A 56,286-nucleotide genomic window follows, 5' to 3' on the forward strand; every position below is an offset into this window, starting at 1 on the left:
ACCCAAGTCAAACTGACCACCAACCACGGCGACATCGTGCTGGAACTGAACGCCGAGAAAGCCCCGGTCACCGTGGCCAACTTCGTCGAATACGTTAAAGCCGGTCATTACGAAAACACCGTATTCCACCGCGTCATCGGTAACTTCATGATCCAGGGCGGCGGTTTCGAGCCAGGCATGAAAGAAAAGAAAGACAAGCGTCCAAGCATCCAGAACGAAGCCGACAACGGTCTTTCCAACGACAAGTACACCGTCGCCATGGCCCGCACCATGGAGCCGCATTCGGCTTCCGCGCAGTTCTTTATCAACGTCGCTGACAACAGCTTCCTCAACCACAGCGGCAAGACCGTGCAGGGCTGGGGCTACGCAGTATTCGGCAAAGTGGTCGCCGGCACCGAAGTGGTCGACAAGATCAAAGGCGTGGCCACCACCATGAAGGCCGGCCACCAGGACGTACCGGCAGAAGACGTGATCATCGAGAAAGCCGAGATCGTTGAGTGATACTGCTGATTTCAGATTTGCATCTGGAAGAGGAACGCCCGGACATTACCCGGGCGTTTCTGGATTTACTGGGCGGGCGTGCCCGCTCGGCGCAAGCGCTGTATATCCTGGGAGATTTCTTCGAGGTCTGGATCGGCGACGACGCCATGACCCCCTACCAGCTTTCCATTTGCCAGGCACTGCGCGAGCTCAGCGACAACGGCACGCAGGTTTTCCTGATGCATGGCAATCGCGACTTCATGCTTGGCAAGGCCTTCTGCAAGGCCGCGGGCGCGACCCTGCTCAAGGACCCGAGCGTGGTCGACTTCTACGGCGAGCCGGTGCTGCTGATGCACGGCGACAGCCTGTGCACCCGCGACGAAGCCTACATGCGCATGCGCCGCTACCTGCGCAACCCGGTTTCGTTGTGGATCCTCAGGCACCTGCCGCTGCGCACCCGGCACAAGCTGGCGCGCAAGCTGCGCAATGAAAGCCGCGCGCAAACCCGCATGAAGGCCAACGACATCGTCGACGTGACCCCGGACGAAGTGCCGCGGATCATGCAGGCGTTCAAGGTGCGGACCCTGGTCCACGGCCACACCCACCGCCCGGCCATCCACAAGTTGCAGATCGGCGACCAGGCCGCCAAGCGCATCGTGCTGGGGGACTGGGACCGTCAGGGCTGGGCCTTACAGGTGGATGAACAGGGTTTCCAGCTGGCGGCTTTCGACTTCGTGCCGTCACAGCAGGCATTGCCCCGCCTGTAGCCGCTGCCGCAGGCTGCGATAAGGCCCGAAGGGCCTTGCGAGGCCTTCCAGGCGAACGCTGCGCGTTCTATCGCAAACAAGCTCGCTCCTACAAAAAGGTACCTCCCCTGTAGGAGCGAGCTTGCTCGCGATAATTTCTCTGCACTACCGCACCATCAATGCCCCGCCGACGCCGACCCGGCCTTGGCGGTGAACGGTGGCTTGGCCAGCCACACCAACAGGATCAGCGCCATGAAGCTCCAACCCAGCAACGTGAAGTAGTCCACGGTGGACATCATGTACGCCTGCCCGGTCAGCACCTGGTCCAGTTGCGCGTAGGCCTGGTTGCTGGCACCGCCCAAGGAGTTCAGGGCATCGCGGGTGGCCGGCTCGAAGCTGCTGATGTGTTCACTCATGTAGGCATGGTGCTCGTTCGCCCGGCGGATCCAGATCCAGGTGGTCAACGACGCGGCGAAGCTGCCGCCCAGGGTCCGCAGGAAGGTGGCCAGGCCGGCGCCATCGGCGATCTGGTGCGGCGGCAGGTCCGACATCAGGATGCTCAGGGTCGGCATGAAGAACAGCGCCACGCCGATGCCCATGAACAGTTGCACCAGGGCGATGTGCTGGAAGTCCACCTCGTTGGTGAAGCCGGCGCGCATGAAGCAGCTCAGGCCGATCGCCAGGAACGCCAGCCCGGCCAGCAAGCGCAGGTCGAACTTGTGCGCGTACTTGCCGACGAAAGGCGACATCAGCACCGGCAGGATACCGATCGGCGCCACCGCCAGGCCGGCCCAGGTCGCGGTATAGCCCATCTGGGTCTGCAACCACTGCGGCAGGATCAGGTTGATACCGAAGAAACCGGCATAACCGCCCACCAGCACGATGGTGCCGATGCGGAAGTTGCGATGGGCGAACAACCGCAGGTTGACTACCGGATGGCGGTCGGTCATTTCCCAGATCACGAACACCGCCAGGGCAATCACCGAAATCAGCGTGCCGATAACGATGAAGTTGGATTCGAACCAGTCCAGGTCGTTGCCCTTGTCGAGCACGATCTGCAAGGCACCGACGCCGACGATCAGGCTCAGCAGGCCGATGTAGTCCATCGGCTGGCGACTGGTCACCACCGGCCGCGCCTTCAGTTGCTGCTTGACCACCCAGGCGGCGAACAGGCCGATCGGCACGTTGATGAAAAAGATCCACGGCCAGCTGTAACTGTCGGTGATCCAGCCGCCGAGAATCGGCCCGGCAATCGGCGCCACCACCGTGACCATCGCCAGCAGCGCCAGGGCCATGCCCCTTTTCGCCGGCGGGTAGACCGCGATCAGCAGGGTCTGGGTCATCGGGTACAACGGCCCGGCCACCACCCCTTGCAGCACACGAAAGCCCACCAGCTCGGGCATGGAGGTGGAAATCCCGCAGAGGAACGAGGCCAGCACGAACAGCAGGGTGGCCCAGATAAACAGCTTCACTTCGCCGAAGCGCCGGCTCAGCCAGCCGGTCAGCGGCAAAGCGATGGCGTTGCTCACGGCAAACGAGGTGATCACCCAGGTGCCCTGCTCCGAACTCACCCCAAGGTTGCCGGAAATGGTCGGCAAGGCCACGTTGGCGATGGTGGTGTCGAGCACCTGCATGAAGGTCGCCAGCGACAGGCCGATGGTGCTGAGCAACAGGCTGGGCGGCGTGAAAGAGGCGTTATTGCTCATCGCGAATCCTATGAAGCGAGGCAGGTGCCGCGGCCGCTAACGGCCGCAGCAGAGGGATCGGCGAATCAGCGCTGCGCGGTCTTGCCGATAGCGGCGCTGTTGTCGTGGATCAGACGGGCGATCAGGGCATCGGCCTCGCCCAGCTGGCGGTCGTAGACGCTGGTACTGAACGACGCCTTTTGTGGCGGCTGCTGGGCCAGCACGGGGCCGCTCTGGTCATGCAGGTCGACGTTGACCACCGTCGACAGACCGACCCGCAGCGGATGCCTGGCCAGTTCTTCGGCATTCACATGGATGCGCACCGGTACCCGCTGCACGATCTTGATCCAGTTGCCGGTGGCGTTTTGCGCCGGCAACAGGGCGAAGGCACTGCCGGTACCGGCGCCGAGGCTGTCGATGGTGCCGCTGTACTTGACCTCGCTGCCGTAGATATCGGCCTCGATGTCCACCGGCTGGCCGATGCGCATGTCACGCAGCTGGGTTTCCTTGAAGTTGGCGTCGATCCACAGTTGGTCGAGCGGGATCACCGCCATCAATGCGGTGCCCGGCTGCACCCGCTGGCCCAGTTGCACGGTGCGCTTGGCGACATAACCGGTCACCGGGGCGATCAGGGTGCTGCGGGCGTTGGTCAGATAGGCCTGGCGCAATTGCGCGGCGGCCGCCTGCACGTCCGGATGGTTCGAGACCACGGTGTCGTCCACCAGCGCGTTGGTGGTGTTGAGCTGCTGCTGGGCATTAGCCAGGGCGTTCTGCGCCGAGGTCAGGTCGTCGCGGGCGTGGGACAGTTCTTCCTGGGAAATCGCCCCGCTGCTGGCGAGGGTCCGGCGACGGTTGAAGTTGTCCTGGGCCTTCTGCACTTCGGCCTTCTGCGCCGCCACCTGGGCGCGCATGCCGTCGACATTGCTGTACAGCCCGCGCACCTGGCGCACGGCGCGGGCCAGGTTGGCCTCGGCGCTTTGCAGGCCGACCTCGGCATCGTTGGGGTCGAAGTTGATCAGCACCTGGCCTTCGTGGACCAGGTCGCCATCGTCGGCGCCGATGCTGACCACCGTACCGGTGACCAGCGGGGTGATTTCCACCACGTTGCCGTTCACATAGGCGTCGTCGGTGCCTTCGTTCCAGCGTCCGTAGAGTTCATACCAGGCAAAGACCCCTAGCCCGCCCAGGACGATCAGCGCCACCAGGCCCAGCAGCATGACCTTGCGCTTGCGCGGGTTGGCGGTGTCCGGGGTGTTTTCAGGAGCGTTGTTGGTTTCGGCAGTGGCCATGATGAGTACCTTGAATTATTGAGTGCGCGAGGCTGGGGTCGGGGCGGCCGCGGCCAGATTGTCGGTCTGGAAACCACCGCCCAGGGCCTGCATCAGTTGGATCGACAGGTCGATCTGCTGGGCATTCAGGGTCGCCAGCTGACGCTGGGCCTGCAGCAATTGCTGCTCGATGCTGAGCACGTCCAGGTAATTGCCGATCCCCGAGCCGTAGCGCTGGACCACGGTGTCGTAGGAGTCCTGGGCGATGTCGGTGGCGTGTTGCTGGGCGGCGATCTGCCGACCGATGTCACGCAGTTGGGAGAGGGTGTCGCTGACATCCCCCAGGGCATTCACCAGGCTCTTGTTGTACTGCGCCACGGCCAGGTCGTAGTCGGCGTCCCGGGCATCCAGGTCGGCGCGCAGGCGGCCACCGTCGAAGATCGGCAGCGACACGGTCGGGGCGATATTGAAGAAGCGGCTGGCCGATCCGAACATCGCGTCCCCCAGCAACGCTTGAGTGCCGGCAGCGGCGCTCAGGTTGAGGTTGGGATAGAAGTTGGTCTTGCCGGCGTCGATGCTCTTGCTCGCCGCCTCGACCCGCCAGCGCGCGGCCACCAGGTCCGGACGGCGGCCCAGCAGTTCCGCCGGCAGCACCGACGGCAGCGCCACCGCGCTGGCCTGCAAGACTTTCGGCCGGGCGATTTCGTTACCCCGGTCCGGGCCCTTGCCGAGCAATACCGCGAGGGCAATCTTGGCGCTCTGCAGGTTTTTCTCGGCATCGATCAGGCTGGCTTCGGAGCTGGCCTCCAGGCTTTCGGTCTGCTGGTACTGGTACTGGCTGTCGATGCCCGAGCTCAGGCGTTTCTGGCTCAGGTCGAGCATCTGCCGGGTGCGCTTGAGGTCTTCAGTGGCCAGGTCATGGACGATATGCGCCTGGCCCAGGTCGCTGTAGGCCCGGGCCACATCGGCGGCCAGGGTCAGTTGCGCGGCCTGGCGATCGATCTCGGCGGCGCGCGCCTGGCCCAGGGCGGCTTCCCAGGTATCGCGCTGGCCGCCCCAGAGGTCGAAGGTGTAATTGAAGTTGCCTGTCAGGCTGCGCATCGTGCTGTAGTTGTCGCCCTGCCCACTCGGGTCCTGCGAACGGGACAGGCGCGAGCGGCTGACACTGCCGCTGGCGTCCAGGGTCGGCATGCGTGCCGCGTCCGCGGCATAGGCCGCCGCGCTGGCCTGGTGGGCGCGGGCGCTGGCGATCTGCATGTCGGGGCTGTCGTGCAGGGCCTCGCGGATCAGGCCGTCGAGCTGTGGATCGCCCAGGCTCTTCCACCAGTCGCTCTTCGGCCAGGCCGCCGGCGACAGGGTCACGCCATTCAGGGATTGTCCGGCCTTGAGGGATTTGGCATCGAGGCTCACCCCTTCGGTTGTCAGGCCGCTGTAGTTGGCACATCCCGCCAGGCTCATGGCCAGCAGCACCAGGCTCAAACGGGCACGCAAGGTTTTACTGCTCATTTACTTATCACCTACCCGCAACACGGTGATCGGGTCACCGGCCGCCAGCAAAATTTTCTTGAGGATCTGTTCCAGGGTTTTCAACTCTTCGGGGGTGATGGCGCCGGCCAGTTGGTTCATCGCGTTGGCGCCGATGTGCGGCAGGCAGTCGGCGAGCTTCTGGCCCTCCTCGGTGAGCACCAGGCGCACCTGGCGGCGGTCGTGCTCCGAGCGTTGGCGGGCGAGGAAGTCCTTCTGCTCGAGGCGATCGAGCATTCGGGTCATGGAACCGCTGTCCAGGGACAGGTGGCGGCACAGCTCGGCCGGGGTGTCGACGCCGAACTGGGCCATGATGATCAGCACCTTGAACTGCGCGGAGGTGATGCCGTGGGGTTCCATGTGGGTGTCGATGATCCGGTCCTTGAGCAGGGCCGCGCGGCCCAGCAAGAGCCCGAGGTGGCAATTGTGGAAATCGTCTGGGGTGAAGTGCTTCATCTGACCACCTGTTAGCTGCCTAGGCAGCGAAAGTATGTCGAGATGTTACTGCCTAGGCAGCCAATATCCAAACAATAATTAGCATGCTTACTATTAAGCTAATTAATGGGAAAGCCTTGAAGTCAAGAATCGGCGGGAGAATTACCGGCTGGAGGAGCGGCGTGGTGAACACCAGCCCCCTCGCCAAAGGGGACTGGATTGTCGACGAGCTAGAAGTCGCGCTTGTAGAAGATGTCCAGCGAACTGGCGACGCCGCTGGCCGCTTCCAAGTAGACCTTTTTGCTCAGCTTGTAGCGCAGGGCGATGGTGTTGGCCGGCTCGAAGACCCCCACCCCGTAACGCAGGCTGAGCCGCTCGGAGATATTGCCGCTGGCCACCACGCTGGTGGTGTTGCCGCTGCCCTGGGTGTCGAGCTGGAAGTCGTCGATCCCCAGGTCCTTGGCCAGCCCGCCGGTAATGTTCGAGCTGCCCATCAGGCCCAGGCCCAGGGCAGCTTGCGCCAGCATGTTGTTGTCCTCGCCGGTGGTGCTCAAGGGACGCCCGAGCACCAGGTAGGACAGCGCCTGCTCCTGGCTCATGGCCGGTTCCGAAAAGATCTGCGTGGTCGGCTGTTCGGCGCTGCCACTGAGGCGGATGCCGGCGATCACGTCATCGGTCTGGCGGATCGCCTCGATGTCCAGGTACGGCTGGTCGATCGGCCCGGCGAACAGCAGGCGCGCCCGGCGTACGGTCAGGCGCTGGCCGTAGGCGCGGTAGCGGCCGTCGTTGAGCCACAACTCGCCACGGGTGTCCATGTTGTCGCCGATGTGCACGTGGCCTTGCAGGTTGGCGGTCAGGCCGAAACCGGTGAAGCTGAGCTTGTCCTCGCCGACCACCACATCGATGTCCATCGCCATGGCCATCGGTGCTTTGCCCTCCTCGGTCTGGTGGCCGATGATCACCGTGTCGTCCGACACCTTGACCGTCGATGGCGGCAATTCACGGATGGTGATTTCACCCTTGGGCACATGGACCTTGCCGGCGATCGCCAGCTTGTCGTCCTTCATCGAGATCTTCAGGTCCGGCGCCACGTCCAGCACCGCATAGGGCTCGACGGTGACCGGCAGTTGCGAGCCTTTCAGGCTCAGGTCCACCACCAGCGCCTGGCCCCAGGCGATATTGCCGTTCAGGCTACCCTGGCCGGCCTTGCCGCTCTTCCAGCCGCCGTTCAACTGCACGCTTTCACCGGCGATCAGCGCCTGCAATTGCAGGTCCTGGAGGCTGATGGGCAATTCAGGGCCGGAAACTTCGCCACCACTAAGGGCCAGGTTGCCATTGACCTGCGGCGCCAGCAGACCGCCGGAGATGCGCCCGCTGCCATTGAGGGTGCCGGTGAGCTTTTCGACCATCGGCACGAACGGCCGCGCCACCGCCAGGTCCAGGCCGCTGAGGCGGAACTCGCCGGACAGCGGCTTGTTTTTCGGCAGCGGATTGATCTGCGCCTGCAGCATCAGCTCACCGAGCTTGCCGCCACTGAACGCCAGCTGGGTGTCGATACGCTTGGGGTTGAGGGTGGTGTCGAGTTTCAGCGTCTGGTACGGGAAGTCCAGCCACTGCTGCTTTTCCTTGACCCGCAAGGTGCCGCCGCTGGCGTCCAGCAGGATCCGCCCCTGCGGGCCGCCAGCCGGTACGTCCAGCTTGATATCGGCATTGAGCCGGCCCTTCCAGGCGAAGTCCTTGGGCAACCACTGCGCGAGACTGTCGATCGGGAACTGCTTGAGGTGGTAGCGCAACTTGGGCTCGGGCATCAGCCGCTGATCCTCGCCACACAGGCTGGCATCGCCGCTGGCCCAGCAATGGGCGCCGAAGTTGAGCTTGCCGTCGGCCAGATATTCGAGCTTGGCCGGGGCTTGCAGCCTCCAGTCCTGGCCACCGGTCTGGATATCGCCGCTGGCCAGGCGCCCGCGCCAGTTGCCCTGGTCCAGCTTGCCGTCCAGGCCCAGTGCCAGCTTGAGCTGCGGGCCTTGCAGGTCCAGTTGCAGCTTCTGGCTCTTGATATCGCCCTGGCCGCTGGCCGTCAGTGTGCCCAGCGCGGTTTCACCGACCTGGATGCCGGCCCCCTTGAGGTCGATTTGCGCCCGTTGCGCGCTGTCCAGGTTGGCATCGAGCTTGAGGCTCTGCAGGCGATTGTCGGCGAACACCAGTTGCTGGCCTTGCAGGTCGAGCTTGCCCTGCGGCGCCTTCAGGGTGCCCGCCACATCGAGGCGGCCGTTGAGCTGGCCACGCAGCTCGGGCCACAGCTGGCCGAGACGCGGCAGCTTGATATCGAGTTGCCCGGCCAAACGCTGTTGCAGGCGGCCGGAACCGTTGATGCGGTTGTCGCCCAGGCGGATGTCCAGGGTGTTCAGGTTCCACTGCTCGCCAGCGCCATCGGCCTTGGCCTGCAGCACCGCGGGCTGGCCGCGCAGCTTGCCCTTGAGGTCGAGGTCGGCGTTGAGCTTGAGTTGCTCGTTCTTCATTTCGCCCTGGCTGCGCAGCGGCCCGGCCAAAGTGCCCGGCAGCTCGGCGACCCAGTACGCCGGGTTGATCGCCGACAGATCCAGGGCGGTATCCCAGGCGATGCCGTCGGCGAATTGCAGGTTCAGGTGGCCTTCGGCCTTGCCCTGGCCGGCGGCCAGCTTGAACTGGGGCAGGAAGATTTTCGTCAGGTCGCCGCTGAACGGGCTGCTGAGGCTGAACGCCCCCGCCGGGCCATCGAGGTCACCCTTGAAGTTGCCCAGGTAGTTGCCATCGCGGTAGGCGACCTCGGCAGTGAAGCGGCGCACCGCCACCGCGGGCTCTTCGATCAGCGGGGACAGGCGATGCCAGGGGAAATCCAGCCAGTCGAGCCTGGCTTCGGCGTTCAGGCCCTGGCTCCAGTCCAGCTGGCCCGTCAGCTTGAGGTTCTGCTTGTCGTTGGCGCTCAGGTCCAGCGCGGCGATCTGCGCGCCCTTGGCGTCGACCTTGCCTTGCAGCACCAGGGCCACCGGCCCCTGCTCGGCCGGCAGGCTGGCCTTGCCCAGCAGTTGGTAACCCGCCTTGAGGTCGCCTTTGCCAGTCAGTTCCAGCTGGTTGAGCATCAGGGTATCGGGCAGCTCGGCGCTGGCCTTGAAGCCATCGGCGGTGATCCGCACCTCGGCCGGCAGGTTCTCCACCAACGGTTGCAGCTCACCGCTCAATTGGCCTTGCAGGTAACCGCTGCTGTCGGCCGCAAGCTTGAGGGTCTTCAACAGGTCGCCATCGACCTTCAGCGCCAGCGCCCAGGGTTCACTGCCCGGCGCCGGCAGGGTCAGGGTACCGGTGGCGCTCAGTGGCCAGTCGCCGCTGGGCGACAACAAGCCCGAAAGTTTGAGGCTGAGGTCGTCGCGTTGCAGGCTCACCGAGTCGATCTGCAGGCCCTTGGCCGTCCACTGCGCCGCCAGCTGCAAGCCCTTGAGTTCCTCGCTGCCATTGAACTGCAGGCTGCCGACCCGTACCTGCCCCAGCTCGATAGCCACAGGCAACTGCAGATCCGGCAGGCTGATCGGGCCGCTGCTTTGTTCTTCTGCGCCCGGCGGGAATTGCAGGCTGACCTGCTCCACGTCCAGTTGCTCGATGCACAGGGTCATGCGCATTAGGCACGCCGGCGACCAGGCGAATTTCGGCGCCTGGAGTTCGACCCGGCTGCTGTCCTGCTGCCACAGCAGATGATCGGCGCTCCACTGTCCGCCCAAGCGGCCGGCGAAGTTATCCACGCTCAAGCCCGGCACCAGGCCCAGGGCCCAGCGACTGCCGGCCTGGGTGCCGAGTATCGAAGCCAGCGCCAGTACCAGCACCGCCACCAACACAAGCAGCGCCAGCGCCGCGATCTTCAAACCACGCTTCACAGCTCAGGCCCCATGGAAAAGTGCAAGCGAATGCCGCCGTCATCGTCCAGCGCATGGGCCAGGTCAAGGCGGATCGGCCCCACCGGGGACACCCAGCGCACGCCGACACCGACCCCGGTCTTGAGGTTCGGCAGTTCAAGTTTGTCGAAGGAGTTGCCCTGGTCGACAAAGGTCGCCAGGCGCCATTTTTCCGCGATGGAGTACTGATACTCGACGCTGCCGGCCACCATGTAGCGCCCACCGATCCGGTCGCCGTCGGAGTTCTCCGGCGACAGGCTCTGGTAGTCGTAACCGCGCACGCTCTGATCGCCACCGGCGAAAAAGCGCAGCGACGGCGGGATCTTCTTGTAACCGTTGGTGGCACTGCCACCGAACTGCACCCGGCCGAGGAAGCGATGGTTGTCCCACACCGTGGTCAGGCCCTTGAGCAGCACGGTGCCATATAACAGGTTGGTGTCCGAACCCAGCCCTTCCTTGGCCACCTTGCTGTCGAATTGCAGGCGATAGCCGTTGTGCGGGTCGATGCGGTTATCGCTGCGCAGGTAGGAATAGCTGATGCCGGGCATCAACAGGGTACTCAGGCCCGAGTCGTCGCCCAGGCGGTATTCCTCGCGTTGCCACTTCAACGAGATGACTCGCTGCCAGCCGCTGGGCAACTTGCTGTGCCACTCGGGACCGAGGGTGAGCAGCTTGCTCAGGGTGTCGGTATTGGCGATTTCTTCGTTCTGGTAGCCGCCGGCAAAACGCAGCTTGTCGGTCAGCGGCGGGTCCAGCGGTATGTCGTAGAACAGGCCGACGTTCTGTCGCGGCACGGAGACTTCCGCCTCCCAGCCGTAGCTGTGGCCTTGGGCGTTGACCCAGTGCCGGGTCCAGTTGGCTTTGGCCCGCGGCCCGACGTCGGTGGAAAAGCCCAGGCCCAGGCCCATGGTGCGCGGCTTGCGGGTTTCCAGCTGGACCGCCACCGGAATCACCTCGGCGGCGGCCGCGGTCGGCGCCGCGTCGACCCGCACGCCCTCGAAGTAACCGCTCGATTGCAATGCCTGGTTAAGCTCGGCGATCAGCTCGGAATCGTAGGGAGTACCGGCCTTGAACGGCACCATGCGTTGCAGCAGGTCTTCGTCGAACGGTGTATCGCCGGCAAAACTGACCTTGCCCAGGGCATAACGCGGACCGCTTTCGTAGACCAGCTCGATATCCGCCACCCCGGCCTGGGGGTCCACGGCCAGCTTCTGCCGGGTGAAACGCCCGCTGAAAAAGCCGTAGCGCGACGCCTGGTTCTGGATCAGCCGCTTGGCGTCTTCGTAATGACCGTGATTGAGAACCGCGCCGCTTTTCAGCTGGTCGCTCCTGGGCACCCGAAAGCCCTTGAGGGAGGCCGCCGGGCCGTCGACCCGGATGGTGACGTTGCGCAGGTGCACCGGCTCGCCAGGATCGATATTCAGCACCAAACGCGGCTTTTCGCCGCCTTTGACTTCGCTGCTGATCTGCGGCTGGTAGTAGCCCAGGGCCTGGGCGGCCTTGCGGGCCTGCTCCTCGGCGCCACGGCTGAAACGCAGCAGGGCTTCCTCGTCGCGATCGCCCACCCCGCCGATGTAGCCTTCCACATTGGCCTTGAGTTCATCGTTGGAGGGTTTGACCCTGACGTCCAATTCGCTTTGCGCCAGTGCCGCACAGCTTGTGAACAGCAGCAACAAGCCGCTGGTGAATCTTCCTGAAAACTTCATAGGCGCGAATGCTATCACGAGCTGGGAGCCCGATAGAGCGCACAAATGTGAGGAAAGTTCTGTTCAGCCGGTCGCGCTTTGCAGAACCTGCGGGTTGGCGTGAAAGAAAACGTGCTCGCGGACCGGACCGACGGCGATCTCGCCAATCTCTTCATAACCCTGGCGCTCATAGAACGCCAGGTAACGCGGGTTGCCGGTGTCCAGCACCACACCCTGGGAGTGTTCATCCACCGCGCACCAGTTGTGCACCGCCTGCAGCAACTGCTCACCGAAGTGCCTGCCCTGGAATTGCGGATGAATCCCCAGCAAGGGCAGGACGTGCACCGAATCGCTGGGCAGGCAACCCAGCACCGCGGCGTGATAGTCCAGGTAACGCCGGGTGCAACGGAAACCGGTACTGAGCACCATGCGCAGGCGCCAGGCCCAACTCTCGGTAATGCCCAGGCGACGCTGGGGCGGTGCGATCAGGGCGATGCCGATCAGCCGGTCATTGACCAACAGGCCGATGGCCGGCAGGTCCTGAATGAAGTGCTGCTTGACCAGCTCCCGTACCGTGGCCCTCACCCGTTGTTCGTAACCCGGGCGTTCGGACTCGAACAGATAAGCGAAGGTCGGCTCGTGGCGATAAGCCTGATACAGCAGGGAACGGGCTTCGCGGGCATAGCCGCTGTCGAGCATGTGAATGTCGGCGATGGCAGTCGAGGTTTCAGGCATGGCGATTGGTCTCCCCCTGGGCCCGGCTTGAAGTGGCCGCGCTGGGCGGCGGCGTTCTTCTGCGCGGTTGTTATAGCTACGAACCTTTCAGGCTCATGATCGTTCCACCGCCCATGGACCTTAGCAGCGCATCTGCCCTGCTGCCACGCTGGCCGCCGCGCGACTTGTCGGCTAGCATCGCAGTTTTGCCAGGACTGCCGACCATGAAGATCGTCTCGTTCAACATCAACGGGCTGCGCGCCCGCCCCCATCAGTTGGCGGCGCTGATCGAAAAGCATCAACCGGACGTCATCGGCCTGCAGGAAACCAAGGTGTCGGACGACCAGTTCCCCCTGGCCGAAGTCCAGGCGCTGGGTTATCACGTGCATTACCACGGGCAGAAAGGCCACTACGGCGTCGCCCTGCTCTCGCGCCAGGCGCCGCTGGACCTGTACAAAGGCTTCGATGGCGACGATGAAGATGCCCAGCGGCGTTTTATCTGGGGCACCTTCGCCGATGTCGATGGCACCCCGGTGACCATCATGAACGGCTACTTCCCCCAGGGCGAAAGCCGCGACCACCCCACCAAGTTCCCGGCCAAGCAACGTTTCTACAGCGACCTGCAGCACCTGCTGGAAACCCGCTTCAGCAACGAGCAGCCGCTGGTGGTCATGGGCGACGTGAACATTTCCCCGGAAGACTGCGACATCGGCATCGGCCCGGACAACATGAAGCGCTGGCTGAAAACCGGCAAGTGCAGCTTCCTGCCGGAAGAGCGCGAGTGGATGGCCCGCCTGAAGAACTGGGGCCTGGTGGACAGTTTCCGCCACCTCAACCCCGAGGTGGCCGATCGTTTCAGCTGGTTCGACTACCGCAGCCGCGGTTTCGAGGACGAGCCCAAGCGCGGCCTGCGCATCGACCTGATCATGGCCTCTCGCGGCCTGCTGCCACGGATCAAGGATGCCGGGGTCGACTACGACCTGCGCGGCATGGAGAAACCTTCCGACCACGCACCGATCTGGCTCGAGCTGAGCTGATCGCCCGGCACAAAAAAGCCCATCCTGAGATGGGCTTTTTTATGGCTTCAGCGTCTCAACACAGCTCGACCCGGGTGCTGGTGCCAGCCTGCATGATGGCCTCGATGGCGGACTCACGGGTCGGCTCCGAGTCATACAAGTGGCTGACCAGGATCACCTCCTTGCCGGCCTTGAGATTGAAGTAAGGTTTGCCACCGGGGGCGATCTTCTTTTCGTAACTACCCGGGGACGTGCAGTGCTTGCGGAGCAGCGCAATGGCTGCCTCGACACTCTCACGACAAGGGTAACGGTCGCTTTGAAGCATGGTCTGCGCGTCCTTGGACTTCAGCAAGAACCTGAAACCACCGCTGCCATATTGCTTCAGCTCGAACCAGCCACTCATTTCATACTCCTTTGACACAAGCAAATTGCAGCCAGGGCTGCATCGACGCCTGGTGACGACGAGAGTCAGCGTGCGCCAATTCCCCTCCAGACAAAGTTTTCAACTGTACTGAGCCCGCCGTGCCGGGTCTTTAAGAGCATTCTGAAAAGCCAGGGGAACGCTCCGATTACCCCCATCAACCGTCACATCCCCGTCACCTCCCTGACTTAATCTCGCCGCACTCGCTCCCGCCATAGAAGGCCATTGCCGCATGTCACGCGTTTGTACCGTCAGTGAACCGGACCTCTGGTGCCGAACCCTCTTCCTGCTGCTGGTCGGCTTCGTCTGCTACGCCCTGCCCTGGTCGGTGTTCGCCGCCCTGCCCCTGGCCGGCGACAACCAGCCGGTGCTGCGCATCCAGGGCTCCAACACCATCGGTGCCGCGCTGGGCCCGGCCCTGGTCAAGGGCCTGATGCAAGAACAGGGTTTGCTCGACATACGGATCGAGGCGACGGGTAAAGACAACGAACGTCGGGTGACCGGCCAGAGTGCCCAAGGCCAGCGCGTTGTCGTCGAGATCGCCGCGCATGGCTCCAGTACCGGCTTTGCCGCGTTGAAGAACGCCAGCGCCGACCTCGCCGCCGCGTCACGGCCGATCAAGGACAGCGAACTGGTGGAGCTGGAAGCCCTCGGCGACCTGAAAGACCCCGACGCCGAACAGGTGATCGCCATCGACGGCCTGGCCATCATCCTCCACCCGCACAACCCGCTGGCGCGGCTGGACACCGAACAATTGGCGCGGGTGTTCAGCGGCGAGGTAAAAACCTGGGAAGAACTGGGCGGCGTCGGCGGCGCCATTCACCTATACGCCCGCGATGACCGCTCCGGCACCTACGACACCTTCAAGGAACTGGTGCTGGCACGCCGCAACAAGAACCTGAGCGCCACAGCGAAACGCTTCGAGTCCAGCGAACGACTCTCCGACGCGGTCAGCCGCGATCCCCAGGGCATCGGTTTTATCGGCCTGCCTTATGTGCGCCAGGCCAAGACCGTGGCGATTGTCGATGGCGGCTCGCAACCGATGCTGCCCCTCGACAGCCTGATCGCCACCGAGGACTACCCACTGTCACGGCGCCTGTACTTCTACCTGCCGCCCGATGAGCAAAACCCCTGGGCCAGGGCCCTGGTGCGTTTCGCCCAAAGTGCCAGGGGCCAGGCCATAGTCGCGGCCAACGGTTTTATTGCCCAGACGGTGCTGGCCATGAGTGTCGCCCCCGCCCCGCAGATGCCCGAGGGTTACCAGGCCATCGCCCGGCAGGCGCAGCGCCTGACCGTGAATTTTCGTTTCGAGGAAGGCAGCGCCACCCTCGATAACAAGGCGCGCCAGGACCTGCCACGGGTCCTGGACTTTCTCAAGCGGCACGACAAGCTGGCCAAGCGCGTGACCCTGGTCGGCTTCGGCGATGCCAAGAACGATCCGGCACGCGCGGCGCTGTTGTCCAAGCTCAGAGCCATGACCGTGCGCCGGGAACTGGTGAGAAACGGTGTGGTGTTGCGCGAGATCCGCGGTTTTGGCGCGCAGATGCCGGTCGCGGCCAATACCGCGGACGAGGGGCGGATCAAGAATCGGCGGGTGGAAGTCTGGGTGTATTGAGAGAGAAACCAGCGGTGTAATCGAGGCCGCTTCGCGGGCAAGCCTCGCTCCTACAGATTCTTCCGTAGGAGCGAGGCTTGCCCGCGATCGCTTTAATGCCCGCTGCGCAGCATTTCCTTGGGCACGTACTTGCCGATTTCGAACTTGCCAATGGCCGCGCGGTGCACTTCGTCCGGGCCGTCGGCCAGGCGCAAAGTACGTTGCATCGCATACATGTAGGCCAGCGGGAAATCGTTGGAGACCCCGGCCCCACCATGAATCTGGATGGCCCGGTCGATCACCTTCAAGGCCACGTTCGGCGCCACCACCTTGATCTGCGCGATCTCGCTTTTCGCCACCTTGTTGCCGACGGTGTCCATCATGTACGCCGCCTTCAGGGTCAGCAGGCGTGCCATGTCGATCTCCATCCGCGAGTCGGCGATCTTGTCGATATTGCCGCCCAGGCGCGCCAGCGGCTTGCCGAATGCGGTACGACTTACCGAACGCTTGCACATCAGTTCCAGCGCGCGCTCGGCCATGCCGATCGAACGCATGCAGTGGTGAATCCGGCCCGGGCCAAGGCGGCCCTGGGCGATCTCGAAACCACGGCCTTCGCCCAGCAGCACGTTCTCGTACGGCACCCGCACATTGTCGAACAGCACTTCGGCATGGCCGTGGGGTGCGTCGTCGTAACCGAACACCGGCAGCGGCCGGACAATCTTCACCCCGGGGGTGTCGACCGGCACCAGGATCATCGAGTGCTGCTGGTGGCGCGGCGCGTCCGGGTTGCTCAGGCCCATGAAGATCAGGATCTTGCAACGCGGGTCGCAGGCCCCCGAGGTCCACCACTTCTTGCCGTTGATCACCCATTCGTCGCCATCGCGCACGGCGCGGGCCGCCATGTTGGTGGCGTCGGACGACGCCACGTCCGGCTCGGTCATGGCGAAGGCGGAGCGGATCTCGCCGCGCAGCAGCGGCTCCAGCCAGCGTTGCTTCTGCTCTTCATTGGCGTAACGCACCAGCACTTCCATGTTGCCGGTGTCCGGTGCCGAGCAGTTGAAGGGTTCCGGCCCCAGCAGGGAGCGGCCCATGATTTCCGCCAGCGGCGCGTATTCCAGGTTGGTCAGGCCGGCGCCGAGTTCCGACTCGGGCAGGAACAGGTTCCACAACCCCTCGGCCTTGGCCTTGAGTTTGAGCTCTTCCATGATCGCCGTCGGCTGCCAGCGATCGCCTTCGGCGACCTGGCGCTCGAACACCGCTTCAGCCGGATAGACATAGGTGTCCATGAACGCGGTCACGCGCTCACGCAGTTCCTGAACCTTGGGTGAATAGGCGAAATCCATGGGCAGCTACCTTCTTGGCGAGGTGGTTGAGGGCATGGAACCGATGCTAGAACAGCTTACGAAAATTTACCTAGCCTATTCTCGGCGTGTATTAACATTCATCACCGATATATGATTGACTGATTGGGCAGGCCAATCAGTCCAGCCTCCGGCCCCTAACAATACCGGCCCCTAACAATAAGAGTGCAGCGCAATGAATCTGAGCAAGGTCGACCTCAACCTTTTCATCGTCTTCGACGCGATCTACACCGAAGCCAACCTGACCCGCGCCGGACAAATCGTCGGCATCACTCAGCCCGCTGTCTCCAACGCCCTGGCCCGCCTGCGCGAGACCTTCAACGACCCGCTGTTCGTGCGGACCGCCCAGGGCATGGTGCCCACGCCCATGGCGCAGAACATCATCGGCCCGGTGCGCAACGCCCTTTCGCTGCTGCGGGTGTCGGTGCAGGAAAGCCGCATCTTCAACCCCTTGCAGGCGGTCAAGACCTACCGCATCAGCATGACCGACCTGACCGAGGCAGTGATCCTGCCGCCGCTGTTCCAGCGCCTGCGGCGCCTGGCGCCCACGGTGATCATCGAGAGTTTCCTGTCCAAACGCCGGGAAACCACCAAGGAACTGGCCGCCGGCCGCCTGGATTTCGCCGTCGATGCCCCGCTCAACACCGACCCGCAGGTCCGCCACGTCAAGCTGATGGAAGACCGCTATGTGTGCGCCATGCGCAAGAGCCACCCGCTGGCGAACAAGGAAAAACTCAGCCTCGACGACTACCTGTCGCTGACCCACATCCATATTTCCAGCCGTCGCAGCGGCCTGGGTTACGTCGACCTGGCCCTGGGCAAGATGGGCATCCAGCGCAAGATCGCCCTGCGCTCCCAGCATTACCTGATGGCCTCGCAAGTGCTGCAGCAGACCGACATGGTCATGACCGTGCCCGAGCGCTTCGCCCGCCGCCATGACCTGCTGGCGTTCAACCTGCCGGTCAACGACGTGCCGCCGCTGGAAACCCACCTCTACTGGCACGAAAGCACCGACCAGGACCCGGCCAACCGCTGGATGCGCGAGCAGATGATCGAGCTGTGCCAGCAGGTGACGGCCCACGAGAAAAAACTCGAGAAGTGACCGGTAGGAACGAGGCTTGCCCGCGATCAGGGAGAACGTGGTGGTTCAGGGAAACCTCTGCGGACCCATCGCGGGCAAGCCTCGCCCCTACGGATAGGGCGGCATCCTGCTTGACGTATACGTCAACCTCGAATTAGCTTAACGCCAAGACCTTTTTCGAGTGCCCCCATGAGCAGCCAGACCTACAGCATTTCCGACCTCGCCCGCGAGCTCGACATCACCACCCGGGCCATCCGTTTTTATGAAGAACAAGGCCTGCTCGCCCCCGAACGCCGTGGCCAGGAACGCATCTACTCGCCACGGGACAAGGTCAGCCTGAAACTGATCCTGCGCGGCAAGCGCATCGGCTTCTCCCTGGCCGAATGCCGCGAGCTGATCGAACTCTACGACCCCAGCAGCGGCAACCTGAAACAGCTGCACAGCATGCTGGCGAAAATCGCCGAGCGCCGTGAGCAGCTAGAGCAACAGTTGCTGGACATCGAACAGATGAAGCTGGAGCTGGACACCGCGGAAGAGCGCTGCACCCAGGCGCTGGAGCAGACCATCCAGAATCAGAAAAGCGCCGTGCAGTAACCACCCCAGGCGGCGATCGCTCGCAAAGCGGCCGCGCCAGCAACACAGACAATCTGCCAGACAGACCGTAGCGCCTGGTTTTGCGTCGACTTCGTCGCCGAGCGCAGCCTGCGGCAGCGGCTACATTAGTGCCCACTTAATATAGGTAAAGCTCTCATGTCCCTCCCCACCCATGTCCGCCTGGTCGAAGTCGGTCCTCGCGACGGTTTGCAGAACGAAGCCCAGCCCATCAGCGTCGCCCACAAGGTGCAACTGGTGGATGCCCTGAGCGCGGCCGGGCTCGGCTATATAGAAGTCGGCAGTTTCGTCTCGCCCAAATGGGTGCCGCAGATGGCCGGGTCCGCCGAGGTATTCGCGCAGATCCAGCGCAAGCCGGGGGTAACCTACGGCGCCCTCGCCCCGAACCTGCGCGGTTTCGAAGACGCCCTGGCCGCCGGGGTCAAGGAAGTCGCGGTGTTCGCCGCCGCCTCCGAGGCCTTCTCCCAGCGCAACATCAACTGCTCCATCAGCGAGAGCCTGGAACGCTTCGTGCCGATCATGGAAGCAGCGAAACAGCACGGCGTTACCGTGCGCGGTTACGTGTCCTGTGTGCTGGGCTGCCCTTACGAAGGCGAGGTAGCGCCGGAACAGGTCGCCGTGGTCGCCCGCGAGCTGTACAGCATGGGCTGCTACGAAGTGTCCCTGGGCGACACCATCGGCACCGGTACCGCCGGCGCTACCCGCCGCATGTTCGAGGTGGTGGCCGCCCATGTTCCGCGGGACAAGCTCGCCGGGCACTTCCACGACACTTATGGCCAGGCCCTGGCCAATATCTACGCCAGCCTGCTGGAAGGCATCGCGGTGTTCGACAGCTCCATCGCCGGGCTCGGCGGCTGCCCCTATGCCAAGGGCGCCAGCGGCAACGTCGCCAGCGAGGACGTGCTGTACCTGCTCAACGGGCTGGGCATCAAAACCGGTATCGACATGGAGCGCCTGATCCTCGCCGGCCAGCAGATCTGCTCGGTGCTGGGGCGGCCCACCGGCTCGCGCGTCGCCAAGGCCCGTTACCCAGGTTGAGGGGCACGCCTGTTTCAGGGTGTTACCGGCCGCCCTGGCGCACGCTCGAAACGGGTAACACGGAAACAGTTTGTCGATTTTCTAGCGGTACAGATGAAAGACCAATTTTATCAAACCATTGATTTTAAAGGATTTTAAAAAGTTGGCATGGCTTCTGCTATATCTCTGGCATAACAAGAATAAAAAGCAGCAAAGCTAATAAAAATAAGACGAAACGACTCTGACATAACAAAAACAACACGGCAGAGACGCAGCTAACAGATTTTTTTGGAGAGGATGTGTTTTCCAGGGTGTCTTTAACAATAAGAGCCACCCGCAACCGGGCAGAGAACAATAAAACTACCCCAAGGTAGCTCCCGAACTGGTTGGTCGCTCAAGCGAGAAAATAGATCAGCGCTCAAAAAAATACGTTTGCTCTTGATCCCGGATGGGGATCGCCAAAAACAGCGGTAAAGGGTAACGGTTGCCAAAAACAACAACAGACCGCCCCTCAATAATAAAAAAAGAGCACGCAACGACAAAAATTAAAGGGGAGCTTCGGCTCCCCTTTGTGCTTTCCGGCCTTCCTGTTTCCCCCCTCTCCTGGCTCGGCTGCGGCCTCCAAAACGGCTCGCGAGCCGCTCCCGCAGGTATTCACGTGCGGGAGCCTGCTGGAACAGGATCAGGAACGCCCGCGCAACTCCTCGATGCTGATCTCGCGCATCCTGAACTTCTGGATCTTGCCGGTCACGGTCATCGGGAATTCCTCGACGAACTTGAAGTAACGCGGCGTCTTGAAGTGAGCGATACGCACCTTGCACCAGGCCTGCAGTTCCTCCTCGCTGGCGCTATGGCCGGGGTGGAACTTGATCCAGGCGACGATCTCTTCGCCATATTTCGAGCACGGGATGCCGATCACCTGCACGTCGGCCACCGCCGGGTGGGTGAAGAAAAACTCCTCCAGCTCGCGCGGATAAATGTTCTCGCCGCCGCGGATGATCATGTCCTTGTTACGCCCGGCGATGCACACGTAACCCTGCTCGTTCATGGTCGCCAGGTCGCCGGTGTGCATCCAGCCGGCCTGGTCGATGGCTTCGGCCGTGCCCTGGGGGTTGTTCCAGTAGCCCAGCATCACGCTGTAACCGCGAGTGCACAGCTCGCCGATGGTGCCGCGCGGCACGATATTGCCCGTCTCGTCGATGATCTTGCTTTCCAGCTGCGGCTGGGTGCGGCCGACCGTGGTCACGCGCAGCTCAAGGTCGTCCGCCGGGCCGGTCTGCAACGACACCGGGCTGGTTTCGGTCATGCCGTAGGCGATCTGCACTTCGCTCATGTGCATCTCGCTGATCACCCGCCGCATCACCTCGATCGGACAGGTGGCCCCGGCCATGATCCCGGTGCGCAGGCTCGACAGGTCGAACTCGGCCCGCCGTGGCTGGTCGAGCATGGCGATGAACATGGTCGGCACACCGTACAGCCCGGTGGCCTTTTCCTCGGCCACGGCGCCCAGGGTCTGCAGCGGATCGAAGGCATCGTTGGGGTAGATCATGGTCGTGCCGTGGGTCACGCAGCCCAGGTTGCCCATGACCATGCCGAAGCAGTGGTACAGCGGCACCGGGATCACCAAGCGGTCCTCGTGGCCCAGGCCCAGGCTCTCGCCGACCATGTAACCGTTGTTGAGGATGTTGTAGTGGCTGAGGGTCGCGCCCTTGGGGAACCCGGTGGTGCCGGAGGTGTACTGGATATTCACCGCCTGGTCGGGGTCCAGGCTGTCCTGGCGTTCGCGCAGCGCTTCGACGCTGACGCCGGCCCCCAGGTCGGCCAGTTGCGACCAGGGCAGAAAGCCCGACGGCGGCTGGGCATCGAGGCTGATCACGCCGCGCAAATCCGGCAGGCGCTCGCTTTGCAGTTGGCCGATGGACTGCTGCGCCAGCTCGGGCGCCAGGCCCTGGAGCATGGCGTGGTAATCAGAGGTCTTGAACGCGCCGGCGCACACCAGCCACTGGCAGCCGGACTGCTTGAGCACGTATTCCAGTTCGGAGCTGCGATAGGCCGGATTGATGTTCACCAGGATCGCGCCGATCTTGGCGCTGGCGAACTGGCTGATGCACCACTGGGCACAGTTGGGGGCCCAGATGCCCAGCCGGTCGCCGGTCTTGAGCCCCAGGGCCAGCAGCGCCCGGGCATGCAGATCGACGGTTTCGGCCAGTTGCTGCCAGCTGTAGCGCAGCTGCTGATGACGCACCACCAGGGCTTCGCCCCGAGGGTATGACGCCACCGTGCGATCGAACGCCTGACCGATGGTCAGCGCCAGCAAGGCCTTGTCCTGCGTGCCGCGAGTGTAACTGCGCCCCGGCGCGGATGCGGGTTGATCCATGATGACCCCCTATTGTCTTTATTGTAGGAGCGAAGCTTGCCCGCGATTGGAGCGCCGCGGTGTCGCTATACGACCGCGTTATCCTTCATCGCCAGCAAGCTCGGCTCCTACAGATTCGCGCAAGTTGACGTTTACGTAAAGGGTGATTGACAGCCACCCGTCGCAGGCTTACGTTAACGTAAAGGTGAGAGCCGAATCAGCCGCTCTCCACAGCCCGACTCCCTTACATAAAAACAAGTTTGAAGGTGCCCCCATGAGCTATCCGACCCTGAACTTTGCCCTCGGCGAAACCATCGACATGCTCCGCGACCAGGTGCAGGCCTTCGTCAAGGCCGAGCTGGCGCCACGGGCGGCACTGATCGACATCGACAACCTGTTCCCCGCCGACATGTGGCGCAAGTTCGGCGACATGGGCCTGCTGGGCATCACCGTGCCGGAAGAATACGGCGGCGCCGGCCTGGGCTATCTGGCCCACGTGGTGGCCATGGAAGAAATCAGCCGCGGTTCGGCCTCGGTCGCCCTCTCCTACGGCGCCCACTCCAACCTCTGCGTCAACCAGATCAACCGCAACGGCAACCACCAACAGAAAAGCCACTACCTGCCCAAGCTGATCAGCGGCGAACACATCGGCGCCCTGGCCATGAGCGAACCCAACGCCGGCTCCGACGTGGTCTCGATGAAGCTGCGCGCCGACAAGCGTGGCGATCGCTACGTGCTCAACGGCAGCAAGACCTGGATCACCAACGGCCCCGACGCCAACACCTATGTGATCTACGCCAAGACCGACCTGGAAAAAGGCCCGCACGGCATCACCGCGTTCATCGTCGAGCGCGACTGGAAAGGCTTCAGCCGCAGCAACAAGTTCGACAAGCTGGGCATGCGCGGCTCCAACACCTGCGAGCTGTTCTTCGACGATGTGGAAGTGCCGGAAGAGAACATCCTCGGCGTGCTCAATGGCGGCGTTAAGGTGCTGATGAGCGGCCTGGACTACGAGCGCGTGGTGCTCTCCGGCGGCCCGACCGGGATCATGCAGGCCTGCATGGACCTGGTGGTGCCCTACATCCATGACCGCAAGCAGTTCGGCCAGAGCATCGGCGAGTTCCAGCTGATCCAGGGCAAGGTCGCCGACATGTACACCCAGCTCAACGCCAGCCGCGCCTACCTGTATGCCGTGGCCCAGGCCTGCGAGCGCGGCGAGACCACGCGCAAGGACGCCGCCGGGGTGATCCTCTACAGCGCCGAACGCGCTACCCAGATGGCCCTGGACGCAATCCAGATCCTTGGCGGCAACGGCTACATCAACGAGTTCCCCGCCGGCCGCCTGCTGCGTGACGCCAAGTTGTATGAAATCGGCGCCGGCACCAGCGAAATCCGCCGCATGCTGATCGGTCGCGAACTGTTCAACGAAACCCGCTAACGGAGCTGTCCATGGCTATCCTGCATACCCAGCTCAACCCCCGTTCGGCGGAGTTCGTCGCCAACAGCGAAGCGATGCTCAAACAGGTCGACGCCCTGCACACCCTGCTCGCCCAGGTCCAGCAAGGCGGTGGCGCCAAGGCCCAGGAACGGCATACCTCGCGTGGCAAACTGCTGCCACGCGAGCGCATCAACCGCCTGCTCGACCCGGGCTCGCCCTTCCTCGAAGTCAGCCAGCTGGCGGCGTATCAGGTGTATGGCGAAGACGTGCCGGCCGCCGGGGTGATTGCCGGCATCGGCCGGGTCGAAGGCGTCGAATGCATGATCGTGGCCAACGACGCCACGGTGAAAGGCGGCTCCTATTACCCGCTGACCGTGAAAAAACACCTGCGCGCCCAGACCATCGCCCAGCAGAACCGCCTGCCCTGCATCTACCTGGTGGATTCGGGCGGCGCCAACCTGCCGCGCCAGGACGAGGTGTTCCCCGACCGCGAGCACTTCGGGCGGATCTTCTTCAACCAGGCCAATATGAGCGCCCAGGGCATCCCGCAGATCGCCGTGGTCATGGGCTCCTGCACCGCCGGTGGCGCCTACGTGCCAGCCATGGCCGACGAAGCGATCATGGTCCGCGAACAGGCCACCATCTTCCTCGCCGGCCCGCCGCTGGTGAAAGCCGCCACCGGTGAAGTGGTCAGCGCCGAAGACCTGGGCGGCGCCGATGTGCACTGCAAGATCTCCGGTGTCGCCGACCACTACGCCGACAGCGACGAACACGCCCTGGCCCTGGCCCGGCGCAGCATCGCCAACCTCAACTGGCGCAAACAGGGCGAGTTGCAGCAACGCGCGCCGATCGCCCCGCTGTATGCCAGCGACGAGCTGTACGGAGTGATCCCGGCGGACGCCAAACAACCTTTCGATGTGCGCGAAGTCATCGCGCGGCTGGTGGACGCTTCGGTCTTCGATGAGTTCAAGGCGCTGTTCGGCACCACCCTGGTGTGCGGCTTCGCCCACCTGCACGGTTACCCGATCGCCATCCTCGCCAACAACGGCATCCTCTTCGCCGAGGCCGCGCAGAAAGGCGCGCACTTCATCGAACTGGCCTGCCAGCGCGGCATCCCGCTGCTGTTCCTGCAGAACATCACCGGCTTCATGGTCGGGCAGAAATACGAAGCCGGCGGCATCGCCAAGCACGGCGCCAAGCTGGTGACCGCGGTGGCCTGCGCCAAGGTGCCGAAGTTCACGGTGATCATCGGCGGCAGCTTCGGCGCCGGTAACTACGGCATGTGCGGCCGCGCCTACGACCCACGTTTCCTGTGGATGTGGCCCAACGCGAGGATCGGCGTGATGGGCGCCGAACAAGCCGCCGGGGTGCTGGCGCAGGTCAAGCGCGAACAGGCCGAACGCGGCGGACAGACGTTCAGCGCCGCCCAGGAAGCCGAGATCAAGCAGCCGATCCTCGACCAGTACGAACACCAGGGCCATCCGTATTACTCCAGCGCCCGGCTGTGGGACGACGGCGTCATCGACCCGGCGCAGACCCGCGACGTCCTGGCGCTGGCCTTGTCCGCGTCCCTCAATGCCCCTATCGAACAGAGCCGCTTCGGCGTGTTCCGCATGTGACCCGGAGCGAAACCGACATGAACGACTTCAACACCCTGGAACTGCTGAAGGACCCGCGTGGTTTTGCCACCCTGTGGCTCAGCCGTGAGGAAAAGAACAACGCCTTCAACGCCGAAATGATCCGCGAGCTGATCCTCGCCCTGGATCAGGTGCAAAGCGATCCGGCCCTGCGCTTTTTGCTGGTGCGCGGCCGCGGCAAGCACTTCAGCGCCGGCGCCGACCTGGCCTGGATGCAGCAGTCGGCCGAACTCGACTACCACACCAACCTCGACGACGCCCGCGAGCTGGCCGAGCTGATGTACAACCTGGCCAAGCTGAAGATCCCGACCCTGGCCGTGGTACAAGGCGCGGCCTTTGGCGGGGCCCTGGGCCTGATCAGTTGCTGCGACATGGCCATCGGTGCCGACGACGCGCAGTTCTGCCTGTCGGAAGTACGCATCGGCCTGGCCCCGGCGGTGATCAGCCCGTTCGTGGTGCAAGCCATCGGCGAACGCGCGGCGCGCCGCTATGCCCTGACCGCCGAGCGCTTCAGCGGCCAGCGGGCCCGGGAAATCGGCCTGCTGGCGGAAAGCTACCCGGCGACCGAGCTGGAACAGCAAGTGGCGTCGTGGATCGACAACCTGCTGCTCAACAGCCCGTGCGCCATGCGCGCCAGCAAGGACCTGCTGCGCGAAGTCGGCAACGGCGCCCTGACCCCGGCCCTGCGCCGCTACTGCGAAAACGCCATTGCCCGCATCCGCGTCAGCCCCGAAGGCCAGGAAGGCCTGCGCGCCTTTCTGCAAAAGCGCTCGCCCAGCTGGCAGCCCGACCAGATCACCAAGGAGTCGCGTTAATGAGCGCCCCTGTCCTGACCACCCTGCTGGTGGCCAACCGCGGCGAGATCGCCTGCCGCGTAATGCGCACCGCCAAGGCCCTGGGCCTGACCACCGTGGCCGTGCACAGCGCCACCGACCGTGACGCCCGCCACAGCCGCGAAGCCGACCTGCGCATCGACCTGGGCGGCAGCAAGGCCGCCGACAGCTACCTGCAGATCGACAAACTGATCGCCGCCGCCAAGGCCAGCGGCGCCCAGGCGATTCACCCGGGCTACGGTTTTCTGTCGGAGAACGCCGGCTTCGCCCGCGCCATCGAAGCCGCTGGCCTGATCTTCCTCGGCCCGCCGGCGTCGGCCATCGACGCCATGGGCAGCAAATCGGCGGCCAAGGCACTGATGGAAACCGCTGGCGTGCCCCTGGTCCCCGGTTACCACGGCGAAGCCCAGGACCTGGAAACCTTCCGCGTCGCCGCCGAACGCATCGGCTACCCGGTGCTGCTCAAGGCCACCGCCGGCGGTGGCGGCAAGGGCATGAAAGTGGTGGAGGACGTCAGCCAGCTGGCCGAAGCCCTGGCCTCGGCCCAGCGTGAGGCGCAGTCGTCCTTCGGCGATTCGCGGATGCTGGTGGAAAAGTACGTGCTCAAGCCGCGTCACGTGGAGATCCAGGTGTTCGCCGACCAGCACGGCAACTGCCTGTACCTCAACGAGCGCGACTGCTCGATCCAGCGGCGCCACCAGAAAGTCGTCGAAGAAGCCCCGGCCCCCGGCCTGAGTGTCGAGCAGCGCAAGGCCATGGGCGAAGCCGCGGTGCGCGCGGCGCAGGCCATCGGTTACGTCGGCGCCGGCACCGTGGAGTTCCTGCTGGATTCGCGCGGCGAATTCTTCTTCATGGAAATGAACACCCGCCTGCAAGTGGAGCACCCGGTCACCGAAGCCATCACCGGGCTGGACCTGGTGGCCTGGCAAATCCGCGTGGCCCAGGGCGAAGCGCTGCCGATCACCCAGGACCAGGTGCCGCTGATCGGGCACGCGATCGAAGTGCGGCTGTACGCCGAGGACCCGGGCAATGACTTCCTCCCGGCCACCGGGCGCCTGGCGCTGTACCGCGAATCGGCGGCGGGTCCTGGACGTCGGGTGGACAGCGGTGTCGAGCAAGGCGACAGCGTGTCGCCGTTCTACGACCCGATGCTCGGCAAGCTGATCGCCTGGGGCGAAAACCGCGAGCAGGCGCGTTTGCGCCTGCTGGGCATGCTCGACGAGTTCGCCATTGGCGGGCTGAAGACCAACCTGGCGTTCCTGCGGCGCATCATCGCCCATCCGGCCTTCGCCGCCGCCGAGCTGGATACCGGCTTTATCCCGCGCTATCAGGACCAGTTGCTGCCACCGGCCAGCGCCTTGAGCGACGAGTTCTGGCAAGCCGCCGCCCAGGCGTTCGCCCAGAGCCAGCCGGACCAGACGCGCACCGACGACCGTCACTCGCCCTGGGCCAAGGCCAGCGGCCTGCGCATCGGCCTGCCGCGGGAAACAGTGCTGCACCTCGACTGCGAGGGCCAGGACCGGGCGATCACGCTGGACCCCCACAACACGGCCATGGCCTTGCATGACGAACAGCTGTCGATCGAACACAAGGGGCTGCGCCAGCAGCACCGGGCGATTCGCCAGGGCGACAGCCTGTACCTGCAGTGGCAGGGCGAGATGCACCGGGTCACGGCCTATGACCCGATTGCCGCGGTGGAGGCCAGCCACAGCCATCATGGCGGCCTGACCGCGCCCATGAACGGCAGCATCGTGCGGGTTCTGGTGCAAGCCGGGCAGAGTGTCGAAGCCGGCGCGCAACTGGTGGTCCTGGAAGCGATGAAGATGGAACACAGCATCCGCGCACCGCAAGCCGGGGTGGTCAAGGCGCTGTATTGCCAGGAAGGCGAGATGGTCAGTGAGGGAAGTGCCCTGGTGGAGCTGGAATAAGCTCCTGAGGCAGAAGATCGTTCCCGCAGCCTTGCGGGAACGATCGTATTTTTACGTCAGAATTTAGCGGTAGCCTGCACCACGACACCAATAATCCGACAGTCATCGCTGTAAAGCGCCTTCGGGTAAGTCGGATTCAGCGGCACCAGATAGCGTTGCCCACCCTCCTCCACCAGCTTGCGGAAAATCGCTTCGGTACTGCCCGGGCATTGCACGATCACCAGCTTGCCGGGAACCGCCTCCACCGCCGGATCCACCAGGATCAACATGTCCTGGGCGATGCTCAGGCCACTGGGGGCAATCATCGCGTCGCCCACCACGACCAGCCAGAAAGCCGAGCCTTCGGCCTGGTAGTCAGAGAGCTCGTAACGCTCGCTGGCGTAGCCCACGCCACCGGCCTCGCGCACCTCGCCAACGCCCCGCCAGTCGCTGACCGGATAGCGGAAGTACGGGTTGTACTTCTGCACCAACGACGGCCCTTCCAGCAGCAATTGGCCCTCGTCATCCACCTGTGGTTTTTCGCGGATCACCAGCGCGACTTCGAGAAAACCCAGGCCGATTTCTTCCAGCACCCGGTTCATGTCTTCGATCTTCGGCTGGCGCCGTTTGCTCAGCCAGTGGCCGATGCCGCCCTGGGACATGCCCAGGCGTTCCGCGAGCTTTTCTTGTGTGACCTTGCGGTCCTTCATGTTGGATTTAACCAACTCGATCCATTTGTCCATGGAGCGGAACAATACGTTGTGTATTTCGGCCCTCAACACACAAGTTGTAGTATTTGAAACCTAGTCACAAATACATTAAGTATTACCATTCCTCAGACCCTCTTATTCCACGTCAAAGGATGGAACCGCTCATGAGCACAACCAGCAAAGATGCACCGGAACTGGAAACCGATGTCGGCTTCAACGCCCTCAAGGACAGCGAGGCCGCTCGCCGGGCCATGGACTACTACTTGAAACCGGCTATTGCAGAATCGTCGATCGACGAGAAGTTCTTCGAGGTCAAACACAGCATCAGCAGCGAGGAAGCGATGATCCACGCTTCCGACCTGCTGCGTTGCGCCGCGGCCAGTGCCTACGAGGCCGCCGACCACCTGCGGGGTACCCGCCGCGACCTGGCGTTTTCCGTGGTGCACATGATCGACATGGCCAAGGCGCTGGTGGATCGCTCGCTGGACAGCCATCGCCCGGAATGAGCGCCACGGGCGATCCGGCCGATGAACAGGGCTGGCAACAGGGGCAGGAAATTATTTTCTAAAAGGCGGGGAAAAACATTTGACTTGCAAATGATAATGATTATTATTGCAAGCAGCTGGTCGCGAGATCAGTCGATAACCCAAGAGACCTTAGGTCGGACTCCTGGATTATCTCCTCATCAGGCTAATCACGGTTTTTGACCCGGCTTTTTGCCGGGTCTTTTTTTTCTGCCAGTTTTTCTGGCTTGGCTTCAGGCTAATGAAGACTGGGTACCGCTAAATTGGCGGCGATGATAGCAAAAGAATGCCTCATTGCAAGCCAACGCCCGCCGCAACGGCTCGCAAATGCAAAAACAGCGCTTGAGAATCAATCGCATAGCTTCTAAGCTGCTTTCGCGTCAAGGACGACGCCCCCCTCTCCCGCCGAAATTGCCCCCCTGTAACTCCCCCGCCTTGCTAAAGTAACGGTCATAAAAATCCTGCTCAGGAATCATGACCGTGGCCCAAAGCTCGTTTCAAATCTCTGCCAATTTCGACAGCGGCAATATCGAAGTACTGGATGCCAGCAACCCCTCGCAAGTCCTGCTGGCCATCAAGCCCGACACCCGCAGCGCGCATTTCCAGTGGTTCCACTTCAAGGCCAGCGGCCTGCATGTCGGCCAGGAACACTGGTTCCGCCTGAGCAATGCCAGCAAATCCTCGTACAACAAGGCCTGGAGCGGCTACCAGGCGGTGGCCTCCTACGATCACGTCAACTGGTTCCGCGTGCCAACGATTTTTGAAGGCGACACCCTGCGCTTCTGCCTGGAAGCCACCCAGACCCACGCCTGGTTCGCCTACTTCGAACCCTACAGCCGCGGTCGGCACGACTGGCTGATCGATCAGGCACTGACCAAGGCCGGCGCCGAACTGCTGGCCACCGGCAAAAGTGTCGAGGGTCGTGACATCCAACTGCTGCGCAAAGGCAACGGCGGCGAAGGCCGGCGCAAGGTCTGGATCATCGCCCAGCAGCACCCTGGCGAGCACATGGCCGAATGGTTCATGGAGGGCGTGATCGAGCGCCTGCAGCACCGTGACGATGCCGAGCTGAACAGGCTGCTGGCCAGCGCCGACCTGTACCTGGTGCCGAACATGAACCCCGACGGCGCTTTCCACGGCCATTTGCGCACCAACGCCATGGGCCAGGACCTGAACCGCGCCTGGCAGAGCGCCAGCCAGGAGCTCAGCCCGGAAGTGCTGTTCGTCCAGCAGCAGATGGAGCAGTACGGCGTCGACCTGTTCCTCGACGTGCACGGCGACGAAGAAATCCCTCACGTGTTCACCGCCGGCTGCGAAGGCAACCCGGGCTACACGCCGCGCCTGGCCAAGCTCGAGGAGCATTTCCGCAGCCACCTGAAACACAAGACCCGGGACTTCCAGACCACCCACGGCTACACCAGGGACAAGCCCGGCGAAGCCAACATGACCCTGGCCTGCAACAGCGTCGGCGAGAAGTTCGACTGCCTGTCGCTGACCCTGGAAATGCCGTTCAAGGACCACGACGACAACCCCAACCCGCTCACCGGCTGGTCGGGCAAACGCTCGATGCAGCTGGGCAAGGACGTCCTCAGCACCGTGGCCGACATGGTCGGCATCCTGCGCTGATCCTGCTGCACTGGCCGCGGCTCGACCCGCGGCCGGCGCCTATTGCACCGGCACCCGCCGGCAATCCTCGGGCCCGAGCAGGCGCCCGTCCGCCGAGCGCAATTCCAGCGGTCGCAGCGGCTGCCCCTGCTCGCGGTCGACCATCAGCGAATGCGCCTCCCCCGGTTCATAGAAATACGCCTCGCCCCACTGCCGCAAACCGATGATCAGGTTGAACAGGCCGTTGCCCTTCTGCGTCAGCACGTACTCCTGATAGGCACTGCCATCCGACGCCGGTAGCACCTCGAAGATGCCATGGGCCACCAGGGTGCGCAGGCGGGCGGCGAGGATGTTCTTGGCCATCCCCAGGTTGCGCTGGAACTCGCTGAAGCGGCGGATGCCGTCGAAGGCATCGCGAATGATCAGCAGCGACCACCAGTCGCCAATAGCGTCCAGGGAACGGGCCACCGGGCATTCGGCGCCCTCCAGGCTTGTGCGTTTGACCATGATGCAGACTCGCGACAGGAAAGTGGTTGCAATATAAAACCAGCCTCTCTACCGTACAACTAGTTTCATAACGCAACCAGAACTCACGGAGCCGAGCATGACCGCCGCAATTGCCCCTCTGCCATCCGCCACCATTCCGGCGTCGGTGGTGCTGCTCTTTGCCATTGCCTGCGGGCTGGCGGTGGGCAATGTCTATTACGCCCAACCCCTGCTTGATGCCATGGCCCACAGCCTGGGCATGCCGCCGGCGACCATCGGCCTGGTCATCACCCTGACCCAGGTCGGCTACGGCCTCGGCCTGCTGTTCCTGGTGCCGCTGGGCGATCTGCTGAACCGGCGGCGGCTGATCGTCGGCCAGACGAGCTTGTCGGTCGCGGCCCTGTTGATGGTGGCGCTGGCCGCGGACAGCACCTGGCTGTTGCTGGGCATGGCCCTGACCGGGCTGCTCGCGGTGGTGACCCAGGTACTGGTGGCCTATGCCGCCAACCTGGCCGCGCCGGGCGAACGTGGCCGGGTGGTGGGCAGCGTGACCAGCGGCATCGTGCTCGGGATCCTGCTGGCGCGCACGGTATCGGGCACCATGGCCGACCTGGCCGGCTGGCGTTCGGTGTACCTGCTGTCGGCCGGGCTGACCCTGGTCATGGCGCTGCTGTTGTGGCGGGTGCTGCCCAAGGTCGAGCAACCGGCGGCGCTGCACAGCTACGGCCAACTGATCCGCTCGTTGTTCGGTCTGTTTCGCGAAGAAAAAATCCTGCGCGATCGGGCGGTGCTGGCGATGCTGATCTTCGGCGCCGGCACCGTGTTGTGGACCCCGCTGGTGCTGCCCCTGAGCGCCCCGCCGCTGTCGTTGTCCCATACCGAGATCGGTCTGTTCGGCCTCGCCGGCGCGGCCGGGGCCCTGGGTGCTTCGCGCGCCGGACGCCTGGCCGACCGTGGCCTGGGCCAATGGACCAGCGGCCTGGCACTGAGCCTGATGCTGGCCTCCTGGTTACCCATCGCCTACACCCAGTGGTCACTCTGGGCCCTGCTGCTGGGGGTGATCGTCTTCGACCTGGGCTTGCAGGCGGTGCATGTCACCAGCCAGAGCCTGATCTACAGCACCCGCCCAGAGGCCCAGAGCCGCCTGGCCGCGGGCTACATGCTGTTCTATTCGATCGGCAGCGCCAGCGGCTCGATCGGCGCCACGGCCATGTACGCCTGGGCGGGCTGGACCGGGGTGTGCCTGCTGGGCGCCGCGATCAATGGCGTGGCGCTGCTGTACTGGCTGTGGAGCCTGAACCCGCGCAAAGCCCTGGTGTGTGCCGGTTGAGACGGGGCCCGTGCGGTCCTTCTCGACCGCACCGCCCCCACCCTCACTCCTTGCCGCGCAGCATGCTCTCCAACACCCCGTCGCGGCGCACCCAGCCATGGAACAGCGCCGCCGCCAGATGCAGCAGCACCGTCAAAAACAGCAGGTAGGCGAGAAAGCCGTGAGCCTTGCGCAAAAAGGCGAACAGCTGGGCATTGGCCGGCAGGATCGCCGGCAACTGCAGCGAGCTGCCGAGCATCACCGGGTCGCCCGCCGCCGAAATCATCGCCCAGCCCAGCAGCGGCAGGATCAGCATCAGCACGTACAGCAGCACATGGGAGGCCTTGGCCGCCACCGCCTGCCAGCCCGGCAGGTCCGCCGGCAACGGCGGTTGCCGGGTGGAAAAGCGCACGACCAGACGCACGATCACCAGCAACAGAATGGCAATGCCCAGCGGCTTGTGCAGGTGGATCAGCCATTGGTGACGCTCGGACACCGAGGCCACCATGCCGGCGCCGATAAACAGCATGGCAATGATCATCAGCGCCATCAGCCAGTGCAGCAGGCGCGCCAGTGGCGCGAAGTGGTTCGGTTGGGCGCTCATGGGCGGGACTCCTGGGCAGCGCGGGGCAATTGGCCGACTTCACTGGTGCGGCGCAGATAGGAACTGGCATAGGCCGCCGAACGGGCCGCCAGCAGCGGGTCGTCGGAGGCGACAATGCCGCTCGGCAGCACCAGCGGGTCGTAGTTGATGTCGCGGCATTCGCCATCGTTCTGCGGTTGGCTGCGCTCCAGCACCAGGGTCCCGGCATTCAGCACCTTGCGCTCGCTGGGCCAGGCCTTGCTGGCGTCGTCGGTCGGGTCGCCCGGGTTGGCCAGGGTGATGTTCAAGCGCCAGCGCAACGGCCCCGCGGCCAGGCGCTGCACCAGGTCTTTTTCCAGGAAGTCGTTGCCTTGCGGCGCCACCGCGCCGGGCGCGTCCTGGGTCAGCGGCACCACGCCCCAGCGCACGGCCTGGCGTTGCCCGCTGGCGCTCACCAGGTAAAACGCGTTGATGCCGTTGTAGGTCTCGGTGGCATAGCTGGCCGAGGGCTTGGCGCCCTTGATCCATTGCAGGAACGGCATGGCTTCGGGGTGGGCGGCGAAAAACGCCGGCACGCTGGCCGGGTTCGGCTTGCCGGTCGCCGGGTCGGGCGAACTGGCCTGCTGCAACTGGTAAAACGCCTCGGGGGTGCCCACCGGGAACACCGGCATGCTGTTCATCCCGGTGCGCCACTGCTGACCGTTGGCCTGGGTGAAACGCAGGGCCAGGCTGCGGATCGGCACGCTGCCGTCAGGCGCATAGGGGTTGCCGGGGGGCAAGGCGAAACGCCCGACCACCGGGGTCCGCGCTTCGTTGAACACCTGGGCGCTGGAATAACTGCGGGCCTCGCCGCTGCTCTCGAAATAACCGGCCACGCACACGCCCTTGGCGTGGTTGCGACGAAAGCCCGGATGCACGCCGTTGTTTTTCTCCAGCACATCCACCAGGGCCTTGGGGGTCAGGCGCTGCGGATCGAAGGTGCCGTGCACGTAGGCCATGGCGCCGGCCAGGGCCGCGACCACCAGGGCGATCCCGCCCAGACGCAGGCTCAGGCTGGCCGCGCTCAAGGGCGGACGATCAGGGGGTGATGGGCGATCTACCATGAATATCTCCAGGGCCGCGGGCCACAGGTGGAAAGGACAGGTCAGACGAGCCCCGGCGGCGGTTATTCCCTGGCCCGCTATTTATTTTTCCGGCACGGGAATAACCTGCGTTGCCGGGCGTCTGGCGCAAGTGTGCTGTTGCAAGCGTAGCGACTGGCCAACGACCCGCAGGAACCCATGAACGATATCGACGAACAGCTGCGTGAAATCATCCCCCGGCTACGGCGCTTCGCCCTGTCCCTGAGCCGTCAGCCCAGCAGCGCCGACGACCTGGTGCAGGCGAGCCTGGAACGGGCGCTGTCGAGCTGGAGCGAAAAACGCCCCGAGGGCGATCTGCGGGCCTGGCTGTTCGCCATCCTCTACCGGCAGTTTCTCGACGCGCACCGCCGCTCACGGCGTTATGCACGCATGCTGGAATTCTTCACCGGGCGTGACGACGCCCAGCCTTCGGTGGAACGCAGCGTGGTCGCGCAATCGACCCTGGAAGCCTTCGACCGCCTGCCCGCCGAACAGCGCGCGCTACTGCTCTGGGTCTCGGTGGAAGGCCTGAGCTACAAGGAAGTCGCCACCATCCTCGAGGTGCCCACCGGCACTGTGATGTCTCGCCTGTCCCGGGCGCGCCAGGCCCTGCGCCAGCTCAGCGACGGCGAAATCAGCAGCCCTTCTTTGCGGATACTCAAATGATCAGCCTGCCCCCCAGCGAACGCGACCTGCACGCCTATGTCGATCATCGGCTCAACGAGAGTGACCGGCGCCTGCTGGAAACCTACCTGAGCAGCCACCCGCTGCTCGCCGCCCAGGTCCAGGCCTGGCAGCAGGACGCCCAGCAGTTGCGCGCGGCCCTCGGCGGCGCCCTGCAACAACCGGCCAACCCCGACCTCGACCCGGCGCTGATTCGCCAACGCCTCAAGCGCCAGTCGCGCCGCCACCTGGCCAATGCCGCGCTGCTGTTGATCGCCCTCGGCATCGGCGGCCTGAGTGGCTGGCAGGCGCGGGAAATGACCCTGGCCAGCGCCCCGCTGCCGATGACCGACGCCCTGCAGGCCTACCGCCTGTTTGCCCAGCAAGGCGTCCTCCCGGCCGACCTCAAGGTCCAGGGCAATGGCGCCATGCAGGCCTGGCTCGACCGTTACTTCACCCAGGCCGAGCGCCTGCCGGACCTGCGCGAATCCGGGTTCCAGGCGGTCAGCGGGCGGCTGCTGAGCACCGATCAAGGGCCGGCGGCTATGGTGCTGTACGAGGACCAGGGCGGGCACAGGATCAGTTTCTATATCCGTCCGCCGGGACCGAAAAACTACCTGCTGCCCCGGGGCAGCCGCAGCGATGGCGAACTGCAGGCCGACTACTGGTCCGACAGCGGCTACAACTACGCCATGGTCAGCCCCAGTGGTTCGGCGGTGGCGCAGCGGCTGCAGGACACCCAGAAATTTTGAGCCACAGTGCCCGCACCCTATGGGCCAGCCTTGAAACCGCCAAAGGTCCTTCGGACCTATCGCAGCCTGCGGCAGCGGCTACATCGACCCCGTCATCCGGTCCATCACCTCCTCCTGTAGCCGCTGCCGTAGGCTGCGATCGGCAGCGAAGCAGCCGCAGGATCTGCGCCACGCCACAAACACTTGCGACTAGCGCAATAGGGTCCCTCCTCCCTTAAAACCCCACATCCAGCACCACATTGTCGATATAGGTCCCCGCCGGCGGCGTGGCCTGGTCGGTGTAGATCCGGGCGTTGTAGTTGAACACCTGGCTGCCAGTGCCCAGGCCGTTGCCCGGGTTCACCTCGGCATCGGAACTGGCCCGCCGCGCCGCGCCCACGCTGCCCCAGCGGGTGGTGCCGGCACTCTTGAAGATGTCGTAGGCCAGGTAATTGCTCCCCGAGATCATCCGCCGCCGCCCGCCGACGCTGACGGCATGCTGGCCATCGTCCAGGCCCACGGTGTAGGCACTGCCCTTGGTACAGGCGAGGTTGATGGTCTGCCCACTGACGGTGGCGAAGGCGCTGATCACCGGCGCGCTGCCGAAGCTGATGTTGGGTGCGGTGATCACGCAGTCGTTGGCCACCGTCAGGTTGACCGTCAGGCTGGCGACGCCGCTGCCGATATCGCGCCCCAGGCATGCGCCCAGCACACCGATCCCCGCGCAGTAGTTCCAGCTCCAGGCGATGCTCAGGGTCTCGGTGTAGATGCCGGCGGCGACGTTGCTGCCGGTGATGCTACCCAGGTAGACCGGAATGGCCTTGGCCACGGTCGGGCTGCCCAGCAGCCCCAGGGCATCGACGATGGAGTTGCGCGCGAAGTCGAACTGCACGCCACGGTTGATGGGGTAGTTGGTGCTGTTGTCGCCGTAGATCGTATAGCCGATGACATCGCCGGTGGGGCCCAGCAGCCCGCTCTGCGAGGAGGTGATGGTGGCGTAGAAATGGTCGTTGCTGGCCATCAGGGTCGCCAACGAGCCGGTACAGGCCAGGCCGGCGTTGGTGCTGGAAGCGGACTGCGAGGTGGTGCGCACCAGGATCGAGCTGAGGGTGCCGAAACTCGCCGGCGAGGTACTGACCACCGAACACAGGGCCTGGGCCGCCCCCGGCGACAGCAGCGCCATCAGCAACAGCCCCTGGCCCCAATAGCGACACAACCTGTCCATGTTCACCGCCTCCCGATTCCGTTCATGAATCCTCACTGACACACCAAAGGCCCGATCAACGGCACCTGTTCCTGCTCCGGCTCCAGGGTAAAGCTCACCTGGCAACTGCTGCCGTCGGCCAGGCTGACCCGCAGGCTGTTGTTCGGCGCCAGGTTTTCCAGGTACACCAGGCCATCCCAGCCCACCACCGCCTGGGCGCCGCTCTGCTCGTGGGTCACCAGGCTGCCCAGGGGCAGCTCCTGGTGCCGGGCGTCCACCAGGACCACGCTGGCGGCGACGATGCGGGTCAAGGGGAACGCCACCAGGTAGCCACTGCCGCGACGCACCGCGACCCGCTGTTCGACCACCGGGCTCTGCACGTTGGCCGGCAGGTTCAGCGGGTCGATCTCGTATTTGCCGCGGTAATAGGCGCTGCTCCAGGGCACCAGCAGATGGCCGTTCTTATCGGTGCGTCCCACCAGCTGGTTTTCATAGCGCACCGGAATATCCCGGTAGCCGTCGGTGCTGACCACCACGAAAGCGTCGTCGATGCGGTTGGCGGCGAACACCTGATGGTCCATCCACACCAGCGAACCACTGGCATCGGCCCAACGGGTTTCGGCCTCGCTGGAACCATAGACCCCGGCCTGCAATTGCACCGACTGCAAACGCCAGGTCAGGTCGGCCTGGCGGTAGGCCGGCGCATCGCCCTGGGCATAACCGAGATTGAAGCCGACGCCACCTTCGCTGGGCACCGCCCGGCTGTAGTTGACCCGCTGCCGGTCCTGCCCGTCCTTGCTGCGCTCGCTGCTCAGGCTCAGGCTGCCGTGAAGGTCGAACGGAATCACCAGCTGGGCCTGGACCGCCCAGTTGCTGTCGCCGATCTCGCGGTTGGCCGACAGGTAGAAACTGCTGCTGCGCCACAGCGGCTTGCTCCAGGTCAGGTTGAGCAGGCGGGTGCGCGAATCGTCCGTGGCGCGCACATCGAAATAACCGACACCGAGGCTGCCGTAGCGCTCGAGGTTGAGGCTCAGGGTCAGTTGCTCACTGCGCTGGCTGAGGCTGGCGTAGGGGCTGTCCACCACCGTCAGGTCGGCGTAGCCGTCGCGGCGCTGCATGCGCTGGTAGGACAGGCTGTAGCGCTGGCTGCTGTACTGGTAACCGAGGCTGACCTGCTGCCCGCCCTGGCCGTCGAAGCGGCTCTGGCTGATGGCGCTGTTGAGCACGCCGAAGTTGCCCAGGCGCAGGTTGCCGCCGAAACCGCCGAGGGTCAGGGACTGCGCCGCCTCGGCATGGCCTTCCAGGGTCAGGTTGTCGCTCAGGCCGTAGCGCAGGCTGCCGGAAGTGACGCCGGGGCCGTAGCTGAAATCCCGCAGCGTGTAGTCGCGGCGCAGGGTCCCGGCGGCCACCGAGAAATCGCTCAGGCCTTTTTGCAGCAGGCTGCTGGTGACATAGAACGGCACGGTGGTGGACACCTGTCGCCCCAAGGCATCGGTGGTCACCACCACCGCTTCGCCGGCACCGTTGATGAACGGGATATTGGTCAGGGTGTAGGGCCCCGGCTGCAGGTCGGCGCTGCTGGACTTGTAGCCGTTGATAAACAGGTCCACCGAGGACGGCACCGCCGCCTCCCCGGCGAACTGCGGCAAGGGGTAGGTCACCAGGTCTGGGCGCACGGCAAAATCGCGCGACAGTTGCACACCGCCCAGGCGCACCGAGTTGCTCCAGGGCAAGGCGCCACTGACCAGGTCGCCGGCCTCGTAGGTCAGCAAACGCTCGTCGTCGGAGTAACGCCAGGTGGTGTCATAGCGCCGGTAGCCGTTGTTCAGCGTGCCCTCGCCCAGGCCGGAAAAGGTGCGCCGGTACTGGCCGGTGTTGGACAGGGTGCCCCAGCCGTCGAACAGCCGCACCTCGTTCCAGGCCGCCAGGTAGGTGCCGGCATCGTCGGTGTCGTTGAGGTACAGATCGTAATTGAGCAAGGCGCCGAAACTGCTCAGCGCCGGGGTTCGTGGATAGGCCTGGCGGCTGCCGATCAATTGCTCCGGCAGCCAGTCCGGCGGCACCTCCAGCAACAGCCGCTGGCCCTGGCTGTCGTAGTCGCTGTGCAGCCCTTGCAGGCTGTCGAGGGCGACCTGGGCGTCGAGCCCGTCGGGCAATTTCATCCCGCTTTCCCGCAGAGCCTGAGCCGGCACGAACAGGCGTCCGGCACGTTGCTCGACGGCGATCACTCGCCCGGTATTCATCTGATTGACCACCAGTTCCAGAAACAGCTGGGCATCGCTGATCGCTTCCATGCCGCTGGGCGGCGGCGGCAGTTCGCCACCCAGGCTGCCGGAGGCGAACACCCAGCAACACAGCCCGCTCACCGCCCACCCCGGGCGCCAGAAACGACGAGCCGCGCCGAGGTTCATTGAAGCGTTACGCCCATCGATGGACACCTTTCTTCCATGGCTTGCAGTGACTGCCGCTACCGGTCAGCCTGAATCGCCGATCGCCGGACAGCCCCGCAACCTTGTCTGCCCGCAGCGGTAGATGGCCTCAGCGGGCCGGCGCAACGTTCTGCACCTGCGGCGCGCCATTGACCCGCACCTGCAACGCCGCGTCCGCGGTTGGCGCGGCGGGCACCGGCCAACGCATGATCGCCCCCGGCAGCACGTAGCCCAGCAGCCCTTCCACCAGCGGCCGGGTCTGCCCCGCCTGCTTGAGCGCCACGTCGGTCAGGCGCGCATGCACCGCGCCCTGGTTGCGTACCTCGACGTAATTGCGGCCATCCACCGCCACCTTGCGCCAGCTCAGCTGGGGCACGCCGGCGCTTTTCGGATCACGCTGGCGAGTGCTGTCTTCCTTGCTCCAGAGCCCGGCACCGTAGGCGAACAGCGGCACCGAATAACGCATCTGGAAACGGATGGCCGCCGCCGTCTTGCCCTCGCCTTCGGCAATCGGCGGCTGCGCCAAGGGGATTTCATCGATGATGATCCGGTAGGCCAGCTCCTGGCCGGGCGGGACTTCGCGGGTCCGGGTCAGGCGGACCAGTTGCCTCTGCCCGGGCGCGATCTTCGCCACCGGCGGGCTGCCGATCACCTCCCGCTGGTTCTGGTACTGGTCCTCGAAGCCGCTCTGGCTCCAGGCAAAGACCCGGATCTGCAGGTTCGCGGTTTCCGTGCCGCGGTTTTCCAGCCACAGCGCGCTGGCCTGCTGGTCGGCCTCCAGCACCGGGTCGATAGGCCAGATCAGCACCGAGCTGGCGGCCCTGGCCTGAACCGCCCCCAGCAACGCCATGGCCAGCACGGCACAACCAACGACCTGCAACCGCCGGGAAGTCGAATACATACCGCTACTCCTTATGGTCTTGCCCCATCACCACGACAGCTGCACCTGCAGCACATCGCTGTACGTCCCCCCAGGCTGATTACCCGGTAATTGCACCTGGCCGTAGATCGGCAGGCTGATGTTGTTCGCGTCGCTATAGGCCACCGCCACGCTCTGGCCGATGCCCAGGCTCTGGCTGAATGCCGCGTCGCGAAACAGCTGATAAGCCACCCGCGCACTGCCGCCGTCGAGCTGCATGTGCCGTCCGCTGCTGTTGTACTGGCCGCCGTCGACGCTCATGTTCAGAGTCACCCCCGGCGTGCATTGCAGTTGCACGCTGTTCGCCAGCGCGACCTGCAGCGTGCTGGTGGACAACGCCGACTGGCTGCCGAAGTTCAGGTTGCCGTAATTGCTCACGCCACCCACCACCAGGCACCCGGCGACCACCGTGGCGCTGACCTGGAAGCTCTGGCTGGTCACCGCCGCCAGGGGCAACGGCAGGCTGCTGGCACCGAGCAGCACCAGCACCGCGCACGCGTGACGGGCCATGGCGTCAGAAGGTCAGTTCGACGGCGACGGTATCGGTGTAGGTGCCCGCCGGCAGGCCAGCCTTGCCGAGCGCCTTGCCGTAGATATTGACGGTCTGCGCCACACCGGTGCTGGTAGCCAGGTTGATGGCATCGTCGATGGCCAGGAGCTGCGAGTGCCCGGAGTCGGTGTACAAGTCGTAAGGCACGAAGTTGCCGCTGCCATCGGCCAGGGCCCGGGTGCCGCCGGCGGACTGGCCGTCATGGGCGCCCGCGCGGACCGTCACCACCGGGCTGGTGCCGCTGGAACAGAGGATCGACAAGGCCCCGCCGCCGCCACCGAGCACCTGGGCCGTGGCCTGGGTGAACAGGCTGTCGGTGGTGCCGAAGTTCAGGGTGCCGAAGTTCAGGCCGCTGCTGCCGCCCGCGCCATTGACCTGGCAACTGCTGGTGAGAATCAGGCTGGACGTGATCTGGCCGGTGACCGTCGCGGCCTGGGCCACGGAAAACATGGCCAGTCCAAGCAGCGACAAGGCGATCCGGGATACAAGCATGTGCATGACATTCGTCCTCTTTGGGTTTACCAATCCAGCGTCACCGTCAGGGTGTCGGTGTAGACCCCCGCCGGCAGCGCATGGCTATTCGCGACCACCGAGCCAAACACCGGGATCGGTACCTGGGCCCCACTGGTAACGGCGAAATTGCGTTGCTGACCGATGCTGTAGCTGTCGCTGCCGGAGGCATCGAGGAACAGCCGATAGGCAATGGTCTGGCGACCATTGCTCAGGCGCCGGGTGTTGCCGTCGCCATTGCGGCCGCCGTCGATGGTCACGGTGAAACCGGTCACCGAAGGGTTGCAGGCCACCTCCAGGCGCCCGCTGCCGCTACCGCTGACATTGGCTCTCAGGGGCGCACTCCAGGTCGGGCCATGCTGGCCGAAATCCAGCAGGCCGAAGTCGTCGACCGGATTCTCGGGCGTGCGGGTCGCACCATTGGTCACTTCACAGCCGGCGATGATGGTCAGCCGCGCGTGTATCTGCCCGCTGATCGCCGCTTGCGTGTCGCCAGCCGGCAGGAGCAACGAACCCAGGGCGGCCAGCGCCCAGCTTCTGATCGTCATCGCCGCCCTCCTGGAACCATGGGTTCTCTCACCTTGACCGCCCTTGGTGCGCGGTCTCCCTGCGCTGCCCGGTTCCACCGGGCAGCTCCCGCGCCGCCACTACCAGGTGACCGTCACTTTCAGCAGATCGGAATAACGGCTGACCCGCGGGATCTCGGCCAGCGGCTCGATCCGCCCGTACAACGGCAGGTCCACCGAACCCGAGTCCGGCACCCGGCCGCTCACCGGCACATTCACCGGCAGCGGAATGCGCCGGGCCGCGTCCTGGTACAGGCGATAGGGAATGGGCTTGCTGTGTGCGGCACTGCCGGCCAGGTAGCGCACTTCGCCGACGCCCCCGTGTTGCCCGCCATCGACGCGCACTTGATAAGGGGTGTCCGGGTTGCACTCGAGCCTGGGCAGGCGAGTGTCGAGCAACGCCGCGCTGAGGGGGCCGGCGGGGTTGTCGAGACGCGGGCTGCTGCCGAAATCCAGCACGCCCAGTTGCTCGACGCCGGCGTCGCGCTGCTGTCCCACCAGCTGGCAGCCACGCTGCACGTCGACCCGGACCTCCACCTGGAGTTCCACGGCCGATGCTGTTGCGGCGAGCAGCATGCTCATGACTGCAAAAAACCGGCTTGCCATTCAACGCCTCAATCCTTTTGAGGAACGATAGGTACAGCTCAGGTTAGTCAGCGCCGGGGAAATCGCCAGCGCCGGGGGCAAGCCGCCCGCCAATGAAACAACCCCTTGGGTGCCCGATGCACCAGGGTCGAACACAGTGACACGGGCAAAAAACTGTACCGATCAGAACTTTTCGTAGAATAAATCAGCGCCTTCAGACAGCGCTGGATGCCGGGCCGGGGATTGGTTAAATTACCGCGCCGGTTCCAGGGGGGGAGCGGGCCTGGAACCATCGGGGTGACACCATTGGCCGCTTTACCGCCAAACCGCTCGCTACGCCCATCGCGCTGGCCCAGGCTGCGCGCGTTCTTCGGCAAGGCCTTCGCCCGGCCCGCCGCCAGCACCAGCCACGGCCGAGTGATTCACGAGTATTTCCGGCACAAGGCCTACGACCAGGGCTACACCCTGAGCCACAGCCAGCAGCGGGTGATCGACTACATGGCCCAGCAGGCCAACGCCCTGCTCCAGCCAGACGCCAAGCCAAACGCCAGCCGCAGCCTGTACCTGTATGGCGCGGTGGGACGGGGCAAGAGCTGGCTGCTGGACGGTTTCTTCCGCGCCATCCCGCTGGCGGAAAAACAGCGCCTGCATTTCCACGATTTCTTCGCCCAATTGCATCAGGGCATGTTCCGCCACCGCGAGCAGCCCGACGCCCTGCAGGCCACCCTCGACGAACTGCTCAACGACTGCCGCGTATTGTGCTTCGACGAGTTCCATGTCCACGACATCGGCGATGCGATGCTGATCACGCGGCTGTTCAAGGCCCTGTTCCAACGCGGCATCCTGCTGCTGGTGACCTCCAACTACGCCCCCCAGGGCTTGCTGCCCAACCCGCTCTACCACGCGCGCTTCAAGCCAGTGATCGACCTGATCGGCAGCCGCATGCAGGTGATGGAGGTCGGCGGCCCCCACGACTATCGCAGCCAGCCCCGCAGCCATTCGCAGCAGGTGTTCACCCAGGGCCGTTACCTGTGGCCCGGCAACGAGCAGCAACGCCTGAGCCTGGGCCTGCCGCGGCGCAACGGCCCGACTTCGGCGCTGATGGTCGGCGCGCGTCAGCTCCAGGTACGGTTGTGCGAACAACACAGCGTGGGTTTTGCCTTCAGTGACCTGTGCGAACAGCCGACCGCGGTCATGGACTACCTGGAGCTGAGCCGGCGTTTCGACCACTGGATCATCGACGAGCTGCCCGAGCTGGGCGAATGCCCGATTGCCGTGCAGCAACGCTTTATCAACCTGATCGACGTGCTGTACGACCAGGACAAGCACCTGACCCTGATCGGCGAACGCTCCCTGCGTGAAAGCCTGGGCGGTAACGCCATCGACCTGGCGCGCACCCGCAGCCGCCTGGGCCAGCTGCAGGAAATCAGCGCGGATACGCCGCCGAGCTGAACCGGCGGTCCCCACCCACCGCTCCACGCCGCTATCATGGCGGCCATTTCCAGGGCCATGCGCCCTCCTCCTGCCTGAGTGTCGAACCTGTTCATGGATACCCTTGCCCAACTGCGAGCCGGCCAATTGACCGGGCTCAAGCGTCTGGACCTGTCTTGCGGGCTGAGCGAATTCCCCCGGGAAATCTTCGACCTGGCGGACTCGCTGGAAGTCCTCAACCTCAGCGGCAATGCCCTGAGCAGCCTGCCGGACGACTTGCACCGCCTGACCCGCCTGCGGGTGCTGTTCTGCTCCGATAACCTCTTCACCGAGATGCCGGCCTGTGTCGGCCAGTGCGCGCAACTGAGCATGGTCGGCTTCAAGGCCAACCGCATCGAGCGGGTGCCCGCCGCCGCCCTGCCGCCGCTGTTGCGCTGGCTGATCCTCACCGACAACCGCATCGAGGAACTGCCGGACGAGCTGGGCCAACGCCCGAACCTGCAAAAGTTGATGCTCTCCGGCAACCGCTTGACCCGGTTGCCCCAGAGCCTCGGCCAATGCCAGCAGTTGGAGCTGATCCGCATCGCCGCCAACCGGCTCAGCGCACTGCCGGCCTTCCTGCTTGGCCTGCCGCGCCTGACCTGGCTGGCCTATGCCGGCAACCCGCTGGAATCCGAGGCCGACGCCGCGGCGCTGGAATCGGTGGCACGCATTCCCTGGGCCGAGCTGGAAGTGCAGCAGCGCCTGGGCGAAGGCGCGTCCGGAGTGATTCACCAGGCCCGCTGGCAGCCCCCCGGGCAAGCACCAAGCGAGGTGGCGGTCAAGCTGTACAAGGGCAGCATGACCAGCGACGGCTCGCCGCTACATGAAATGAACGCCTGCATCAGCGCCGGCCGGCACCCGAACCTGATCCGGGTCGAAGGCCGGATCAGCGATCATCCCGAAGGGCAGAACGGCCTGGTGATGCAGTTGATCGAGCCGAGCTACCGCAACCTGGCGGCCTTGCCGAGCCTGGCCTCCTGCACCCGGGACATCTACGACGAGCGCACCCGCTTCAGCGCCGACGCGGCCTTGCGCATGGCCCGCGGCATCGCCTCGGTCGGCGCGCACCTGCACCACCAGGGCATCACCCACGGCGACCTGTACGGCCATAACATTCTGTGGAACCCACAGGGCGAGTGCCTGCTGGGGGATTTTGGCGCGGCGTCCTTCCATGCGCTGGCCGACACCGAGGAAACCCGGGCCCTGCAACGCATCGAAGTACGGGCCTTCGGCATTCTGCTGGAAGAGTTGCTGGCAAGGATCGAGTCGGGCCTGAGCCCGCGGCAGCATGAACGCCTGGCGGCGCTGGTCAACGACTGCTGTCAGCCGCAGGTGCTGGCGCGACCGGGATTTGCCGAAGTCGGGGACGTGTTGCGGGGGATTTGAAGAGTATCGCCAGCCAACTCGCTCCTGCTGGAGCTTGCCGGCTGGCGCAAGAATCGCTCAGGTAGCGCGATTCACCGGGCCGGGCTCAACCCGCCAGGCCGACGAACATGTCCTGCACGTCGTCATGGTTGTCCAGGCCTTCGAGGAAGGCTTCGACTTCCGCCATCTGCTCGTCGGACAGGCCGCTGACCGGGTTCTTCGGCTGGTAGCCGAGCTTGGCCGAGAGCACGGTGAAGCCTTGCTCGGGCAGGGCTTTCTGCACCGCGTCGAGGTCGGCAGGCTCGGTCAGGAACAGGGTCGCGCCCTCGTCCCCAGGCTCGAAATCCTGGGCCCCGGCTTCGATGGCCGCCAGCTCCGGATCGGCGTCCGGGCTGTCCGGCGCGGCTTCGATCATGCCGACATGGTTGAAGTCCCAGGACACCGAACCGGAAGCGCCCAGCTGGCCCTTGCGGAAGGCCACGCGGATCTCCGCCACGGTACGGTTGATGTTGTCCGTCACGCATTCGACGATCAGCGGCACCTGGTGCGGCGCGAAACCTTCGTAGGTCACGCGGTGGTACTGCACGGTCTCGCCGAGCTGGCCCGAACCTTTCTTGATCGCACGCTCCAGGGTCTCGCGGGGCATCGAGGCCTTTTTCGCCTGCTCCACCACCAGACGCAGGTGTGCGTTGGTGGCGACGTCAGCGCCGTTGCGGGCAGCAATGGTGATCTCTTTGACCAGCTTGCCGAAGATCTTGCCCTTGGCGTTGGCTGCTGCTTCTTTGTGTTTAACCTTCCACTGTGCGCCCATTACTCACTCTCTTTGATCTGTGGCGTCGAGTTGGATGTGGCCGACGCGATGGGCAAGTTTATACGGCCTGAAGGCACCAATCGACCAAAAAGTCAGATCCGCGACCTGTAGCCGCGGTCGCAGGCTGCGACAAACTTCCCGGGGCCTCAAGAGCGCGTCCCGTTCCGGGCCGATCGCAGCCTGCGGCAGCGGCTACAGGTTCAGTGTCAGCCTGTGGGGGCCAGCCCCAGGAAGGCCTGGATCAAGCGCAAGTCCCGGCGCCGCTCCATACAGCCGAGCATGTGCCGGTTCAACAGCCCCTCGCCGATGATCGGCACCGCCCGCACCCGCGGGTCGGGGCTGAGTTCCAGCGACGACACCACGCCCACGCCCAGCTGCGCCGCCACCGCCTCGGTCACCGCCTCGCGGCTGTCCAGCTCCAGCAGCACCTTGGGGTTGACCCCGGCCTGGGCGCAGGCCGCGTCAAAGGTGCGGCGGGTAATCGAGCTGGGTTCGCGCAGGACCATGATCACCTGGTCCAGTCGCTCCAGCCGCACGCCCTCGGGCTCGGTCAGCCATGGATGGCCCTGCGGCACCAACGCGCAGATCCGCGACTCGCCAAGGCTCTGCAGATGCAGGCCCTTGCGCGGTTCGACCTCGGTCAGCACCGCCACATCGGCGTGCTCCGAAAGCAGCGCCGCCAGGGTTTCCTGGGCATTGCCCAGGCGCAGGTTGACGGTAATCCCCGGATAGCGCTCGCGCAGGCTGGCGAGCATCGGCATCACCAGGTGCGGGCCGTCCGCCGCCACTTCCAGGCGCCCGGTGAGCAGTTGCCGGTTGGCTTCGAGCATGGCCTGGGCCTCTTCGGCCAAGCCGAACATGGCGCGGGTGATCGCCGCCAGCCGGGTGCCCTCTTCTGTCAGTTCGACCCGTCGCGCGGTGCGGCGCAGCAGGGTGATCTGGTAGTGCTCTTCCAGCGCCTTGATATGCCCGGTGACCGCCGGCTGGCTGATGAACAGCCGCGCCGCAGCGCGGGTGAAGCTGCCTTCACGGGCCACGGCATCGAATGCGCGCAGTTGGAACAGGTTCATATCTATCGGCCTCACTTATGGCTGGCATAACGATAAACAATTTGATTGATAAAGAGCCAAACTGCAATTTAGGCCCCGTAGTTTTTATCCCAAGCGCATCCCACAGCGCTTCTGCGAGGACACCCGAATTGAGTACTGCCGCGCCCATCCTGCTCACCCCCGGCCCCCTGACCACCTCGGCTCGCACCCGCCAGGCGATGCTGGTGGACTGGGGTTCCTGGGATGACCGTTTCAACCAACTGACCGCCAGCCTCTGCGAACAGCTGCTGGCCATCGTCAACGGCGCCGCCAGCCACCACTGCGTGCCCCTGCAAGGCAGCGGCACCTTCGCCGTGGAAGCCGCCATCGGCACCCTGGTGCCACGGGGCGGCAAGGTGCTGGTGCTGATCAACGGTGCCTACGGCAAGCGCCTGGCGAAGATCTGCGAAGTGCTGGGGCGCGACTTCAGCACCTTCGAAACCGCCGAGGACCAGCCGACCAGCGCCGCCGACGTCGATCGCCTGCTGCGCGCCGATGCCACCATCACCCATGTGGCGCTGATCCATTGCGAAACCAGCACCGGCATCCTCAACCCGCTGCCGGAGATCGCCCAGGTCGTGGCCGGGCATGGCAAGCGCCTGATCATCGACGCCATGAGTTCCTTCGGCGCGCTGCCGATCGATGCCCGGCACGTGCCGTTCGACGCGCTGATCGCCGCGTCCGGCAAATGCCTGGAAGGCGTCCCCGGCATGGGCTTCGTCTTCGCCCGCAAGGAAGCCCTGGCCGCGGCCGCCGGCAACTCGCACTCGCTGGCCATGGACCTGCACGACCAGCACGGCTACATGGTCAAGACCGGGCAATGGCGCTTCACACCGCCGACCCATGTGGTCGCGGCGCTGCACGAAGCGCTGCTGCAATACCACGAAGAAGGCGGCCTGCCGGCGCGCCACCAGCGCTATGCCGCCAACTGCCAGGCGCTGCTCGACGGCATGGCGCGACTGGGCCTGCGCAGCTTTTTACCGGCGGCGATCCAGGCACCGATCATCGTCACCTTCCACGCGCCGAAGGATCCGCGCTACCAGTTCAAGGAGTTCTACGAACGGGTCAAGGCCAAGGGTTTCATCCTCTATCCCGGCAAGCTGACCCAGGTCGAAACCTTCCGCGTCGGCTGCATCGGCCATGTCGACCCGGCCGGGATGCGCGCCGCGGTCCAGGCCATCGCCGACGTGCTGCGGGAAATGCAAGTACTGGATATCTGACCCCGACACACAACCTGTAGGAGCGAGGCTTGCCCGCAATTGCGGGCACCGCGCTCTTTCAGGTCAACCTCATCATCGTTCATCGCGGGCAAGCCTCGCCCCCACACAGGTCTTCGACACATGAACTACAACACCCCCAACCAGCTGCAAGCCGCCATCCTCGACTGGGCCGGCACCGTGGTCGACTTCGGCTCCTTCGCACCGACCCAGATCTTCGTCGAAGCCTTCGCCGAGTTCGATGTGCAGGTCTCCATCGAAGAAGCCCGCGGCCCGATGGGCATGGGCAAGTGGGACCATATCCGCACCCTGTGCGACCTGCCGCAGGTTGCCGAGCGTTATCGCCAGGTGTTCGGCCGCACCCCGACCGATGAGGATGTCACCGCCATCTACCAGCGCTTCATGCCGCTGCAGATCGAAAAGATCGCCGAACATTCGGCGCTGATTCCCGGCGCCCTGGAGACCATCGCCAACCTGCGCCAGCAAGGCATAAAGATCGGCTCCTGCTCCGGCTACCCGAAGCAGGTCATGGACAAGGTGGTGGAACTGGCCGCGACCCATGGCTACGTCGCCGACCATGTGGTCGCCACCGATGAAGTGCCGAACGGCCGCCCATGGCCGGCCCAGGCCCTGGCCAACGTGATCGCCCTGGGGATCGACGATGTCGCCGCCTGCGTGAAGATCGACGACACCGTGCCGGGCATTCTCGAAGGCCGTCGCGCCGGCATGTGGACCGTGGCCCTGATCTGCTCCGGCAATGCCCTGGGGCTGACCTACGAAGGTTATCGCGCCCTGGGCAGCGACACCCTGGCCAGCGAGCGCCAGCGCATCCACGCGTTGTTCGAAGGCTCGCGCCCGCACTACATGATCGACACCATCAGCGACCTGCCGCAGGTGATCGCCGACATCAACCAGCGCCTGGCCAACGGCGAGATGCCGCAAAGCAGCTGATCAGCCACTTGCCCCCCAACGGCAGCCCCGATCCGCGGCTGCCGTTTTTTTCCGCTACCCGCTCAAACCGCGCATTTGCCCCAGGCAGAGCCTCGGAAACAGGATTACAGTTACAGCACTCCGTCGTTAAGAACGGAGACAACTGACCTGATGAACGAGGAAGGATCTATGCCCTGGAAGAACTCCGACAGCCGTTACAGTACGGTGTCGATTGCATTGCATTGGCTGATGCTGGTGTTGTTGATCGCGGTGTACGCCTGCATCGAACTGCGCGGCATTTTCCCCAAGGGCAGCGGTGGCCGGACGCTGATCAAGGAAGCGCATTTCATGCTCGGCCTGACCGTGTTCGTGCTGGTCTGGCTACGCCTGTTCGCCCGCAGCCTGGGGGTGGCGCCGAAGATCCTGCCGACCCCGCCGAGCTGGCAGACGGTCCTGGCCAAGCTGATGCACTGGGCCCTGTACCTGTTCATGATCGCCATGCCGATCCTCGGCTGGCTGATCACCAGCGCCGAAGGCCATCAGGTGATGTTCTACGGCATCGACCTGCCGCTGCTGGTGGCTGAAGACAAACAATTCGCCAAGCAGGTCGAAGGCTGGCACGTGCTGCTGGGCACCGTCGGCTACTGGCTGATCGGGTTGCATGCGGTGGCCGGGCTTTATCACCACTACTTTATGCGCGACAACACCCTGCAACGCATGCTGCCCAAGCGCGGCTAAGGCTGCGCCGGCGCGGCGAACCCCCGGCGGCCCTGCAAGCCACCGGTATGCACGAAGAGCAGGCGGCTGCCGGCGGCAAACCGCCCGGCCTCGACCTGTTGCTTGAGGGCCAGCAAGGCCTTGCCGGTGTACAGCGGCTCCAGGGGGATGCCGCTGTGCCGTTCGCTCTCCTCGATAAACGCCAGCAGCAGCGGGTCGACCTTGGCGAAACCGCCACGACTGCTATCGAGCAGTTCATAGCCCGCAGCCTGCAGCCCCGCCTCCCGCACAATCGCCGCCACCTGTTGCGCGACGCCATGATCGTCCGGCACCGCCAGGGCGCCATACACCGGGTGGGCACCGGCTTCCCCCAACACCAGTCCGGCCAGGGTGGTGCCGGTGCCGGCGGCCAGCCACCAGCCGTGATAGTCGTCCCAACCCAGGGCATCCAGCTGGCTGCGCAGCTGCTTCACCAGCGGCATGCAGCCGGTCGCCCCGAGCAAGCCACCGCCACCCTCCGCCACCGGGAACAGCCCGGGGTACTGCGCCTGCCAGGGTTGCCAGAACCCTGGCTCATGCCGCGCCCGGTAGCCGGCGTAACCGAGCCAGTGCAGTTGCATGCCAAAGCCTTGCAGGTCGAGCACGGTGGGCGTGTCCTGCGGATGGCCGCGCAGCAGCCCCACGGTGGCGAAACCAAAACGCTTGCCGGCGGCCGCCAGCGCATGCAGGTGATTGGAGTGCGCGCCGCCCAGGCTGATGATGCCCTCGGCGCCGGCTTGGCGAGCCGCCGCCAGATGCGGGGCGAGCTTGAACCACTTGTTGCCGGAGATCAGCGGGTCGATCTGGTCCAGACGCAGGACCGCCACCTCGACCCCGGCCTCGGTCAGCCAGTCGAGGTCCAGGGGTTGCAAGGGTGCGCTGGGCAGCCAGTCGAAGGAAGCAGGAAACGCCATGGATGGGGAGGTTTGGAAGGAGTGAGGCGGGAGTCTATCAGCAAAACCGCGGAGTCCCTGATAGCGGGTCCTACGGCCCCGATCGCAGGCTTCGCCAGCGGCTACACCCCTACTTCGTAGCCGCTGCCGCAGGCTGCGATCGGCCGCGCAGCGGACGCAACAAGGCCACCGCGATCCGGAATCGCAGTGGCCATGATTACCGCTGGATCAGAGTTCAGCGGCCAGGCGCGAGCCCTGGTTGATCGCGCGCTTGGCGTCCAGCTCGGCGGCCACGTCGGCGCCACCGATCAGGTGCACGTTCTGCCCGGCGGCCACCAGGCCTTCGTGCAGTTCGCGCAGCGGGTCCTGGCCGGCGCAGATAACAATGTTGTCCACCGGCAAGACTTGCGGTTCGCCACTCTCACCGATGCGGATGTGCAGGCCGGCGTCGTCGATCTTCAGGTATTCGACGCTGTTGAGCATCTGCACCTGCTTGTTCTTCAGGCCGGTACGGTGGATCCAGCCGGTGGTCTTGCCCAGGCCGTCGCCGACCTTGGAAGTCTTGCGCTGCAACAGGAACACCTGGCGCGCCGGGGCATGACGCTCGGGCTTGATGCCGGCGACGCCACCACGGGCCTCCAGGTGCGTGTCGATGCCCCACTCCTTCCAGAACGCTTCACGGTCCTGGCTGGTGGCCACGCCCTGATGCACGAGGAATTCGGAGACGTCGAAGCCGATGCCGCCGGCCCCGATCACCGCCACTTTCTGGCCCACCGGCTTGCGCTGCAAGAGCACGTCCAGGTAACTCAGGACCTTGGCGTTGTCGACGCCCGGGATCGCCGGCGTGCGCGGGGCAATACCAGTGGCCAGGATGATTTCGTCATAGCCGCCGGCCACCAGTTGCTCGACATCGACCCGGCGGTTCAGGCACAGCTCGACGTGGGTGGTCTGCAGTTTGCGCTTGAAGTAGCGCAAGGTTTCGAAGAACTCTTCCTTGCCCGGCACGCGCTTGGCGACATTGAACTGGCCGCCGATTTCGCTGGCCGAATCGAACAGCGTCACCTGATGGCCACGCTCGGCCGCCACGGTCGCGGCGGACAGCCCGGCAGGGCCGGCGCCGACCACGGCGATCTTCTTGATCTGCTGCACCGGCAAATAGTTGAGTTCGGTCTCGTGGCAGGCCCGCGGGTTGACCAGGCAGCTGGTGAGCTTGCCACCGAAGGTGTGGTCCAGGCAGGCCTGGTTGCAGCCGATGCAGGTATTGATTTCGTCGCCACGCCCCGCGGCCGCCTTGTTGACGAACTCCGGGTCGGCGAGGAACGGCCGCGCCATGGAAACCATGTCGGCGTCGCCTTCGGCAAGGATCTGCTCGGCCACTTCCGGGGTGTTGATGCGGTTGGTGGTGATCAGCGGGATCGATACCGAACCGCGCAGCTTGGCCGTGACCTTGCTGAAGGCGGCACGCGGCACCTTGGTGGCGATGGTCGGGATCCGCGCTTCGTGCCAGCCGATCCCGGTGTTGATGAGGGTCGCGCCGGCCTGCTCGATGGCCTGGGCCAGTTGCACGATTTCTTCCCAGGTACTGCCGCCTTCCACCAGGTCGAGCATCGACAGGCGGAAGATGATGATGAAGTTCGGGCCTACCGCTTCGCGCACGCGGCGGACGATTTCCACCGGCAGGCGCATGCGGTTTTCGTAGCTGCCGCCCCAGCGGTCGGTCCGGTGGTTGGTGTGCGCGGCGAGAAACTGGTTAATGAAATAGCCCTCGGAACCCATGATCTCGACGCCGTCGTACTCGGCCTGCTGCGCCAGGCTGGAGCAGGTGACGAAGTCGCGGATCTGTTTCTCAATGCCTTCTTCGTCCAGCTCCTTGGGCTTGAACGGGTTGATCGGCGCCTGGATCGCGCTCGGTGCCACCTGTTTCGGGCTGTAGGCATAACGCCCGGCGTGGAGGATCTGCATGCAGATCTTGCCGCCCGCCTCGTGGACCGCACGGGTGACAACGCGGTGCTTGAGCGCTTCTTCCTCGGTGGTCAGCTTGGCCGCGCCGGAGTACACGCCGCCTTCGTCATTGGGGCCGATGCCGCCGGTGACCATCAGGCCAACGCCGCCGCGGGCGCGCTCGGCGAAGTAGGCGGCCATGCGCTCGAAGCCACCGGGCTTTTCTTCCAGGCCGGTGTGCATCGAGCCCATCAGGGTACGGTTGCGCAGGGTGGTAAAGCCCAGGTCCAGCGGGGCCAGCAAATGCGGGTAGTGAGCGGCGGCCATCGGTAACTCCACATCGAACGATCACGGAAAAAATGCGGAAGCTCTGCGGCCTCCGTCGGTCATGTTCGACAGACTAAGAGCAGCCCCCAAGGCGCTCAATGACCGTAACTGACAACTTATTGATCCAAATGCGCAGCCCGGCCTTGGCAATCGCGGACATGGGCCCTACCCTAGTCAGCGAATCCCGCACACGGCTGCCGACTGTCTTCCCATGCGCAAACTTCTTTATTTCACCTTCACCCTGGCCCTGATTGCCGCCATCACCAGCTACGCCCTGTGGACCCGCGAGCGGCCGATCGGTCACTACCTTTCCGACCTGCGCATCCAGCTCGCGGTGGACCAGGGCACTCCCGCCGATCACGGCAATCTGCTGGGCATCCAGCCCGAGCTGTTCCCCACCGATTACCAGAGCCCCGAGCGCCTGCACCGCAAGCTTGCGGCCTACCTGCAGCAGGCCCGGGACCAGGGGCTGCTGAATGAAAAGACCGTGGTGGTGCTGCCGGAGCACATCGGCACCTGGCTGATGGTCAGCGGCGAGAAAAACGAGCTGTACCAGGCCGCCAGCCTGAAAGAGGCGATGAACTGGCTGGCGGTGAGCAACCCCCTGCCCTTCCTGCGCGCGCTGATCACTGCCAAGGGTGACAATCGCCTGGACGACGCGCACCTGCGGATGAAGGCCAGGAGCATGGCCGATCAATACCAGCGGCTGTTCGGTGGCCTGGCCAAGGAATTTGGCATCACCCTGGTGGCCGGCTCCATTGTCCTGCCCGAGCCGGTGATCGAAGGCAGTAACCTGCGCATCGGCAGCGGCGCGCTGTACAACACCACCCTGGTCTTCGGCAGCGACGGCCTGCCGATCGGCCAGCCGCAACGCCAGTTGTACCCGACCTTCGACGAGCGCGGTTTTATCCAGGCCAGCACCGACCAGGCTGTCCAAGTGGTCGACACCCCGGCCGGCCGCCTGGGGGTGCTGATCGGCAGCGACAGCTGGTACCCGGACAACTACCGCAAGCTCAACGCCCAGGGCGCGCAACTGGTGGCGGTCCCAGCCTTCGTCATGGGTCGTGGCGCCTGGGACCGGCCGTGGCGTGGCTACAAGAACCTCTCGACCCCGAGCGAGGTCAGCCTCAAGCCGGAAGAAGTCAGCGAAGGCGAAGCCTGGCGCCGCCTGACCCTGACCAGCCGCGCGCCCAGCAGCCTGGCCAGCGCCGGCGTCAGCGTGTTTCTGCGCGGCCAGTTCTGGGATCAGGGCAGCGCCGGACAAAGCTTCATCAACAGCAACGGCGAGCACTTCGCCGATGGCGATGCCCGTGGCGCGCGCTTGCTGAATATCTGGTTGTAAATCCATGAAGCCCCAGCCGATGCGCCTCGGAGACCTGTCGGTGGGCTTCGTCCATAGCCTGGCCGACGCCGTGCGCAGCCATGGCCTCGACCCGCAGCCGCTGCTGGAACAATACGGACTGGATACCGCACGCCTGGCCGAGGCCGGGGCGCGGCTGTCGATTCCCCGTTACATGCGCCTGGGCCACGCGGCGATTCAACTGACCGGCGATCCGGCGCTGGGGCTGCGTATGGGCCAGCTCAGCCGCCTGAGCCAGGCCGGGCTGGCGGGCGTCACCGCCGCCCAGGCGCCGACCGTACGTGAAGCCGCACGCTGCCTGACCCGCTTCGAGGCCCTGTATGGCTCGAACTATCGCGGCCAGTCGAGCTTCCACGAAGACGCCGACGGCGCCTGGCTGCGCTTCTACTCCATCAGCCCCTATAACGCTTACAACCGCTTTGTGGTGGATTCGATCCTGGCCGGCTGGCTCCAGCAACTGGGCAGCCTCGGTTTACCGGTCAAGGCCGAACGCATCGAGATCGAGTTTGCCCAGACTGATTACCGCGAACGCTACACCAGCCTGGGGGATTGCCCGATCCAGTTCGGCGCCGAGCACAATCAGCTACGCCTGAGCCAGGCCACCCTGGCCCAGCGCAATGTCGAGCACTGCCCCAGTACCTGGCGCCATCTGCTGCAACTGTGTGAACGGGAACTGGAGCAACTGACCCGTACCCGCAGCCTGCGTGAACGCATCACTCAGTTGCTGGGGCCTTTGCTCAATGGTGGCCGGGAACCCGACCTGGAAGAAGTGGCGGCACGCCTGAAGCTGCCAACCTGGACTTTGCGCCGCAAACTGGCCGAGGAAGGCACGCAGTTTCGCGCCATTCTCAACGACACCCGTCGCGACCTGGCCATGACCTACATTCGCGATACCGAACTGGCCTTCGGGGAAATTGCCTATCTGTTGGGGTTTGCCTCAGCCGAGGCGTTTCAACGCGCCTTCAAGCGCTGGAGCGGCCAGACACCGGGTGAATTTCGTCGCAGCCACCGGCAGTCCGCCTAAAAAAAACGCCACCGGCGTTACAGCTCGGTGGCGTCTTCTGCGGGTTCCAGCGGGTCCAGTTCGAAAGCCTGGAATTCCAGCAGTTCTTCTTGGTAATCGTCCATGGCGGACTCCTTGTGTGTGGGGTGTAGGTAATCTGCTCGCTGAGTAGTCTTCTTACTGACCTTGGCCACCAGCATAAAGTGCCGGTATGACAGAAAAAATACCGCGCGCAATCTGCGCCCCTTAAATGGAACGTAGCAGCTGGCAACGGATTTACCGTGGGCTGGCAAAGAAATTTTCAGAGAGGCTCGGCAACCGCGGGATCGACACCTGGGTCGATCTCGCAGCTATCTGCAGATGCTTACTGTGGCAGCGCCGGAATCGGCTCTGTCGGGGCCGGCAAGGTGCTGGCGGGAGGCGGGGTAACGATCTCGGTGGGCGGCGTCGGCTCGGCAGGTGCGCCCGGCGCAATGGGCGCCGCTTCCGCCGGTGGTGCCAGCGGTTGCGAGAGGTTCGATTCGGCTGGCACAACCGGAGGGGTGGCCGGGGCCGGCTCGGAGGTCGGTGCAACAGGCGCCGGTTGTGCCGTCACTGGCGCCGGGGCCGGCGCTGCGGCAGGCTCGGCGGGCTTGGGTTCAGGCACGCCCAGATCGGTCTTGGGTTTCTCGATGATGTGCGCGGCCTTTTTCGCTTCCTGCGGCAGGAACAGCTCCACCAGGGCGAAATAACGCTCGTAGAACTTCGCTGAGGAAACCGTCTCGCTGGCGACCTTGACCATCGAGTCGTCGGTCGAGCCGATCGGCATCGACACCGAACCCAGCACACCCACCCCCAGGCTTGCCGAGTTGTTGACCTTCTTCAGGGCATAACGGTCTTGCAGGGCGTTGGCGA

Annotated in this window: 50 protein-coding genes (2 of these 50 only partly in view); 23 read left to right on the top strand and 27 right to left on the bottom strand. The window is 64.7% G+C overall.

Annotated features, from left to right (window positions below; genetic code table 11):
- Positions 1–501 carry the 3' portion of a peptidylprolyl isomerase gene (locus AC07PQ_RS04200; protein ID WP_007929634.1) on the top strand. It extends 3 nt beyond the left edge of the window, so the window shows 501 of its 504 coding nt (coding positions 4–504); its start codon lies beyond the left edge, outside the window; its stop codon occupies positions 499–501.
- Positions 498–1,247 (top strand): UDP-2,3-diacylglucosamine diphosphatase, encoded by a 750-nt coding sequence (gene lpxH, locus AC07PQ_RS04205; RefSeq protein WP_274304015.1) that lies wholly within the window; start codon positions 498–500, stop codon positions 1,245–1,247. The genes AC07PQ_RS04200 and lpxH overlap by 4 nt, the downstream gene beginning before the upstream one ends.
- Before the next feature lie 155 nt (positions 1,248–1,402).
- On the opposite strand, the gene AC07PQ_RS04210 is transcribed toward lpxH, so the two are convergent.
- The 7 genes from AC07PQ_RS04210 to AC07PQ_RS04240 all read right to left on the bottom strand — a co-directional run bounded on the left by AC07PQ_RS04210 (position 1,403) and on the right by AC07PQ_RS04240 (position 12,481).
- The gene (locus AC07PQ_RS04210; RefSeq protein ID WP_007929636.1) at positions 1,403–2,932 is read right to left on the bottom strand and encodes a DHA2 family efflux MFS transporter permease subunit; all 1,530 of its coding nucleotides are present in this window, start codon (positions 2,930–2,932) and stop codon (positions 1,403–1,405) included.
- 65 nt (positions 2,933–2,997) lie between these two features.
- Positions 2,998–4,200: an HlyD family secretion protein gene (locus AC07PQ_RS04215; RefSeq protein ID WP_007929637.1), complete on the bottom strand. Its 1,203-nt coding sequence runs from the start codon at positions 4,198–4,200 to the stop codon at positions 2,998–3,000.
- A gap of 15 nt (positions 4,201–4,215) precedes the next feature.
- Positions 4,216–5,685 carry an efflux transporter outer membrane subunit gene (locus AC07PQ_RS04220; protein WP_493184380.1) on the bottom strand — a complete coding sequence of 490 codons (1,470 nt, stop codon included), beginning with the start codon at positions 5,683–5,685 and terminating at the stop codon, positions 4,216–4,218.
- A complete protein-coding gene (locus AC07PQ_RS04225; protein ID WP_493184379.1) occupies positions 5,686–6,159 on the bottom strand; it encodes a MarR family winged helix-turn-helix transcriptional regulator in 474 nt (157 codons plus the stop codon).
- A 209-nt stretch (positions 6,160–6,368) separates the two neighbouring features.
- Positions 6,369–10,043, bottom strand: coding sequence for a translocation/assembly module TamB domain-containing protein (locus AC07PQ_RS04230; protein WP_493184378.1), 3,675 nt, complete (start codon positions 10,041–10,043; stop codon positions 6,369–6,371).
- Entirely contained in the window at positions 10,040–11,767 is a 1,728-nt protein-coding gene (locus AC07PQ_RS04235) for an autotransporter assembly complex protein TamA (RefSeq protein WP_493184377.1), read from the bottom strand. The genes AC07PQ_RS04230 and AC07PQ_RS04235 overlap by 4 nt, the downstream gene beginning before the upstream one ends.
- Before the next feature lie 63 nt (positions 11,768–11,830).
- The gene (locus tag AC07PQ_RS04240; RefSeq protein WP_007929645.1) at positions 11,831–12,481 is read right to left on the bottom strand and encodes a GNAT family N-acetyltransferase; all 651 of its coding nucleotides are present in this window, start codon (positions 12,479–12,481) and stop codon (positions 11,831–11,833) included.
- A 203-nt stretch (positions 12,482–12,684) separates the two neighbouring features.
- Here AC07PQ_RS04240 and xthA point away from each other — a divergent pair, with 203 nt between their 5' ends.
- Positions 12,685–13,497 carry an exodeoxyribonuclease III gene (gene xthA, locus AC07PQ_RS04245; protein ID WP_053261861.1) on the top strand — a complete coding sequence of 271 codons (813 nt, stop codon included), beginning with the start codon at positions 12,685–12,687 and terminating at the stop codon, positions 13,495–13,497.
- A 55-nt stretch (positions 13,498–13,552) separates the two neighbouring features.
- On the opposite strand, the gene AC07PQ_RS04250 is transcribed toward xthA, so the two are convergent.
- The gene (locus AC07PQ_RS04250; RefSeq protein WP_062825314.1) at positions 13,553–13,879 is read right to left on the bottom strand and encodes a YegP family protein; all 327 of its coding nucleotides are present in this window, start codon (positions 13,877–13,879) and stop codon (positions 13,553–13,555) included.
- 250 nt (positions 13,880–14,129) lie between these two features.
- Between AC07PQ_RS04250 and AC07PQ_RS04255 the strand changes: the two genes are divergently transcribed.
- Complete coding sequence (locus AC07PQ_RS04255) at positions 14,130–15,512, top strand: substrate-binding domain-containing protein (RefSeq protein WP_493184376.1); 1,383 nt, start codon at positions 14,130–14,132, stop codon at positions 15,510–15,512.
- 92 nt (positions 15,513–15,604) lie between these two features.
- Here the strand turns inward: AC07PQ_RS04255 and AC07PQ_RS04260 are convergent, their stop codons facing one another.
- Complete coding sequence (locus AC07PQ_RS04260) at positions 15,605–16,834, bottom strand: acyl-CoA dehydrogenase (protein WP_007929649.1); 1,230 nt, start codon at positions 16,832–16,834, stop codon at positions 15,605–15,607.
- Between the two features lie 193 nt (positions 16,835–17,027).
- On the opposite strand from AC07PQ_RS04260, the gene AC07PQ_RS04265 reads away from it, so the two are divergent.
- The 3 genes from AC07PQ_RS04265 to AC07PQ_RS04275 all read left to right on the top strand — a co-directional run bounded on the left by AC07PQ_RS04265 (position 17,028) and on the right by AC07PQ_RS04275 (position 19,583).
- On the top strand, positions 17,028–17,954 hold the full coding sequence (locus AC07PQ_RS04265; protein WP_007929650.1) for a LysR family transcriptional regulator: 927 nt from the start codon (positions 17,028–17,030) through the stop codon (positions 17,952–17,954).
- Positions 17,955–18,122: 168 nt separating this feature from the next.
- The gene (locus AC07PQ_RS04270) at positions 18,123–18,527 is read left to right on the top strand and encodes a MerR family transcriptional regulator (protein WP_007929654.1); all 405 of its coding nucleotides are present in this window, start codon (positions 18,123–18,125) and stop codon (positions 18,525–18,527) included.
- A 156-nt stretch (positions 18,528–18,683) separates the two neighbouring features.
- On the top strand, positions 18,684–19,583 hold the full coding sequence (locus tag AC07PQ_RS04275; protein WP_493184375.1) for a hydroxymethylglutaryl-CoA lyase: 900 nt from the start codon (positions 18,684–18,686) through the stop codon (positions 19,581–19,583).
- Positions 19,584–20,244: 661 nt separating this feature from the next.
- On the opposite strand, the gene AC07PQ_RS04280 is transcribed toward AC07PQ_RS04275, so the two are convergent.
- On the bottom strand, positions 20,245–21,939 hold the full coding sequence (locus AC07PQ_RS04280; RefSeq protein WP_493184374.1) for an AMP-binding protein: 1,695 nt from the start codon (positions 21,937–21,939) through the stop codon (positions 20,245–20,247).
- Between the two features lie 253 nt (positions 21,940–22,192).
- Between AC07PQ_RS04280 and AC07PQ_RS04285 the strand changes: the two genes are divergently transcribed.
- The 4 genes from AC07PQ_RS04285 to AC07PQ_RS04300 are packed head-to-tail and all read left to right on the top strand — an operon-like array spanning position 22,193 to position 27,754.
- Entirely contained in the window at positions 22,193–23,356 is a 1,164-nt protein-coding gene (locus tag AC07PQ_RS04285; RefSeq protein WP_493184373.1) for an isovaleryl-CoA dehydrogenase, read from the top strand.
- Between the two features lie 11 nt (positions 23,357–23,367).
- Positions 23,368–24,975: a carboxyl transferase domain-containing protein gene (locus AC07PQ_RS04290; protein WP_493184372.1), complete on the top strand. Its 1,608-nt coding sequence runs from the start codon at positions 23,368–23,370 to the stop codon at positions 24,973–24,975.
- A 17-nt stretch (positions 24,976–24,992) separates the two neighbouring features.
- A complete protein-coding gene (locus tag AC07PQ_RS04295; protein WP_007929659.1) occupies positions 24,993–25,808 on the top strand; it encodes a gamma-carboxygeranoyl-CoA hydratase in 816 nt (271 codons plus the stop codon).
- Positions 25,808–27,754, top strand: a complete 1,947-nt coding sequence (locus tag AC07PQ_RS04300) for an acetyl/propionyl/methylcrotonyl-CoA carboxylase subunit alpha (RefSeq protein WP_493184371.1) — start codon at positions 25,808–25,810, stop codon at positions 27,752–27,754. Before AC07PQ_RS04295 ends, AC07PQ_RS04300 begins: the two co-directional genes overlap by 1 nt.
- Positions 27,755–27,810: 56 nt before the next feature.
- On the opposite strand, the gene AC07PQ_RS04305 is transcribed toward AC07PQ_RS04300, so the two are convergent.
- The gene (locus AC07PQ_RS04305) at positions 27,811–28,476 is read right to left on the bottom strand and encodes a LexA family protein (protein WP_007929663.1); all 666 of its coding nucleotides are present in this window, start codon (positions 28,474–28,476) and stop codon (positions 27,811–27,813) included.
- Between the two features lie 131 nt (positions 28,477–28,607).
- Here AC07PQ_RS04305 and AC07PQ_RS04310 point away from each other — a divergent pair, with 131 nt between their 5' ends.
- Together AC07PQ_RS04310 and AC07PQ_RS04315 are read left to right on the top strand one after the other, a co-directional pair.
- Positions 28,608–28,949, top strand: a complete 342-nt coding sequence (locus AC07PQ_RS04310) for a DUF6124 family protein (RefSeq protein WP_007929666.1) — start codon at positions 28,608–28,610, stop codon at positions 28,947–28,949.
- A gap of 492 nt (positions 28,950–29,441) precedes the next feature.
- On the top strand, positions 29,442–30,593 hold the full coding sequence (locus AC07PQ_RS04315; protein ID WP_037035520.1) for a M14 family metallopeptidase: 1,152 nt from the start codon (positions 29,442–29,444) through the stop codon (positions 30,591–30,593).
- 39 nt (positions 30,594–30,632) lie between these two features.
- Here the strand turns inward: AC07PQ_RS04315 and AC07PQ_RS04320 are convergent, their stop codons facing one another.
- On the bottom strand, positions 30,633–31,079 hold the full coding sequence (locus tag AC07PQ_RS04320; RefSeq protein ID WP_085534093.1) for a winged helix-turn-helix transcriptional regulator: 447 nt from the start codon (positions 31,077–31,079) through the stop codon (positions 30,633–30,635).
- Positions 31,080–31,176: 97 nt separating this feature from the next.
- On the opposite strand from AC07PQ_RS04320, the gene AC07PQ_RS04325 reads away from it, so the two are divergent.
- Positions 31,177–32,388, top strand: a complete 1,212-nt coding sequence (locus AC07PQ_RS04325) for an MFS transporter (protein ID WP_493184370.1) — start codon at positions 31,177–31,179, stop codon at positions 32,386–32,388.
- 43 nt (positions 32,389–32,431) lie between these two features.
- Here AC07PQ_RS04325 and AC07PQ_RS04330 read toward each other — a convergent pair whose 3' ends face one another.
- Together AC07PQ_RS04330 and AC07PQ_RS04335 are read right to left on the bottom strand one after the other, a co-directional pair.
- Positions 32,432–32,971 (bottom strand): cytochrome b, encoded by a 540-nt coding sequence (locus tag AC07PQ_RS04330; RefSeq protein WP_493184369.1) that lies wholly within the window; start codon positions 32,969–32,971, stop codon positions 32,432–32,434.
- Positions 32,968–34,053, bottom strand: a complete 1,086-nt coding sequence (locus AC07PQ_RS04335; RefSeq protein ID WP_493184368.1) for a catalase family peroxidase — start codon at positions 34,051–34,053, stop codon at positions 32,968–32,970. The genes AC07PQ_RS04330 and AC07PQ_RS04335 overlap by 4 nt, the downstream gene beginning before the upstream one ends.
- Positions 34,054–34,230: 177 nt before the next feature.
- Between AC07PQ_RS04335 and AC07PQ_RS04340 the strand changes: the two genes are divergently transcribed.
- Positions 34,231–34,737, top strand: coding sequence for an RNA polymerase sigma factor (locus AC07PQ_RS04340; protein WP_007929687.1), 507 nt, complete (start codon positions 34,231–34,233; stop codon positions 34,735–34,737).
- Positions 34,734–35,486 (top strand): anti-sigma factor family protein, encoded by a 753-nt coding sequence (locus AC07PQ_RS04345; RefSeq protein ID WP_493184367.1) that lies wholly within the window; start codon positions 34,734–34,736, stop codon positions 35,484–35,486. Before AC07PQ_RS04340 ends, AC07PQ_RS04345 begins: the two co-directional genes overlap by 4 nt.
- Before the next feature lie 214 nt (positions 35,487–35,700).
- Here the strand turns inward: AC07PQ_RS04345 and AC07PQ_RS04350 are convergent, their stop codons facing one another.
- From AC07PQ_RS04350 to AC07PQ_RS04380, 7 genes are all read right to left on the bottom strand, one after another.
- Positions 35,701–36,690, bottom strand: a complete 990-nt coding sequence (locus tag AC07PQ_RS04350; protein ID WP_007923592.1) for a Csu type fimbrial protein — start codon at positions 36,688–36,690, stop codon at positions 35,701–35,703.
- A 32-nt stretch (positions 36,691–36,722) separates the two neighbouring features.
- The gene (locus AC07PQ_RS04355) at positions 36,723–39,080 is read right to left on the bottom strand and encodes a fimbria/pilus outer membrane usher protein (protein WP_493184852.1); all 2,358 of its coding nucleotides are present in this window, start codon (positions 39,078–39,080) and stop codon (positions 36,723–36,725) included.
- Between the two features lie 127 nt (positions 39,081–39,207).
- Positions 39,208–39,999 (bottom strand): fimbrial biogenesis chaperone, encoded by a 792-nt coding sequence (locus tag AC07PQ_RS04360; protein ID WP_007923590.1) that lies wholly within the window; start codon positions 39,997–39,999, stop codon positions 39,208–39,210.
- 27 nt (positions 40,000–40,026) lie between these two features.
- Entirely contained in the window at positions 40,027–40,527 is a 501-nt protein-coding gene (locus tag AC07PQ_RS04365) for a Csu type fimbrial protein (protein WP_007923589.1), read from the bottom strand.
- Positions 40,528–40,531: 4 nt separating this feature from the next.
- The gene (locus AC07PQ_RS04370) at positions 40,532–41,065 is read right to left on the bottom strand and encodes a Csu type fimbrial protein (RefSeq protein WP_493184366.1); all 534 of its coding nucleotides are present in this window, start codon (positions 41,063–41,065) and stop codon (positions 40,532–40,534) included.
- 20 nt (positions 41,066–41,085) lie between these two features.
- Positions 41,086–41,625, bottom strand: a complete 540-nt coding sequence (locus AC07PQ_RS04375) for a Csu type fimbrial protein (protein WP_493184365.1) — start codon at positions 41,623–41,625, stop codon at positions 41,086–41,088.
- Positions 41,626–41,724: 99 nt separating this feature from the next.
- A complete protein-coding gene (locus AC07PQ_RS04380; RefSeq protein ID WP_007923574.1) occupies positions 41,725–42,249 on the bottom strand; it encodes a Csu type fimbrial protein in 525 nt (174 codons plus the stop codon).
- Between the two features lie 285 nt (positions 42,250–42,534).
- Here AC07PQ_RS04380 and zapE point away from each other — a divergent pair, with 285 nt between their 5' ends.
- Both zapE and AC07PQ_RS04390 read left to right on the top strand, forming a co-directional pair.
- On the top strand, positions 42,535–43,680 hold the full coding sequence (gene zapE, locus AC07PQ_RS04385) for a cell division protein ZapE (protein WP_493184851.1): 1,146 nt from the start codon (positions 42,535–42,537) through the stop codon (positions 43,678–43,680).
- Between the two features lie 93 nt (positions 43,681–43,773).
- Positions 43,774–45,087 (top strand): leucine-rich repeat-containing protein kinase family protein, encoded by a 1,314-nt coding sequence (locus AC07PQ_RS04390; RefSeq protein WP_493184364.1) that lies wholly within the window; start codon positions 43,774–43,776, stop codon positions 45,085–45,087.
- Positions 45,088–45,172: 85 nt separating this feature from the next.
- Here AC07PQ_RS04390 and AC07PQ_RS04395 read toward each other — a convergent pair whose 3' ends face one another.
- A complete protein-coding gene (locus AC07PQ_RS04395; protein WP_007927175.1) occupies positions 45,173–45,877 on the bottom strand; it encodes a YebC/PmpR family DNA-binding transcriptional regulator in 705 nt (234 codons plus the stop codon).
- 206 nt (positions 45,878–46,083) lie between these two features.
- Positions 46,084–46,947 (bottom strand): LysR substrate-binding domain-containing protein, encoded by an 864-nt coding sequence (locus AC07PQ_RS04400; protein WP_493184363.1) that lies wholly within the window; start codon positions 46,945–46,947, stop codon positions 46,084–46,086.
- Positions 46,948–47,075: 128 nt separating this feature from the next.
- On the opposite strand from AC07PQ_RS04400, the gene AC07PQ_RS04405 reads away from it, so the two are divergent.
- The 3 genes from AC07PQ_RS04405 (at position 47,076) to AC07PQ_RS04415 (ending at position 49,850) form a co-directional block, all read left to right on the top strand.
- The gene (locus tag AC07PQ_RS04405) at positions 47,076–48,185 is read left to right on the top strand and encodes a 2-aminoethylphosphonate--pyruvate transaminase (protein ID WP_493184362.1); all 1,110 of its coding nucleotides are present in this window, start codon (positions 47,076–47,078) and stop codon (positions 48,183–48,185) included.
- Between the two features lie 120 nt (positions 48,186–48,305).
- Positions 48,306–49,133, top strand: coding sequence for a phosphonoacetaldehyde hydrolase (gene phnX / locus AC07PQ_RS04410; protein ID WP_007927181.1), 828 nt, complete (start codon positions 48,306–48,308; stop codon positions 49,131–49,133).
- 168 nt (positions 49,134–49,301) lie between these two features.
- Positions 49,302–49,850 carry a cytochrome b gene (locus AC07PQ_RS04415; protein WP_007927183.1) on the top strand — a complete coding sequence of 183 codons (549 nt, stop codon included), beginning with the start codon at positions 49,302–49,304 and terminating at the stop codon, positions 49,848–49,850.
- Here the strand turns inward: AC07PQ_RS04415 and AC07PQ_RS04420 are convergent.
- Both AC07PQ_RS04420 and AC07PQ_RS04425 read right to left on the bottom strand, forming a co-directional pair.
- Positions 49,847–50,782: a 1-aminocyclopropane-1-carboxylate deaminase/D-cysteine desulfhydrase gene (locus tag AC07PQ_RS04420; protein ID WP_007927187.1), complete on the bottom strand. Its 936-nt coding sequence runs from the start codon at positions 50,780–50,782 to the stop codon at positions 49,847–49,849. The genes AC07PQ_RS04415 and AC07PQ_RS04420 overlap by 4 nt on opposite strands.
- Before the next feature lie 207 nt (positions 50,783–50,989).
- Positions 50,990–53,029 carry an NADPH-dependent 2,4-dienoyl-CoA reductase gene (locus AC07PQ_RS04425; protein WP_087091661.1) on the bottom strand — a complete coding sequence of 680 codons (2,040 nt, stop codon included), beginning with the start codon at positions 53,027–53,029 and terminating at the stop codon, positions 50,990–50,992.
- A gap of 211 nt (positions 53,030–53,240) precedes the next feature.
- Between AC07PQ_RS04425 and AC07PQ_RS04430 the strand changes: the two genes are divergently transcribed.
- Positions 53,241–54,371, top strand: coding sequence for a carbon-nitrogen hydrolase family protein (locus AC07PQ_RS04430; RefSeq protein ID WP_007927192.1), 1,131 nt, complete (start codon positions 53,241–53,243; stop codon positions 54,369–54,371).
- Between the two features lie 4 nt (positions 54,372–54,375).
- Positions 54,376–55,413, top strand: a complete 1,038-nt coding sequence (locus tag AC07PQ_RS04435; protein WP_007927193.1) for an AraC family transcriptional regulator — start codon at positions 54,376–54,378, stop codon at positions 55,411–55,413.
- A gap of 17 nt (positions 55,414–55,430) precedes the next feature.
- Here the strand turns inward: AC07PQ_RS04435 and AC07PQ_RS04440 are convergent, their stop codons facing one another.
- Both AC07PQ_RS04440 and AC07PQ_RS04445 read right to left on the bottom strand, forming a co-directional pair.
- Positions 55,431–55,628, bottom strand: a complete 198-nt coding sequence (locus AC07PQ_RS04440; RefSeq protein ID WP_493184361.1) for a hypothetical protein — start codon at positions 55,626–55,628, stop codon at positions 55,431–55,433.
- Positions 55,629–55,756: 128 nt separating this feature from the next.
- Positions 55,757–56,286, bottom strand: the 3' portion of a protein-coding gene (locus AC07PQ_RS04445; RefSeq protein WP_493184360.1) for a DUF2242 domain-containing protein. The gene runs 328 nt beyond the window's last position; the window shows 530 of its 858 coding nt (coding positions 329–858); the start codon falls outside the window, past its right edge; the stop codon is at positions 55,757–55,759.

This window comes from Pseudomonas sp. GW821-FHT09E12, assembly GCF_059416085.1.

Bases quoted from the DNA above. Each gene is read 5' to 3' on its own strand.
- AC07PQ_RS04210 (WP_007929636.1), bottom strand. From the start codon at position 2,932: ATGAGCAATAACGCCTCTTTCACGCCGCCCAGCCTGTTGCTCAGCACC.
- AC07PQ_RS04215 (WP_007929637.1), bottom strand. From the start codon at position 4,200: ATGGCCACTGCCGAAACCAACAACGCTCCTGAAAACACCCCGGACACC.
- AC07PQ_RS04220 (WP_493184380.1), bottom strand. From the start codon at position 5,685: ATGAGCAGTAAAACCTTGCGTGCCCGTTTGAGCCTGGTGCTGCTGGCC.
- AC07PQ_RS04225 (WP_493184379.1), bottom strand. From the start codon at position 6,159: ATGAAGCACTTCACCCCAGACGATTTCCACAATTGCCACCTCGGGCTC.
- AC07PQ_RS04235 (WP_493184377.1), bottom strand. From the start codon at position 11,767: ATGAAGTTTTCAGGAAGATTCACCAGCGGCTTGTTGCTGCTGTTCACA.
- AC07PQ_RS04240 (WP_007929645.1), bottom strand. From the start codon at position 12,481: ATGCCTGAAACCTCGACTGCCATCGCCGACATTCACATGCTCGACAGC.
- xthA (WP_053261861.1), top strand. From the start codon at position 12,685: ATGAAGATCGTCTCGTTCAACATCAACGGGCTGCGCGCCCGCCCCCAT.
- AC07PQ_RS04250 (WP_062825314.1), bottom strand. From the start codon at position 13,879: ATGAGTGGCTGGTTCGAGCTGAAGCAATATGGCAGCGGTGGTTTCAGG.
- AC07PQ_RS04255 (WP_493184376.1), top strand. From the start codon at position 14,130: ATGTCACGCGTTTGTACCGTCAGTGAACCGGACCTCTGGTGCCGAACC.
- AC07PQ_RS04260 (WP_007929649.1), bottom strand. From the start codon at position 16,834: ATGGATTTCGCCTATTCACCCAAGGTTCAGGAACTGCGTGAGCGCGTG.
- AC07PQ_RS04265 (WP_007929650.1), top strand. From the start codon at position 17,028: ATGAATCTGAGCAAGGTCGACCTCAACCTTTTCATCGTCTTCGACGCG.
- AC07PQ_RS04270 (WP_007929654.1), top strand. From the start codon at position 18,123: ATGAGCAGCCAGACCTACAGCATTTCCGACCTCGCCCGCGAGCTCGAC.
- AC07PQ_RS04275 (WP_493184375.1), top strand. From the start codon at position 18,684: ATGTCCCTCCCCACCCATGTCCGCCTGGTCGAAGTCGGTCCTCGCGAC.
- AC07PQ_RS04280 (WP_493184374.1), bottom strand. From the start codon at position 21,939: ATGGATCAACCCGCATCCGCGCCGGGGCGCAGTTACACTCGCGGCACG.
- AC07PQ_RS04285 (WP_493184373.1), top strand. From the start codon at position 22,193: ATGAGCTATCCGACCCTGAACTTTGCCCTCGGCGAAACCATCGACATG.
- AC07PQ_RS04290 (WP_493184372.1), top strand. From the start codon at position 23,368: ATGGCTATCCTGCATACCCAGCTCAACCCCCGTTCGGCGGAGTTCGTC.
- AC07PQ_RS04295 (WP_007929659.1), top strand. From the start codon at position 24,993: ATGAACGACTTCAACACCCTGGAACTGCTGAAGGACCCGCGTGGTTTT.
- AC07PQ_RS04300 (WP_493184371.1), top strand. From the start codon at position 25,808: ATGAGCGCCCCTGTCCTGACCACCCTGCTGGTGGCCAACCGCGGCGAG.
- AC07PQ_RS04305 (WP_007929663.1), bottom strand. From the start codon at position 28,476: ATGGACAAATGGATCGAGTTGGTTAAATCCAACATGAAGGACCGCAAG.
- AC07PQ_RS04310 (WP_007929666.1), top strand. From the start codon at position 28,608: ATGAGCACAACCAGCAAAGATGCACCGGAACTGGAAACCGATGTCGGC.
- AC07PQ_RS04315 (WP_037035520.1), top strand. From the start codon at position 29,442: ATGACCGTGGCCCAAAGCTCGTTTCAAATCTCTGCCAATTTCGACAGC.
- AC07PQ_RS04320 (WP_085534093.1), bottom strand. From the start codon at position 31,079: ATGGTCAAACGCACAAGCCTGGAGGGCGCCGAATGCCCGGTGGCCCGT.
- AC07PQ_RS04325 (WP_493184370.1), top strand. From the start codon at position 31,177: ATGACCGCCGCAATTGCCCCTCTGCCATCCGCCACCATTCCGGCGTCG.
- AC07PQ_RS04330 (WP_493184369.1), bottom strand. From the start codon at position 32,971: ATGAGCGCCCAACCGAACCACTTCGCGCCACTGGCGCGCCTGCTGCAC.
- AC07PQ_RS04335 (WP_493184368.1), bottom strand. From the start codon at position 34,053: ATGGTAGATCGCCCATCACCCCCTGATCGTCCGCCCTTGAGCGCGGCC.
- AC07PQ_RS04340 (WP_007929687.1), top strand. From the start codon at position 34,231: ATGAACGATATCGACGAACAGCTGCGTGAAATCATCCCCCGGCTACGG.
- AC07PQ_RS04345 (WP_493184367.1), top strand. From the start codon at position 34,734: ATGATCAGCCTGCCCCCCAGCGAACGCGACCTGCACGCCTATGTCGAT.
- AC07PQ_RS04350 (WP_007923592.1), bottom strand. From the start codon at position 36,690: ATGGACAGGTTGTGTCGCTATTGGGGCCAGGGGCTGTTGCTGATGGCG.
- AC07PQ_RS04355 (WP_493184852.1), bottom strand. From the start codon at position 39,080: ATGAACCTCGGCGCGGCTCGTCGTTTCTGGCGCCCGGGGTGGGCGGTG.
- AC07PQ_RS04360 (WP_007923590.1), bottom strand. From the start codon at position 39,999: ATGTATTCGACTTCCCGGCGGTTGCAGGTCGTTGGTTGTGCCGTGCTG.
- AC07PQ_RS04365 (WP_007923589.1), bottom strand. From the start codon at position 40,527: ATGGCCCGTCACGCGTGCGCGGTGCTGGTGCTGCTCGGTGCCAGCAGC.
- AC07PQ_RS04370 (WP_493184366.1), bottom strand. From the start codon at position 41,065: ATGCACATGCTTGTATCCCGGATCGCCTTGTCGCTGCTTGGACTGGCC.
- AC07PQ_RS04375 (WP_493184365.1), bottom strand. From the start codon at position 41,625: ATGACGATCAGAAGCTGGGCGCTGGCCGCCCTGGGTTCGTTGCTCCTG.
- AC07PQ_RS04380 (WP_007923574.1), bottom strand. From the start codon at position 42,249: ATGGCAAGCCGGTTTTTTGCAGTCATGAGCATGCTGCTCGCCGCAACA.
- AC07PQ_RS04390 (WP_493184364.1), top strand. From the start codon at position 43,774: ATGGATACCCTTGCCCAACTGCGAGCCGGCCAATTGACCGGGCTCAAG.
- AC07PQ_RS04395 (WP_007927175.1), bottom strand. From the start codon at position 45,877: ATGGGCGCACAGTGGAAGGTTAAACACAAAGAAGCAGCAGCCAACGCC.
- AC07PQ_RS04400 (WP_493184363.1), bottom strand. From the start codon at position 46,947: ATGAACCTGTTCCAACTGCGCGCATTCGATGCCGTGGCCCGTGAAGGC.
- phnX (WP_007927181.1), top strand. From the start codon at position 48,306: ATGAACTACAACACCCCCAACCAGCTGCAAGCCGCCATCCTCGACTGG.
- AC07PQ_RS04415 (WP_007927183.1), top strand. From the start codon at position 49,302: ATGCCCTGGAAGAACTCCGACAGCCGTTACAGTACGGTGTCGATTGCA.
- AC07PQ_RS04420 (WP_007927187.1), bottom strand. From the start codon at position 50,782: ATGGCGTTTCCTGCTTCCTTCGACTGGCTGCCCAGCGCACCCTTGCAA.
- AC07PQ_RS04425 (WP_087091661.1), bottom strand. From the start codon at position 53,029: ATGGCCGCCGCTCACTACCCGCATTTGCTGGCCCCGCTGGACCTGGGC.
- AC07PQ_RS04430 (WP_007927192.1), top strand. From the start codon at position 53,241: ATGCGCAAACTTCTTTATTTCACCTTCACCCTGGCCCTGATTGCCGCC.
- AC07PQ_RS04435 (WP_007927193.1), top strand. From the start codon at position 54,376: ATGAAGCCCCAGCCGATGCGCCTCGGAGACCTGTCGGTGGGCTTCGTC.